Source organism: Pseudomonas sp. 22072, from assembly GCF_052046095.1.
GTDB classification, from domain to species: Bacteria; Pseudomonadota; Gammaproteobacteria; order Pseudomonadales; family Pseudomonadaceae; genus Aquipseudomonas; species Aquipseudomonas paracarnis.
This window is the reverse complement of sequence record NZ_JBQEQE010000003.1, coordinates 248,360-303,663: the sequence shown is the minus strand read 5'-3', so window position 1 is coordinate 303,663 and position 55,304 is coordinate 248,360. Positions and strand designations below refer to the sequence as shown.

The following is a 55,304-nucleotide window of genomic DNA, read 5'->3' as shown; positions in this document are numbered from 1 at the left end:
TCGGCGCCAACCCGGAATTGTTCGCCACCCTGCAACCGGTGCTGGCGCAGATGGGCCGCAACATCGTGCACTGTGGTGATGTCGGCACCGGGCAAATCGCCAAGATCTGCAACAACCTGCTGCTGGGTATCAGCATGGTCGGCGTCAGTGAAGCCATGGCCCTGGGCGATGCACTTGGCATTGATACACAAGTGCTGGCCGGCATCATCAACAGCTCCACGGGGCGCTGCTGGAGTTCCGATACCTACAATCCTTGGCCAGGCGTGATCGAGACCGCGCCATCATCGCGTGGCTATACCGGTGGTTTTGGTGCCGACCTGATGCTCAAGGATTTAGGCCTGGCCACCGAAGCTGCACGCCAGGTGCACCAGCCGGTGATCCTCGGCGCAGTGGCCCAGCAGCTGTATCAATCGATGAGCCAGCGTGGGGAAGGGGGCAAGGACTTCTCGGCGATCATCAACAGCTATCGCAAGCCCAAATAAAAACCTGTGGCGAGGGAGCAAGCTCCCTCGCCACAGGTTTTGCTGGGTCAGGCAAACACAAAATACTTACGCACAGTCTCGACCACTTCCCACGTCCCCTTCATCCCTGGCTCCACTACAAAGATATCCCCAGCGCGCAGATGGATCGGCTCCATGCCTTCAGGCGTGATCACGCAGTAGCCTTCCTGGAAATGGCAGTATTCCCACTTCACGTATTCCACGTACCACTTGCCCGGTGTGCAGATCCAGGTGCCCATGATCTTGCTGCCGTCTTCGCTGGTGTAGGCGTTGAGGTTGACAGTGTGCGGGTCGCCTTCGAGCTTTTCCCATTTGCAGGCATCCAGGACCGGCAGTGGGTGGGCGTCGCGCAGTACGGTGATGGGCTTGGGCATGATGACTCCGAGGCAGAGAAGGAAAAGATGCACCCTAAGGCCTTGGGCATTGCGCAGATGGTCTGAACTCGACATTGGGATGCCCAGAAGCGCAGTCACCTGAACACCGCGGTCCCCTGTGGGAGCCGGGCTTGCCCGCGATGGCGGTGGCACAGCGAGCATCTCGATTGCCTGACACTCCGCTATCGTTGGCAAGCCAGGCTCCCACGAGAGGTCGTGGCGTATCTGAGCGACAGATCTGTGCATCAAACCGATGTTTCCTCGCAGTAACTGCGAAAGATTTCCCGTGTCGCGCCAGAATTCGCAAGAAAATTCACATCCCTCCCTCGTATCATTCACCTCAGTAACGAGTGAGAGCCTTGCAATGAACCCAATAAAAACGTGGTGGGATATCAGCCCGCCCTTGAGCACGGCCACCCCGACCTGGCCGGGTGATACGCCGTTCCAGGAGGAGCGCGTGTGGCAGTTCGGCCCCGAGTGTCCGGTAAATGTGGGGCGCGTCACCCTGTCGCCGCACACCGGTGCCCATGTGGATGCGCCGCTGCATTACAGCGCTGATGGCGCGCCGATTGGCGAGGTGTCGCTGGATGTGTATATGGGGCCGTGCCGGGTATTGCACTGCCTGGGCAGCGGCGCCCTGGTGCAGCCCCATCAGTTGCAAGGGCGTGTGGATAACCTGCCCGAGCGCGTGCTGCTGCGCACTTATCCACAAGCTCCGCTCACCGACTGGGATTCGAACTTCACCGCCATCGCCCCCCAGACCATTGAGCTGCTGGCCAGCCTGGGGGTGCGCCTGATCGGTATCGATACGCCGTCCCTGGACCCGCAACAATCCAAGACCATGGATTCGCACAACGTCGTGGCGCGCCATGGCATGGCGATCCTCGAAGGCATCGTGCTCGATGACGTACCGGAGGGCGACTATGAACTGATCGCGCTGCCGCTGCGCTTCGCCAACCTGGACGCGAGCCCCGTGCGCGCCATTCTCCGCCCGCTCAAGGAGCCCACGCGATGAGCCAATGTCCTTTTTCAGCTGATTACCAACCGCCGGAAGAATGGCATAACGCCGAATTGAATTTCTCCGAGTCCATGAGCTATGGCGACTACCTGGACCTGGGCAAAGTCCTCAGCGCCCAGCACCCGCTGTCGCCAGACCACAACGAAATGCTCTTCATCATCCAGCACCAGACCTCTGAGCTGTGGATGAAACTGATGCTTCACGAACTCAAGGCCGCCCGCGAACATGTGCGCCTGGGTGAGCTGCCGCCGGCGTTCAAGATGCTGGCGCGGGTGTCGCGGATCTTCGATCAACTGGTGCACGCCTGGGCGGTGCTGGCGACCATGACGCCATCAGAGTACAAGGCGATTCGCCCGTTCCTGGGGCAGTCGTCGGGGTTCCAGTCGTTCCAGTACCGCGAGATCGAATTCATCCTCGGCAACAAAAGCCCGGCGCTGCTGCGGCCCCATGCTCATCGCCCGGAGTTGCTGCAGCAATTGCAGGTGGCGATTGCCACGCCGTCGCTGTATGACGAGGCCGTAAACCTGATGGTCAAGGCGGGGTTGGCGATTGATCCCAAGCGCGCCGAGCGCGACCCGACCGCAGCCACGGTGCACGATGAATCGGTGGAAGCGGCCTGGCGCGAGGTATATCGCGACCCGAGCCGTTACTGGGATTTGTATCAGTTGGCCGAGAAGTTTATCGACCTGGAAGATTCGTTCCGCCAGTGGCGCTTCCGGCATGTCACCACGGTGGAACGCATCATCGGCTTCCAGCCGGGTACTGGCGGTACTGAAGGCGTGGGGTACCTGCGCAAGATGCTCGACACGGTACTGTTCCCTGAACTCTGGCGAGTACGTTCCACGCTCTAAACAAAAAAGCCCCGGATTACCGGGGCTTTTTTTATGTGAAATACAGTCAACTGTGGGAGCTGGCTTGCCAGCGATGGCGGTGTATCAGCCGGCCCACCCGTTGGCTGACACGCCGCCATCGCGGGCAAGCCCGGCTCCCACAGGTGTTACTGCGCCACAGCTACTTTCCCGTTTCTGATCCGAAACCGATAGGCAACGTAGATAATCCCCACCCACACCGGCATCGCGTACACCGACTCACGAATTCCCGGAATCGCCAGCATCACCCCGATGATCATCACCATGAAGGCCAGACACAGGTAGTTGCTGAACGGGAACCAGAAGGTCTTGAACGACGGCGTCACGCCTTGCTCGCCCATGGCCTTGCGGAACTTGATGTGGGTCAGGCTGATCAGCGCCCAGTTGATCATCAGCGAAGCAACCACCAAGGCAAACAGCAACTCCAGCGCACTGTGCGGCGCGACGTAGTTGACCACCACGCACAGCATCGTCACCAACGCCGAAATCGCCAACGCCCGTAGCGGCACGCCTTGCTTGTTGAGCTTCATCAGCGCCTTGGGCGCGTCACCTTGCTCGGCCAGGCCGAACAGCATGCGGCTGTTGCAGTACACGCCGCTGTTGTACACCGACAACGCCGCGGTCAGCACCACGAAGTTGAGGATGTGGGCGGCGGTGTCGTTGCCGATCAGCGAGAAGATCTGCACAAACGGGCTGCCGCTGTAGGCATCGCCTGACGCGCCGAGGGTTTGCAGCAGTTGATCCCACGGGTACAGCGACAACAGCACGGTCAGCGCACCGACATAGAAAATCAGGATGCGGTACACCACCTGATTGATTGCCTTGGGGATCACCTTGCGTGGTTCGCTGGCCTCGGCGGCGGTGATGCCGACCAGTTCCAGGCCACCGAACGAGAACATGATGAAGGCCATCGACATCAACAGCCCCATGCCGCCATTGGGGAAGAAACCACCGTGGCTCCACAGGTTGCTGACCGAGGCCTGGGGGCCGCCGGTGCCGCTGAACAGCAGGTAGCAGCCGAGCACGATCATGCCGACAATCGCCACCACCTTGATGATCGCAAACCAGAATTCGGCTTCACCGAAGAACTTCACGTTCAGGGTGTTGATCAGGTTCACCGCGACGAAGAACACCAGCGCGCTGACCCAGGTCGGGATCTCTGGCCACCAGAACTGGATGTACTTGCCCACCGCCGTCAACTCGGCCATGCCCACCAGCACGTAGAGCACCCAGTAGTTCCAGCCCGCCAGGAAGCCCGCGTAACCGCCCCAGTATTTATGTGCGAAGTGGCTGAAGGACCCGGCCACCGGCTCTTCGACGATCATCTCGCCGAGCTGGCGCATGATCAGGAACGCGATAAACCCGGCCACCGCATAGCCCAGGATCATCGACGGCCCCGCCGACTTGAGTACCCCGGCCGAGCCGAGGAACAAGCCTGTACCAATCGCACCTCCCAAGGCGATCAGCTGAATGTGCCGGTTCTTCAGGCCTCGCTTGAGGCCCACCGGGTTAACCATGTCATCCGCCATTAACATTCCCTTCTACTTGTTTTTCTCAAGGGTGATTGCACGCCGCATCGGCCCCTCAGAACTGCTGAGGGTCAGATATTACTCTGCGTAAACTTTTCGTAATACAGCTGAACGCCATCAAGTGCCTGATCCGCCAGCCATTGCTGGATGGATTCGACCATCGGAGGGGGGCCGCACACGTACATATCCGCCGATCTGTCCCGCAGTTCGGCCAGGTCGAAATGCTCGGTGAGGTAGCCGCGTTTGCCCGTCCACTCGGCTGAGGCGTCGCTCAGCACTTCGGTGTAGCGAAAGTTCGGGATTTTTGCCGCGTAGGCGTGGATACGCGCCGCTTCACATAAATCTTCGGCGCCGCGCACGCCGTAGTACAGGTGCACAGGTTGCGTGCAGCCGTTGACGGCCAGCTCATCAAGCATACCCAGCAACGCCGACAACCCGGTGCCGCCCGCCACCAGTACCAACGGTTGGGTGACGTGCCGCAGATAAAACGCACCCAAGGGCGCCTCCATCAACATTTCATCACCTACCTGGCAGCGTTCACGCAGGTAGTTGCTCATGACTCCATCGGGCAGCAGGCGTACCAGGAACTGCAACTGATTACCCGGCCGGTTGGCGAAGGAGTAGGAGCGCCAGCTATCGGTGCCGGGCACCGACAGGCGCGCATATTGGCCCGGCAAAAAATCCAGTGGCTGGTCCAGTTGCACCTGCAAGATGGCGGTGCTGGTCGAGACCTGCTGCACCGCGCTCACCGTGCCGCGTACCTGCACGGGCCCGGGGGCGTTGCACAGGCTCGAATCGAAGTCGAAATAGAAGGTGGCGTCGGACTTCACCCGGGTCTGGCAACTGAGCATCTTGCGCTGTTGCAGGTCGAGGCTGGAAAGGGCTTCGTCGTCGACATAGTCCTGGGTGTACTCGCCGGATTCGCAACGCCCCTGGCAGGTTCCGCACACGCCTTCGCGGCAATCGAGCGGGATCTTGATGCCGTTGCGCAGGGCCGCGTCCAACAGGATTTCATGGGCGCCCACCGGGAAGAACAGGGTCTTGCCATCGGCAAAGCTGAAGGCCACTTTGTGATTCATTGATGAAACTCCAAGCGTGCCCCTGTGGCGAGGGAGCTTGCTCCCGCTGGGCTGCGAAGCTGCCCCAAAAAACTGGGAGCGNAGCGCTGCGCACTCCAGCGGGAGCAAGCTCCCTCGCCACAGGGGGGGGCTGGTTTTTAAAGGTGATAGAAATCCAGCACCGAGTTGATGGTGTCGTTGAGCAGCAGGGCGTGCTTGCGCGTGATCAGCCAGCTGTCGCCCTCGGGCTTGAGGCGATAGGTTGCGTGCCCATAGAACTGCTCGGAAGTAGCCAGCCGATAAAACAGCGTGTGCCAGTTCAAACGCACCTCCAACGTGCCGTCGGCCTGCTCGGCAATGCGCACGTTGTTGATCAGGTGCAAGGTGCGCGGCATCGGCGTGGCGGAGGCGGCTTTGCCGGTGCGCAGGCGGAACACGCGGTCTTCCAGGCCCGAGCGGTTGGCGTAGTAGATCAACGACATCTCGCGCTTGGGGTCTTGGGTGTAGACGTGTTCGGAATCCCATTGCGGCAGGTGGAATTCGCTCTGCGGGTCGAACAACTGCACGTAGGCGTCCCAGTCCTGGGCGTCGCACAGTTCGGACTTGCGGTAGAAGAACTGCTCGATCTGGTACTGCAATTGCGCATTCATCACTTCACCTCCCGCAGGCTCAGGGCCCGCTGGTCCAAACCCTTGAGCAGAAACCGTTGCCAATTGCGGTGCTGGTTGACGTACAAGCCTTCGTGGGTGAACTCAGTGCCGGTCATGGCTGGTTGAATGCCGATGGCCTCGCTGTTGGGCGTCGGCCCGGTCTCCCAGCGATGGCTGCCGCGAGAAATATCGCTCCAGCGCTCCAGGCGGCCCTGGAAACCGCGCTGGGCTTCGCGAAATTCCACCAGGTCGTCGGGCGTGCCCATGCCCGAGACGTTGAAGAAGTCCTCGAACTGGCGGATCCGGTTTTCGCGATCGGCGTCGGACTCACCTTTCACGCCCAGGCACTGGCTGATGATTTCGGTCTTGTTCCAGGCCACCGGGCGGATGATGCGCAGCTGCGAGCTGATCTGGTCGAGAAAGAACAGGCTGGGGTAGATGTTCAGGTTGCGCAGGCGGTGCATCATCCACTCGGCCTTCTGCTGGCCGTGTTCTTCTACCAGGCGCGGCATGATGGTGGCGTAGCCGGAGCGCACGCTGGGGTTGGGCATGTCGCTGAACAACACACTGTGGCCGTTATTGAAGGCGAACCAGCCGTCATCGGTATTCGCGTCGCCGGCGCCGAGCTTGCTGTAGTCCAGCGTCGTGCTGGAACCTGCGCCGTTCTCGGTGTTGACCTGCTGGCGATGCTGCACGGTGGCCACGTAGTTGTAGTGCACGGTGCTGACGTGATAACCGTCCAGGCCGTTTTCGTTTTGCAGCTTCCAGTTGCCGTCGTAGGTGTAGGCAGACTTGCCCGCAAGCACCTCCAACTCTCCGGTGGCCGATTGCGCCACCATCATGTCGAAGAACACTTTGGCGTCGCCGAGGAAATCTTCCAGGCTGTCGGTGCCGTTCACGTCCAGGCTGATAAACACAAAGCCCTTGTAGCTGTCGATGCGCGCTTTTTTCAGGCCGCGGGTGGCCTTGTCGAAACCTTCCGGGTATTCCCCTGGCGCCTTGACCTTCACCAGTCGGCCATCGCTCTTGTAGCACCAGGCGTGGAACGGGCAGGTGAAAGTGGATTGGTTGCCCTTGCCCACGCGGGTGAGGGTAGTGCCGCGATGCTGGCAGGCGTTGATCAGCGCGTTGAGCCGGCCTTCGCCGTCACGGGTGATGATCATCGGTTGGCGCCCGGCGCGCATCGTCACGAAGTCGTGGTTATGGGCCAGTTCGCTTTCGTGGCAGGCGTAGATCCAGTTTTTTTCGAAGATCAGCTCCATCTCCAGGTCGAACAGTTCGGGCTCGGTGAACATGTCGCGGGCGATGCGGAACACTTCATCTGCCGGGCGAAAGTCCAGGCAGCTTTCGATAAAGGTTTTCCACTGCTCGACGGTTCTTGCACCACTCATGGGAGGCACCTTTTGATCATGGCTAAACGGTGAGCCATTAAGCGGCTGCAATGCGGTAGCGGGCTATCCGCTTAATGGGGGAACGCAGGCCGCAAAGTTGGGCAACAAATACCCATGGCGGTGCGCGCAGGTGACGGCATGCGCTACTGTGATGGTGGGCGATGGTCGTAGAACCCTGGGATTTATCCACATAGTCGGCCCTTACTATCCACCCAGTGGCCACGCTGCTGGCGTGGCCTGGAACTTGCTGTCGAGGTTCAACGACGCGCCGCCAGAGCGCGCAAATGCCTAACCGCCGTGGGTGCACCCTGATGAGTAGCCAGACACGCGATATTCATATTCAACGCTTCGACCTGGAAGGCGCGCGCAGCTGGATGTCCGGCATCTGCGGGCCCCATCGCCTGGCGACGGCCACCCCCGAACGCCTGCGCTTTCACCACAGCGCCAACGTGTTCAAATCCCGCGCCACCACCCTGGGCGTGATCGAGTACGGTACCGATGTGACCATCGACATCGAAGACGCCGAGCACTTCAGCAGCTACAGCTTGAGCCTGCCGCTGGTGGGCGAGCAGGAGCTGAGCAAGAACGGTGAGCGCCTCAGTTCCAACCGCGACCAGGGCGTGATCATTTCACCCAATGAGCATCAGGTGCTGGCGATTTCCGGTGACTGCCGCAAGTTGCAGGTGGTGATCACCCGTGCGGCGATGAGCGAGTCGCTGGAAGGTTTGCTGCAACGGCCCATTGATGCGCCGCTGCGCTTTGAATCGGTGATGGATGCTGTGGACGGCGCCCCGGCCTCGTGGTGGCGCATGGCGCGATACTTCATCGCCGAACTGGAATGCAGCAGCGAGTTGTACGAGCAGGCGGCGTTTACCCGTGACCTGGAAAGCTCGCTGATCAAGGGGCTGATCCTGGCCCAACCGAATAACTACTCTGAAGAACTGCGCGAGGTTCTGGGGGTGAAACTGCCGCACTACTTGATCCGTGCGCGGCAATTCATCCACGACAACGCCCGTGAAGTGCTGCACCTGGAAGACCTGGAAGCGGCAGCGGGCGTGTCGCGGTTCAAACTGTTCGATGCATTTCGCAAGTACTTCGCACTGTCGCCCATGGCGTATCTGAAGAAGCATCGGTTGGGGGCGGTGCGCCAGGAGATTCTGGAGCAGGGCTCAATGCGCACTATTTCTGAAATCGCCCTGGGCTGGGGGTTTACGCACCTGGGGCGGTTTTCGGCGGAATACCGCAAGCTGTTCGATGAGTCGCCCAGCCAGACATTGCAACGCAAGCGCCTGCGCAGCCTTTGAAACCAATGAAGATCAAATGTAGGAGCGAGCTTGCTCGCGAAAAACGTTAACGATAACGCGNTTTTTCGCGAGCAAGCTCGCTCCTACAAGGGAATTGCGGTGTTTGGGAAAATCTCAGATCAACTCTTCAACCAGTTGCAGGCAATGAGTCAGCCCCGGCGACTGGTCATTCACCCGCCGGCTCAGAATGATCGGCGAAGTCGCAGTGGCCTCCACAATCGGCGTATAGCCAATATCCGCCCGATGCAGCACCTGCACCGACGCCGGCACCAACGTCACCCCCATACCTGCGCCCACCAGGCCAATAGCGGTCTGCAATTCGTTGGTCCACTGCGCCACCTTCAGGCTCAAGCCATGGGCGTCGAACAGCGCGATCACATGGTCGGCATAACTGGGGCGCGGGTTGCCGGGGTAGAGCACAAAGGGTTCGCCGGCCAACTGGGCGAGGGTGGCCGGGGCGCCCAGCAACGGGTGACCACTGGGCAGCACTGCTACCAGGCGGTCCTCCACCAGTACGCGCTGGACGATGGCCGGATCGTCGATGCGAATCCGCCCGAAGCCTACGTCAATGCGGCCAGCCTTGAGCGCTTCGACCTGCTGCAAAGTGGTCATCTCCGACAAACCCAGCTCCAGCTCCAGGGCCTCGTGAGTGCGCAGGCGCCGAATCAGCTCCGGCAGCACGCCATACAAGGTCGACGGCGCAAAGCCGATGCCCAGCCAGGTTTTCTCGCCTTGGCCGATGCGCCGGGTGGTGTCGCAGACCTTGCCCAGTTGTTCGAGCAGCATATTGGCATGCTCATAGAAAAACCGTCCGGCCTCTGTCAGCCGCAAGGGCCGGCTGCGCTCCAGCAGCACCACCCCCAGTTCGTCCTCCAGTTGCTGGATCTGCCGGCTCAAAGGCGGCTGGGCGATATGCAAGCGTTCGGCAGCTCGGGTGAAGTTGAGGGTCTCGCCCAGCACCTGGAAATAGCGCAAGTGACGCAGTTCCATATCGACTCCTTTCATACCTTGAGGGTATCGCACGAGACCAATTCTATATTGGAAGCCCAAAAAAATGCGGAACAGAATCGACGTAAATTTATAAAGAACCCAATGGGTATTGCCATGCCGATTTGCACCATCGAGTCGATTGAAACTGTCATCGTCGACCTGCCCACCCTTCGCCCGCACAAGCTGGCGATGCACACGATGCAAAACCAGACCCTTGTCATCATTCGCCTGCGTTGCACCGACGGCATCGAAGGCATCGGTGAAGCCACCACCATCGGCGGCCTGAGCTACGGCAACGAGAGCCCCGACAGCATCAAGGTCAACATCGACTGTCACTTCGCGCCGCTGTTGATCGGCCAGGACGCGAGTAACGTCAACGCGGCGATGTTGCGCCTGGAGCGCAGTATTCGCGGCAACACCTTTGCCAAGTCCGGTATCGAAAGCGCCTTGCTCGACGCCCTCGGCAAACGCCTCGGGCTCCCGGTCAGCGAGCTGCTGGGCGGGCGTGTGCGTGATGCGTTGCCGGTGGCCTGGACCCTGGCCAGCGGTAATACCGAACAGGACATCAGCGAGGCCGAAAAAATGCTCGACCTGCGCCGTCATCGCATCTTCAAATTGAAGATCGGCGCCGGTGAAGTCAACCGCGATCTGGCCCATGTGATCGCGATCAAAAAAGCCCTGGGCGAGCGCGCCAGTGTGCGCGTCGACGTCAACCAGGCCTGGGATGAAGCCGTGGCCCTGCGGGCGTGCAAGGTGCTCGGCGACAACGGTATCGACCTGATCGAACAACCGATCTCGCGCAACAACCGTGGTGGTATGACTCGGCTCAACCTGTCGAGCCCGGTGCCGATCATGGCCGATGAGTCCATCGAGTGTGTCGAGGATGCATTCAACCTGGCCCGTGAAGGCTCGGCCACAGTGTTCGCCCTCAAGATCGCCAAGAACGGCGGCCCGCGTGCCGTATTGCGCACGGCGGCGATTGCCGAAGCGGCTGGCATCGGCCTGTACGGCGGCACCATGCTCGAAGGCGGCATTGGCACCCTGGCTTCGGCCCATGCCTTTCTCACGCTGAACACCCTGGCGTGGGGCACCGAATTGTTCGGCCCGCTGTTGCTCACCGAAGACATCCTCACCGAGCCACCGGTGTACCGCGATTTCCAGCTGCACGTTTCCAGCGCGCCGGGCCTGGGCCTGGCGCTCGATGAAGAGCGCCTGGCGTTCTTTCGCCGTGACAAACACTAAGAGGCCTCTGCCATGTTGTTCCACGTAAAAATGACCGTGAACCTTCCCCTCGATATGCACCCCGAGCGTGCCGCCAGCCTCAAGGCCGAGGAGAAAGCCTTGGCTCAGCGCCTGCAAGAGGAGGGCAAATGGCGCCACCTGTGGCGCATCGCCGGGCATTACGCCAACTACAGCGTGTTCGATGTCGACAGCGTGCAGGAGCTGCACGACCTGCTGATGCAACTGCCGTTGTTCCCCTACATGGCCATCGAAGTGAACGCGCTGTGCCGCCATCCGTCGTCGATCCATGCGGACGACCGCTGAGCCGGCTTCCACCTATAACTACAAGATGAGGAATGCACCATGTCCATCCGCCTGTCCCAGACTGCCCACGCCCAACAGTTTCTCGAAGAAGCCAGCGGTAACCTCAATGACGCGGGCAACCCGCGCACCAAGGCGCTGATTTACCGAATCCTGCGCGACACCGTGAACATCATCGAAGACTTGGAAGTGACCCCGGAAGAATTCTGGAAGGCGGTCAACTACCTCAATGAACTGGGCAAAAATCAAGAGGCCGGCCTGCTCGCCGCCGGTTTGGGCCTGGAGCATTACCTGGACCTGTTGATGGACGCCGCCGACGAGGAGGCCGGCAAGTCGGGCGGCACCCCGCGCACCATCGAAGGCCCGTTGTACGTGGCCGGTGCGCCGTTGTCCAAGTACGAGGCACGGCTGGATGACGGCAAGGACGACGCGGTGCCGTTGTTCATGCGCGGGCAAGTACGCGACACCGAGGGCAAGCCGTTGGCAGGGGCGATTGTCGATGTGTGGCAGGCCAACACGGGCGGGACCTATTCGTGGTTCGACCCGGCGCAATCGGAATTCAACCTGCGTCGGCGCATCGAGACCGACGCCCAGGGCAACTACCGTTTTCGCAGCATCGTGCCTTCAGGCTACGGCTGCCCACCGAGTGGGCCGACGCAACAGTTGCTCGACCAACTGGGGCGCCACGGGCAACGGCCGGCGCATATCCACTTCTTCATCTCGGCGCCGGGGCACCGGCACCTGACCACGCAGATCAACCTGTCGGATGACCCGTACCTGCATGATGACTTTGCCTATGCCACCCGGGATGAACTGATTGCCGAGATTCGCTTCAGCGACGATCCGCAACTGGCGCGCGAATTTGGCGTGCAAGGGCGGTTTGCGCAGATTGATTTTGACTTTGAGTTGCAGGTGGCGGATGCGCCAATAGAGCAGCAGCGCATGCAACGAGTCCGCGCCCTCGAAGACTGATCTGTGGGAGCTGGCTTGCTGTGGCGAGGGAGCTTGNAGCCGGCTTTTGGGGGCGCTGCGCACCCCAGCGGGAGCAAGCTCCCTCGCCACAGCAAGCCAGCTTCCACATTGGTTTTTTGGTGATCTAGTTATTTGCGCACGACCAGGTCCAACACCTCATCCCGGTCTTTGATTTTCTGCAGCACAATCTCCGAGCGGATATCCATCACCCCCGCCGTGCGGTTCAGGTGGTTCACGATAAAGTCCGAAAAGTGCTTGAGGTTGCGCGCCTGCACCCGCAGCACATAGTTGCTGGCGCCAGTGATCACATAGGCGCTCGCCACCTCTGGCCAGCCTTGCACCTTCTTGATGAACGTCTCATGCCAGTCCTCCACATCCTGGCGCAGCGACAGGTGCACGATGGCTTCCAGCTCGATTCCCAGCTGTTCGGCGTTCAATACCGCGCGGTAACCGCTGATGATTCCCTCGCTCTCCAGCAGGCGCAAACGGCGCAGGCATGCAGACGGCGACAGCGCGACTTTTTCCGCCAATTCCTGGTTGCTGATGCGGCCATCCTGTTGCAGGAAATGCAGGAGGCGCAGGTCGGTAGCGTCGAGAATCATGCTTGGAAGATATCCGCGTGTTTGGAGGTTAAATTCGAATTTTCTACAGCTTAAATAGACGTTTGCCCACCACTTTGCACGAAAATTCTCTAAAAGTTCGTTCATTATTTGGTCCATCCTCACTTATAAAAACCAGGACGACCCATGACCACTCGAAGCCATTGCCAAGCCCTCGACGCCCAGGACCCGTTGGCCCACCTGCGTGCCCAATTCGCCTTGCCCGAAGGCGTGATCTACCTCGATGGCAACTCCCTCGGCGCTCGCCCGGTGGCGGCGCTGGAGCGGGCACAACAGGTGATCGCCGAGGAGTGGGGCAATGGCTTGATTCGTAGCTGGAACAGCGCCGGCTGGGCGGATTTGTCCCAGCGCCTGGGCAATCGCCTGGCGCCATTGATTGGTGCGCGTGAGGGCGAGGTGGTGATCACCGATACCACCTCGATCAACCTGTTCAAAGTGCTCAGCGCCGCCTTGAGTGTGCAGCGCCAACGTACACCTGCGCGCAAGGTCATCGTCAGCGAAGCGAGCAACTTTCCCACCGACTTGTACATCGCCGAAGGCTTGGCCGAATTGCTGCAACAAGGCTATTCCTTGCGCCTGGTGAACAGCCCGGCGGAACTTCCCCAGGCTATCGATGCGGACGTGGCGGTGGTGATGCTCACCCACGTCAACTACAAGACCGGCTATATGTACGACATGGCGGCCCTGACCGCGCTGAGCCACGAGTGCGGCGCGCTGAGCATCTGGGACCTGGCGCACTCAGCGGGCGCGGTGCCTGTGGACCTGCATCAGGCCAATGCGGATTATGCGATTGGCTGCACCTACAAATACCTCAACGGCGGACCGGGCTCCCAGGCGTTTGTGTGGGTCAACCCGGCGTTGGTGGATGTGGTGCGCCAGCCGTTATCGGGTTGGTTCGGGCATACCCGGCAGTTCGCCATGGAGTCCACCTACGCCCCCAGCGCCGGCATTGCCCGCTACCTCTGTGGTACGCAGCCGATTACCTCGTTGGCCATGGTGGAATGTGGCCTGGAGATTTTTGCCCAGACCGACATGGTGCGCCTGCGGACTAAGTCCCTGGCCTTGACTGACCTGTTCATTGCGTTGGTCGAAAGTCGTTGCGCCGCCCACGGCCTGGAGCTGATCACCCCGCGTGAACACACCCGGCGCGGCAGCCACGTCAGCTTTGAACACCCCGAAGGTTACGCGGTGATCCAGGCCTTGATCGCCCGAGACGTGATCGGCGATTACCGTGAGCCGCGGATCATGCGTTTTGGTTTCACGCCGTTGTACACCAGCTTTACCGAAGTGTGGGACGCCGTGGAAATTCTCGGTGAAATTCTCGATAACGCTACGTGGGACCAAGCGCAATTCAAAGTGCGCAACAGCGTTACTTAAGGGCAACACAGATCAAATGTGGGAGCTGGCTTGCCTGCGATAGCGTCGGTGCATTCACTNGGCAAGCCAGCTCCCACAGGTTCAGCGTCAGCCACTATCACAATAATAAAGGGGCACACCAGTGACCACGCCAGACAACGGCTTTGCAGAAATTACCCACCGTGAACTGGGCCTGAGGCGCCAGCTCACTTCCGGCCAGATGAGCATGATCGCCATCGGTGGCGCCATCGGCACCGGGCTGTTCATGGGCAGCGCCTACGCCATCGGTTATGCCGGGCCGAGCGTGCTGGTGAGCTACGCCATCGGCGCGTTGATTACCTTGCTGCTGATGGGCTGCCTGGCGGAGATGACGGTGGCCCATTCCACCTCCGGCTCCTTTGGCGCTTACGCCGAGTTCTACATCAGCCCGTTGGCCGGGTTCCTGGTGCGCTATGCCTACTGGGCGGCGATTGTGCTGGCGGTGGGGGCCGAGGTCACGGCGGTGGCGATGTACATGAAGTACTGGTTCGCCAACGTGCCGGAGTGGGTGTGGATCGTGTCGTTTTCCAGTGTGCTGATCCTGCTCAATGCGATCAGCGTGAAGACCTTCGGCAACTTCGAATACTGGTTCTCGACGATCAAGATCAGCGCCATTGTCGGTTTCATCATCCTGGCGGTGTATGTGGTGTTCGGCTCCGGTAACCCTGACTACGGGGTGCAGAACTACACGGCCCACGACGGCTTTTTCCCCCATGGCTTGAGTGGCATGTGGATCGCGGTGATCGTGTCGATCTTCAGCTACCTCAGTGTCGAGATGATCGCCGTGGCCGCCGGTGAAGCCGCCGACCCGGAGCAGGCAGTGAAGAAAGCCTTCCGCGCTACCATCGTGCGGCTGGTGGTGTTCTATCTGCTGACCCTGGCGCTGATGCTCGCCATCGTGCCGTGGAACCAGGCCGGCCAGGCCCAGAGCCCGTTTGTCACAGTGATGCAGACCATCGGCATTCCCGGTGCCACCGGGGTGATGAATTTCGTGATCCTGATCGCGGCGCTGTCGGCCATGAACAGTCAGCTCTACATCACCACGCGCATGATGTTCAGCCTGTCGCGCGCTGGTTTTGCGCCCAAGTCCATGGGCGCGCTGAGCAAGAACGGCATCCCGCTCAACGCATTGCTGCTGTCCAGTTCGGGCATTGCCCTGGCGACGTTGCTCAACGTGGTGTACCCGGAAAGCTCGTTCACCCTGATGATGGCGATCTCGATGTTTGGCGCAATCTTCACCTGGTTCATGATCTTCCTCACTCACCTGTTTTTCCGCCGCTATCGCAAGCGTCATGGCGGGGCGAAGTTGTCGTTCCAGTTGCGCCTGTTTCCCTACAGCACGTTGCTGGGGTTGGTGCTGATGGGGGCGGTGATGATCACCACCTATTTCACCGACGCCTTCAAGATGACGTTGGTGTTTGGCGTGCCGTTCCTGCTGATCTTGTCGGCGGTTTACTACACCTTCTTCCACAAACGCGCATCATCTGTAGGAGCGAGCTTGCTCGCGAAGAACCCGAGAGCGCCGCGTTAAACCTGATAGCTCGCGTTATCGTTGGCGATCTTCGCGAGCTCGCTCCTACAAGGGGGGGCGGTGAGCGCAGCGAGTAATGTGCTGACGTAACCGGGCAGTTGCTCGAACGAGCGTGCGCATAACAACAGTTTGCGGCAGGCCCATTCTTCTTGCAGGGGGTGGGCTTTGAAGCGCCGTGCAGGTGGCCAACGGTCCAAGGCGGCCTGAGGCACGATGCCCAGGCCCGCGCCGCCGGCGACCATGCGAATCACCCCATCAAAACCGTCGGCGCGAATGCGCGTCTGCAAGCGAAAGCCCGCGTGCAGTGCCTGTTCTTCCAGGTAAACCGCCAACGCGCTGTTGGCCGCCAGGCCCACGTAGTCGTATTGCAAGCTCTCGATAAAACTCGCGCTGGTCAACGGGTGGTCCAGGGGCATGATCAGCACCAGCGGGTCGTCGCGAAACGCCAGGGTCTGCAAGCCGTGGGTGTCTACCGCATCGGAAATAATCCCCAGCTCGGCGGTGCCCTGGCGCAAGGCGTGGGTGATGCGCAGGCTGGGCAATTCTTGCAGGTCGATATCGAGGTTGGGGTGCTCGCGCAAAAACTGAGCGAGCAGTTCAGGCAGGTACTCGCTTAGAGCGGTGGTATTGCACAGCAGGCGTACCTGGCCTTTGACGCCATTGGCGTATTCGGCCAGGTCTTGCTGCAGATGGTCGGCCTGCTGCAACAGCAGGCGAGCATGCCGCGCCAGGGCTTTGCCCGCGGGTGTTGGGGTTACGCCACGGCGGCCGCGCTCGAGAAACGCGATGCCCAGTGAAGACTCCATGGCTCGGATGCGTGCGCTGGCGGCAGCCAGGGACAGGTGGCTGCGGGCCGCGCCGGCGGTGATATTGCCGGAGTCCAGGATGTGCAGGTAGAGGCGCAGGTCGATGAGGTCAAAGTGCATTAAGTTTTCCAGTGACTGGAAGGGCCTCATCGCAGGCAAGTCAGCTCCCACACTTGAATGTATTCACAATTCCAAATGTGGGAGCTGGCTTGCCTGCGATAGCGTCATCAGCCTCACACAAAACAAGAGGCTGGCTCAGTATATGGCGAATTTTCAGCCACTCTCCAGCCCTGCACAATCGGTGCATGAATACCTTCCTCGCGTTCTACCAAAACCTCGGCCCCGCCCTCACAGCGCTGGTCATCACCACCTTCCTGCTGGCCGGTACGGTGAAGGGCGTCATCGGCCTGGGCTTGCCCACTGTAGCCATGGGCATGCTTGGCCTGGCTATGCTGCCGGCGCAGGCTGCGGTATTGCTGATCATTCCTTCGACGGTGACCAACCTCTGGCAACTGTCCTTTGGCGGGCACTTGGGTGCCTTGCTCAAACGCCTGTGGCCGATGCTGTTGCTGATCTTCCTCGGCACCGGGCTGGGCACCTTGTGGCTGGGCATGGGTAGCGGACCTTGGGTGGTGCGTGCCCTGGGCGCGGCTTTACTGGTGTATGCGCTGAGCGGGTTATTCCTGCCAACCTTCAAGGTTGCGCCTCGAACCGAGCGCTGGCTGGGCCCCTTGTGCGGGGTGATCACCGGCATCATTACCTCGGCCACCGGTGTCTTCGTGATCCCGGCGGTGCCGTACCTGCAAGCGCTGGGCTTGAGCCGTGATCAGTTGGTGCAGGCGCTGGGGCTGTCGTTCACCGTGTCGACGTTGGCACTTGCCGCCGGGCTGGCCTGGCGCGGGGCACTGGGCGGCGGTGAAATGGGCACGTCATTGCTGGCGTTGGTGCCGGCATTGCTGGGGATGTGGCTGGGTCAGGTGGTGCGCCGACGCATCAGTGCGCTGTGGTTCAAACGTGGATTTTTCACCGGCATGGCGTTGCTGGGAGGCCATTTGTTGCTGGCTGGTTAATAATGGCCGTGCCTGTGTCAGCCGACAAATCAAGGACCGCCCGTGAAAGCCCGTTCCGATGAGCTACAGATCTTCGTCAGCGTGATTGAATGCGGCTCGATTTCGGCCGCCGCCGAAAAGGTCGGGCAAACGCCATCGGCAGTCAGCCGCACCTTGTCGCGCCTGGAAGCCAAGCTCGACACCACCTTGATCAACCGCACCACGCGGCGCATGGACCTGACCGAGGAGGGCAAGTACTTCTTCGAGCAGGCCAAGCTGATCCTGGCGCAGATGGATGAGCTGGAAGAGCGCCTGTCATCGCGCCAGAAAAACCCGGCCGGCCGCCTGCGTATCAATGCCGCCGTGCCGTTCATGTTGCATGGGGTCGTGCCGTACATCGCCGAATTTCGCAGCCTCTACCCGGATATCCAGTTGGAGCTCAACAGCGATGATTTGATCATCGACCTGCTGGAGCAAAGCACCGACATCGCCATTCGCATCGGCGCTCTTGCCGACTCGACCCTGCATGCGCGTTTCCTGGGCAGCACGCCGCTGCATGTCCTTGCCAGCCCCGGCTACCTCAAGCAATACGGCACGCCGACGACCGTTGCCGAGTTGGCTGATCACACCTTGCTGGGCTTCACCCACACCGAGACCCTCAATCACTGGCCGCTGCGTCACGGCGAAGGTGACCGCTGGCTGATCCAGCCCGGCGTCAGCGCCTCCAGTGGCGAAACCGTGCGCCAATTAGCGCTGCAGGGGCAGGGCATTTGTTGCCTTTCGAATTTCATGACCGTCGCTGACATCGACGCCGGCCGCCTGGTGCCCATGTTGGAGGCGTTCAACAGCGGTTATCGCCAGCCGATCCACGCGGTGTTCTATCGCAACTCGCAATTGGCACTACGCATCCAGTGCTTCCTGGACTTTATTCAGGCCAAGCTGGCGCGGTATGCGCGCTGATTCGTGACCTGGGCGCAAGAGTGAATTGGGCCGCACGGGCTTATTCGGCAGTAGTGGGGGCTGGATACTGGGCGCATCACTTACCCAGTCAGGAGCAACCTCCATGAATGTATTCGTTACCGGTGCAGCAGGGTTTATCGGCGGTTCGATCGCCACCGGCCTGGTCAACGCCGGCCATCACGTCACCGGCCTGGTGCGCAGCGCCGAACAAGCCGCTGAACTGACCGCGCTGGGCATCACGCCGGTGATCGGCACCCTCGACGACGCAGCCGTATTGACCGAGCAGGCGCAGACTGCCGATGCGGTGATCAACGCCGCCAGCAGCGACCACCGAGGCGCCGTGCAAACTTTGCTGGCCGCCTTGAAAGGCTCGAACAAGCCGTTCCTGCATACCAGCGGGTCGAGCATCGTCGGCGATGCGTCGGGCGGTAAAGCCAGTGAAGTCATCTACTTTGAAGACAACCTGCCTGAGCCGACCGTCGACAAGGCTGCCCGCGTGGCGATCGACAACCTGATCCTCGCGGCGGCCAATGACGGCGTGAATTCGGCGGTGATCTGCAACACCCTGATCTACGGCCACAGCCTGGGCGTGAAGCGTGACAGCGTGCAATTGCCGCGCTTGCTCAAGCAGGCGCGCAAAAGTGGGGTAGTGCGCCATGTGGGCAGCGGGCAGAACATCTGGTCCAACGTGCATATTGAAGATGTGGTCGCCCTGTATCTGCTGGCGCTGACCAAAAACGTCCCGGGTACGTTCTACTTTGTGGAAAGCAGCGAAGCAGCATTCATCGACATGACCACGGCGATTGCCCAAGCGCTGAACCTGGGCAAACCACAGGATTGGCCATTGGCCGAGGCTGAGGCCGAGTGGGGCTATGAAATGGCCAACTATGGCTTGGGCTCCAATAGCCGAGTGCGCGGCAAACACGCCCGTGAACTGTTGGGGTGGACGCCAAAGCGCACCTCGGTGGTGGAGTGGATTCGCAACGAGATGGTGTGATGTTTGCTTAGCACCGCAGTGCGGTCATCGCAGGCAAGCCAGCTCCCACACTTGAATGTATTCACAANTCCAAATGTGGGAGCTGGCTTGCCTGCGAAAGGGGCGGCTCGGTACATCAGACCTGACACTTCACTAGCCCCACCCGCCGCAATTCCGTACCATCCCCCGCCTAATTCCCCGCAATTCCCTGGTACTCCATGAACCTCACCCGTCTGCGCGCCGACGCCTTGGCCGGCCTCACCACGTCTTTCGCCTTGCTGCCCGAATGCATCGCCTTTGCGCTGGTGGCTCATCTCAACCCGCTGATGGGCCTCTACGGTGCTTTCATCATTTGCACCCTCACCGCGTTGTTCGGCGGCCGCCCGGGCATGGTCTCGGGCGCCGCCGGTTCGATGGCGGTGGTGATCGTCGCGCTGGTGGTGCAACACGGCGTGGAGTATTTGCTGGCGACGGTACTGCTGGGCGGGTTGATCATGGTCGCTTTCGGCCTGCTGCGCCTGGGCAAGCTGGTGCGCATGGTGCCGCATTCGGTGATGCTCGGCTTCGTCAACGGCCTGGCGATCATCATTGCGCTGGCGCAACTGGAGCATTTCAAGAGCGGTGAAACCTGGCTCAGCGGCAGGCCGTTGTACGTGATGGCCGGGTTGGTGGCGGCAACCATGGCCATTGTGTATCTGTTGCCTCGTCTGACCCGTGCTGTACCGCCCGCGCTGGTGGCGATTCTCGGTGTGGGCCTGGCGGTGTACCTGCTTGGCCTGCCGACCCGCACCTTGGGCGATATGGCGCACATCGCCGGTGGCTTGCCGACTTTCGCCCTGCCGCAGATCCCCTGGACCCTGGAAACCCTCGGTATCATTGCGCCCTACGCGTTTTTGATGGCGATGGTTGGCCTGTTGGAAACCTTGCTGACCCTCAACCTCACCGACGAAATCACCGAGACCCGTGGTTATCCTGACCGCGAAAGCGTGGCCCTGGGCGCGGCGAATATGGTCTCGGGCCTGTTTGGCGGCATGGGGGGGTGCGCGATGATCGGGCAAACCGTGATCAACCTCAGCTCCGGCGGGCGTGGGCGCTTCTCCGGGGTGTTTGCCGGGGTGATGATTCTATTGTTCATTCTGTTTCTGTCGCCACTGATCGAGCGGATCCCGCTGGCGGCGTTGGTGGGCGTGATGTTCGTGGTGTCGCAACAGACCTTCGCCTGGGCGTCGTTGCGGGTGATCAACAAGGTGCCGCTCAATGATGTGCTGGTGATCATGGCGGTGACGATCATTACGGTGTTCACCGATCTGGCCACCGCCGTACTGTGCGGTATCGTCATCGCCGCGCTGAACTTCGCCTGGCAGCAGGCGCGGGAACTGTACGCCGATGAACACCTGGAGGCCGATGGCAGCAAGCTCTATCGGCTGCATGGCACGTTGTTCTTCGCCTCGACCACGCCGTTTTTGAATCAGTTCGACCCGGCCAACGACCCGGCCCAGGTCACACTGGATTGCCGTCACCTGAGCTTTGTCGACTATTCGGCGATTGCCGCCCTGATGACCCTGCGCGAGCGCTACACCAAGGCTGGCAAGCACCTGCGGGTGCTGCATTTATCCGAGCGCTGCAAAAAACTGCTCAAGCGCGCCAAGGTTCATCACGACTGATTGAGCCCCTGTGGCGAGGGAGCTTGCTCCCGCTGGCGTGCGAAGCGCGCCCAGGATTTTGGGGCCGCTGCGCAGCCCAGCGGGAGCAAGCTCCCTCGCCACAGGGGGAGAGCTGTAGCAGTTACGGGCCGACCAGGTCTTCCAGCTCCTGGGCGCGGGTCTGGGTCATGTCCAGCACGCAGCCTGAGCCGTTTACCTGATCAATCGTGCCGCCGGTGGCGCTGCCTGCGAAGGCGCAGTTGGCGTCGCGGTATTTGATCCACAGGCGCTGCAGGTCTTGCAGTTGCTGTTTGCGCGGCCCTTCCTGGGCGGCGAGGGCGGTCTTGTAGGCGCGGTTCAGGCGGTCGTCCTGCACCTTGGTTTGCCGGGCGTTGCAATTGACCATGTCTGCGGTGGTATTGGCGCTGTCCATGCATTTTTTCAAGGCAGGGTTGTCGGCGGCATAAGCGCTGCTGCACAAGAGCAGGACGCTGGCGGCAATTGTGGTGCGAATCATGAGCGGGTTCCTGGGCAATGGATGCGCATTCTATGACTCAAGGGCAGCGACTGAGTTTCCGCCTTCTCTGATCTTCATGTAAGAACACCCCCCGAATTTTCATCCACCCATGTCGGGCATATCCCCAAGCGACAGCGCTTATCCGTGGGCGAAAATTACTTTCATGAAAATTGAAAATGCTCCTCGGGAATGATTTATGAGTTTCACAACCAATTCGACGTGACCCTTTCCGAGGAGTACCGCATGGCCGCATCACCGGGCTTCGGGCTGTTGGCATACGCTGCCATCGCCATCATTGCATTGATCGTGCTGATCGCACGCTACCGACTCAACCCCTTTATCGTGATTACCCTGGTGTCCATCGGCCTGGCGCTGATGGCCGGGATGCCGGCGGACACCATCATGGGCTCGTACGAGGCGGGTGTCGGCAAGACCCTGGGGCATATCGCCCTGGTGGTGGCGCTGGGCACCATGCTCGGCAAGATGATGGCCGAGTCGGGCGGCGCTGAGCAGGTGGCGCGCACGCTGATCAACCGCTTCGGTGAGCGCAATGCCCACTGGGCGATGGTGTGTATCGCGTTCCTTGTGGGGCTGCCGCTGTTTTTCGAAGTCGGCTTTGTGTTGCTGGTGCCGATTGCCTTTACCGTGGCGCGACGCGTGGGCGTGTCGATCCTGATGGTCGGGCTGCCGATGGTCGCCGGCCTGTCGGTGGTGCATGCGTTGGTGCCGCCGCACCCGGCGGCAATGATGGCGGTGCTGGCCTATAACGCCTCGGTCGGGCAGACGGTGCTGTATGCGATTTTGATTGGTATCCCCACGGCGATTATCGCGGGTCCCGTCTACGCCAAGTTCATCGTGCCGCACATCCATTTGCCGGCGCAAAACCCGCTGGAGCGCCAGTTCATCGAGCGTGAACCGCGTACACGCCTGCCCAGCTTTGCGCTGACCATGGGCACCATCCTGTTGCCGGTGGTGCTGATGATGATCGGCGGCTGGGCCAACGTGATTTCTACGCCGGGCAGCGGTTTCAACCAGTTCCTGTTGTTTATCGGCAACTCGGTGATCGCCCTGTTGGTGGCGACCCTGGTGAGTTTCTGGACCTTGGGCCTGGCCCAGGGCTTCAACCGCGAGTCGATCCTCAAGTTCACCAACGAATGCCTGGCGCCGACCGCCAGCATTACCTTGCTGGTGGGCGCGGGCGGTGGTTTGAATCGCATCCTGGTGGACGCTGGTGTTACTCATGAAATACTTGGCCTGGCCCATGCGTTCCAGTTGTCGCCGCTGGTGATGGGCTGGCTGTTCGCCGCGTTGATGCGTGTCGCCACCGGCTCGGCCACGGTGGCCATGACCACCGCGTCCGGGGTGGTCGCGCCGGTCGCCTTGGGCCTGGGTTATCCACACCCTGAATTGCTGGTGTTGGCGACCGGTGCAGGCTCGGTGATCTTTTCCCACGTGAACGACGGCGGCTTCTGGCTGATCAAGGAATACTTCAATATGACGGTCATCCAGACCTTCAAGACCTGGACCGTACTCGAGACCCTGATTTCGCTGGTCGCCTTCGGCCTGACCTACGGTCTGTCCCTTGTGTTATGAGCCTGTAACCCGGAGCCCCCATGGACATCCTCTATCAGATCCGCGCCCGCCAGGACACTTTCAGTGCCGGCGAAGGGCGTATTGCCAAGCTGATGCTTGAGGATGTGGGCTTTGCCGCGTCCGCCAGCCTGGAGGAACTGTCGCAACGGGCTGAGGTGAGTACCGCCACCTTGTCACGCTTCGCCCGCAGCGTGGGCTGCCGTGACTTGCGCGATTTGCGCCTGCAGTTGGCCCAGGCCAGCGGCGTGGGCAGCCGCTTCCTGGACCCGGCGGGCAAGCCAGAACAGTCAGCGTTTCATCGGCAGATTCTGGGGGATATCGAGGCGACGTTGCGTCAGCACCTTTCGGGCTTCAATCAGCGCAGCTTTGGCGATGCGGTCACCCTGCTGGGCAAGGCGCGGATGATCCATGCGTTCGGCATGGGCGGGCCGTCGAGCCTGTGCAGCGATGAGTTGCAGGTGCGCCTGGTGCGTCTGGGCTATCCGATTGCCGCCAGCCACGACCCTGTGATGATGCGTGTCACGGCGGCGACCCTGGGGCCCGAACATGCCGTGATCGCCTGCTCACTCACGGGCCTGACCCCGGAGTTACTGGAGGTGGTGACGCTGGCGCGCAACTACGACGCGCGGATCATTGCCATCACCCTTGCCGATTCGCCGCTGGCGCAGTTGGCGGATGTCGTGCTGCCGCTGCAATCGGCGGAAACCAGTTTTATCTACAAGCCCACTGCGGCCCGCTACGGCATGCTGCTGGCTATCGACCTGCTCGCCACCGAGTTGGCGCTGGCCCTGCCGGACGACAACCAGGAACGCCTGCGCCGGATCAAACTGGCGCTGGACGATTACCGCGGCGGCCCTGGTAGCCTGCCGCTTGGAGATTGATATGAAGTACGACACGCTGATTCGCCAGGCGCTGATCATCGATGGCAGTAACACCCCAGGGTATGTCGCCGATGTGGGCGTGCAGGCAGGGCGCATCCGTACGATTGGCGACTTGTCCACAGCCCAGGCCGAGCAGATCATCGACGGCCATGGCCGGGTATTGGCACCGGGTTTTATCGACGTGCACACCCACGACGACACGGTAGTGATTCGCCAGCCGCAGATGCTGCCCAAGCTCAGCCAGGGCGTGACCACGGTGATTGTCGGCAACTGTGGTATCAGCGCTTCGCCGGTCAGTTTGCGCAGCGACCCGCCGGACCCGATGAACTTATTGGGCAACCGTGAGCAGTTCTGTTATCCGCGGTTCAGCGATTATCGCAACGCGGTGCAGGGCGCCCATCCGGCAGTGAACGTCGCGGCATTGATCGGTCACACGGCGCTGCGCAGCAACCATATGGACGACCTGCATCGCACCGCCACACCGTATGAAATCGCGGCCATGCGCGTGCAGTTGCAAGAGAGCCTGGAGGCCGGTGCCCTGGGGTTATCCACAGGCCTGGCCTACGCCAGCGCCTTCAACGCCAAGACCGATGAAGTGCTGCAGCTCGTTGAGGAGCTGACGGCCTACGGCGCGGTGTACACCACGCATTTGCGCAGTGAGTTCGAGCCAGTGCTGGAAGCAATGGATGAGGCGTTTCTGATCGGTCGACACGCCAGGGTGCCGGTGATCATTTCCCACCTTAAATGCGCCGGTGCCGGTAACTGGGGGCGCAGCCCGCAGCTGTTGGCGGCCCTGGAAGCAGCGGCAAAAGATCATCCGGTGGGTTGTGATTGCTACCCCTATGCCGCCAGCTCCTCGACCCTGGACCTCAAGCAGGTGACTGACGCGTTTCGCATCACCATCACTTGGTCCACACCGCACCCGCAAATGGGCGGGCGTGATTTGCAGGAGATTGCCGCCGAGTGGGGCGTTTCGCTGATGGATGCCGCCCGCCGTTTGCAACCTGCGGGGGCGGTGTACTACGGCATGGATGAGGCGGATGTACGGCGCATTCTTGCGCACCCATTGTCGATGGTGGGGTCGGATGGGTTGCCTGAAGATCCGTTTCCTCATCCGCGCTTGTGGGGCGCTTTCCCACGGGTGCTAGGGCATTTCAGCCGGGATGTCGGATTGTTCCCGTTGTACACGGCGATACACAAAATGACCGGGCTGTCGGCGGCGCGTTTCGGCTTGGCCCAAAGAGGAGAAATTCGCGAGGGGCACTGGGCTGACCTGGTGCTCTTCGACCCTGCGCGGGTGCGTGACATGGCGGATTTCAAGACGCCTCAGCGTGCGGCCGAAGGGATTGAGCGTGTGTGGGTAAACGGCGTCTTGAGCTACAGCGAAGGGCAGTCGAACACACGGCGTGCGGGTCGTTTTCTGGCGCGCAGCGGTGATTTGCGCCGAGGTTTTCAGCTTGGTGCGCGGGATGCGATCTGACAGTGCTCGGCCCGATAGCGTGTCTGAATATGGCCAATCAGCGCTTACAAAAAGCTAATTGATTGCAAAGGACGGCTCTCTAGCATGTGCAGGTCTTATTACGGAGAGCCTGTATGAACACTCAGCCTGTAAGCCCCAGCCAACTCGCTAACCGGGCCGGCAACGCCGTCATTTCATCTACCGTCACGTCGCCTGACGCCGCGGTGAATGAGGGCGTCGATGCGATGTCGGCGTTCCCTTTTCCGCGTGACACGATCAAAGGCTGGATCCAGGAAAAAGTCTGGAACCTGACCAATCAATGGATCGACCCCGACAAGGTATACCTGCATCAGTTTTCTCCTGCCAACAGTACCCACACTGGCAGCGCCGTGACCGGGTGGGAACATCGCGGAGTTCCCGAGTCGTCCATGACGCTGACCGATGCCGTGGCCAGTGATTTTTTCTCGGCGGAACGCTACGGCACGGCCGGCAAGGCTCAGGCGCTGGCGCATTTCGTGTCTTCGAATACCAGCCCGTTTTCGTTGCTGGACAGCGAAAGTGTGCCGGATTTTTTCAGCCGGCTGGGCAAGTTCATTTTCGACCGGACGGGGCCGGGATACCTCTACTCGAAAATTCACGATGACGTGCCCAACGCCGTGGAGACCTGGCGTGATCTGGACGCCGCCTATGGCCTGTACCTGGATGGGCCGGGAAGGGGCACCTACGACGCCGGCAACCAACTGCGCATGAAGCCCAGCGAGCTGTTGAACCTGGTGCGTGAGGGGGACCTGCAGAAAAAGGTGATGACCAGGCTGGACAATTTTTGGATGCAGCACGGCGACGAGTGGCGGATGCTGGCCAAGCAACAGTTCGTGATGGAGGCCCGGGCCGCGCGCGCCCTCAACCAACAAGACTCCAGCCAGGGCCTTAGCCCGCAGGCTTATGCCGAGGTGATGAAAGCGGCGGCGTCAGGTGTACCGCTCGAGGGGCCGATGTCCAAGGCCCAGTTACAGGCGCAGACGACGCCGGGTCCGGACACCAGGGTGTTTTGCTTCGACATCAATGGTTATAAGTCCAATGACATCCTGCGCTTCATCTCCAAGAGTGGTACCGAAACCCTCTATGTCCCCGGCGCAAAACCCGCGATCCAGACTTTCAAGGACCGAGCCGCCGTGGACCAGTGGGTGCTCGAACAAAGCAAGGACCCCGCCAAAGCCAAGGTGCTGGAGGAACATTTCTCGCTGCGTGATCGTCAGCAGGGCGTGTTTGGCGCCCTGAGTGCCAACGGCGTGGACGTCACCCTGGCCAAGCTGGGTGCAGGCACCCAGGCAGCGAATGACAGTGTTATCGATACTTTGAATTATCCAATCGGCGGGGACGTGTTTTCCTTCATGGCCAGCCAGACACGCCAACGCATCGACAATGATGCAGACACCGAAATGAAATCCAACGCCGAAGTGCGCAAGGACGACGCACTGGCTCTGTTGCAAGCCGGCAACGCAATATTCTCCATCCCCATGGCCTTGCTCGGGCCTATTGGTCTGGCGCTAGGCGCCGTCTCTTACACGGCACAGGTAGGAATGGAAATCGACCAGGCCGTGGAGGGTGACACTCAGGCCGAGCGCAAGAATGGGCTGCATTCGGCGGTGATGGACGTCGCGACGATGGCTTTTTTTCACGCCCTCGGCAAAGCCGGTCCTTCCACGGCCGACCCTTCTGTCGAGTCCGGCGCTCAACCGGCGACGGCGCAAAAACCGTTTTTCAACTATCGCCGCGTGAACGGGCAGATCGGTGTGCTGATGAGTCCGACCGAACCTGCGCGGCTACCCGAAAAACCAGCAAACGGGTTGAATCCTGCGTGGGACCCATCCATGGAGATTTACCTGCAAGGGGGGGCCAAGCGTCCCTCAGTGCAGCCCCGTTATGAGATCGTCGAGGAGGGCCCGTCTACGGCGAAGAAGCCCAAACTCGAGAACTCGGAAAACGAACTGTCGGAGAATGAGGAGTCGCCGTCTTCGGTGGTTTCCGATGCCACGTCCTCCGGGGATTACGAGCCGTACGACGATAGCAACGTGCTCAAGGTCAATCCGTTCAAGGCCGGCGTCCAGGTGCCTGATGGTGGGTATTTCAACAGTCGAGGCATGATTGAACGTACCGATATACCCAAGTTGTACCGCGTCGAAAAGGCGGATCGCGTAGAGCGTCGCGGTGATCCGGCAAATTATGGTTTCCGGGACTCAAACTTCTTTTCCGGGCCTGCAAAAATGATGGACGGCAATGTCGTGATGGCGTCTCGCTCAAAGGCGGCGGCGATACATTTTGGTGATACTGCACTCGGCGGCAAGTACCACCTTTACGAAATCGACAGTCGCGGTGTTCCCGTCGTCTCTTTCAACGAAAATATCGAGGTAAACCCGCAGTTCGTCGAGGCTCGCCAGTGTGTGGCGCCTGGCACCATCGAGCGGATGCGCAAGTCGGGCCACTTGAATCAGTTTGAAGAAAGTTCCTATGAGTTCGATGAAGTGCATGTGGACAATGATCAACTGTCGAGCGCAAGGATCAGGGAAATTCACCATCATTGAGCGTGTTCACTTTGAGCGCTTGCTGAGCTAGGGTGGTCGCTCGCCAGCAACGAGCGACCGGCACTTGGAGAGTTAAATGCACTTAGGAAAAGTCACCCCCATCCTGCGGATTTTCGACGAGGCCAAGGCGTTGGAGTTCTACGTCGATTTCCTGGGGTTCAAGGTCGATTGGCAGCATCGCTTCGAGGCGAATTTTCCGTTGTACGTGCAAGTGTCGCTGGGGGAGTGTGTGCTGCACTTATCCGAGCATCATGGCGATGCTTCGCCAGGGGCGGCTGTGCGGGTCCAGGCCCAAGGGGTCGATGCGTATCAGCAGCAATTGCTGGGCAAGGAATACCGGTATGCCAAGCCTGGGGTGGAAGACACGCCGTGGGGGACGCGGGAGATGAGCATCAGAGACCCGTTTGGGAATCGATTGGTGTTTGTTGAGGAGAGCGAGGGCTGATTCTCCCATTGGCCTGTTCGCAGGTAAGGCCCTTGTGGCGAGGGAGCAAGCTCCCTCGCCACCATGGTTGTGGTGCTACACCCGGAAATGACTGACCATCTGCTGCAACTGGCTACCCAGGCGTGCCAGTTCAACACTCGACTTGGCTGTCTCATCACTGGCCGTAGCGGTCTGCTCAGACACGTCACGCACGTTCACGATACTGCGGCTGATCTCTTCCGCCACGGCGCTCTGTTGTTCGGCGGCTGCGGCAATCTGCTGGTTCATCGACTGGATATTCGACACGGTGCGGGTGATGTTTTCCAAGGATACCCCGGCCTTGCGCGTCAGTTCGACGCTGCTGTCGGTGAGGCTGCGGCTGTTGTTCATCACGCTGGCGACTTGTTGGGTGCCGTTCTGTAAGCCGGCCACCAGGCCTTCGATTTCCTCGGTGGACTTCTGTGTACGCTGCGCCAGGCCACGCACTTCGTCGGCGACCACCGCAAACCCACGGCCGGCTTCTCCGGCACGCGCAGCTTCAATGGCGGCGTTAAGTGCCAGCAGGTTGGTCTGTTCGGCCACGGCCTTGATCACGTCCATCACGCTGCCGATCTTGTTGCTCTCTTGTTGCAGGTGCGTCATGGCGTCGGTGGAGCGCGCCACTTCGGCCGCCAGGCGTTCGATCTGGGCGATGGCTTCAGCCACCACTTTATCGCCTTCGCGGGCCTGGCCGTCAGCGTCGGAAGCGGCTTGGGAAGCCTGTTCGGCATTGCGCGCAACTTCCTGCACGGTGGCGGTCATTTCATGCATGGCGGTGGCGACCTGATCGGTCTCGATCTTCTGGCTGTTCACGCCGGCGCTGGTTTGCTCGGTCACGGCTGACAACTCTTCGGCGGCGCTGGCGATCTGAGTGACGCCGTCGCGAATGCCGCTGATCAGCTCGCGCAGGGTGGTGCCCATGCGCTGGATGCCTTGCTGCAACACGCCCAGTTCGTCGCGACGGGTCACCTGGATATTGTGGCTCAAGTCGCCCGAAGCGATGCGCTCCACCACGGCCAGGGTGTCCTGGATCGGGCGGGTGATCTGGCGGGTGATCACCCACGCGGCAATCACGCCGACCAACAGGGCCAGCAAGGTGCTGATCAGTTGCAGGCTGCGGGCCTGGGTGCTTTCGGCGTCGCGACGTTCCAGTTGGATGTCGTACAGCTTGTCGCTGATCGTCACGATGTCGGCGCCCTGGGTGGTCATTTCGGCACGGGCGGTGACGATATTGGCATTGGCCGCCTTGTAGCTCTGCACGGCGCTGCGGTAGGCGCCTAGCGCGGTTTCCAGTGCGGACAATGCGCTTTGCTGGCCAGTACCGAAGGCAACGCTGAGGCCTTTCAAACCGGCGACAGCTTTTTCCAGCTGTGTAGCCGCGCGGGCTTCGGTTTCTGCGTTGGGGCTATTGGTATAGCCGCGCACTTCGTAGCGAGCCTGCATGAATTCGTTCTTGGCCTGGGTCACGGCCAGGAACTGCGTGAAGCGTTCCGGGCTGTCGGATGACTGCTGCACACTGGTTTCCAGCGCATTGATTTGCGCGTTGGCAATGTCGGCCTTGGCGCCCATGACATCGCGCGCAGCGTTGCCATTGCGGTAGGCCTCGCGCATTTTGTTCAGGGACTGGCGGTAAGCGGTAATGACGGCTTTCTGCTCATTGAGCAGCTTGAGGTTTTCCGGGCTCTTGAAGCTGTCGAGCAGCTTCTGTTGCTGGGCGGCGAAGGCATCGAGGCTGGTCTGCACGTTCTGCGCCACAGCTTCGTCGCCATTGGCCAGCATGTATTGCAAGCGCACGATACGCAGCTTGGTCAGCGAGGCATTGAGCTGGGTGATGTCGCTCATCCAATTGCTACGGTCGATCAAGCCGCCCAGGCTGGTCCAGCCAGTGAGTGCCAGGATCGAGGTGAGGACCAGCACCAGGCCGAAGCCCAGGCCGAGTTTGAGATTGACGCTGATGTTACCGAACCAGCTGTTCATCGAAAGCTCCTTGAAGAGTGATGTCTGTCTGCTGGACGGTGTGTTTTTGTTTGAGCCAGCCAAGATGTGTAGGGCTGTATCGGCGGGAAAGGATGATTCTGAAATACTTTTATTGTTCGTCGACGAAGGGTCGCCGGCGCGCAACCGCGATGCCGGGGTGGGGCTGATCACGGCCCGCTCATGTGTGCTAGTCTGCGGGCCCTTTTAGTTCTGGGCGGCGCGGGAAACCGTGGCGTCCTACAGCGGAGCCTCTTCATGTCCGAAGTTAATCTGTCCACCGACGAAACCCGCGTCAGCTACGGTATCGGCCGTCAGTTGGGCGACCAACTGCGCGACAACCCGCCACCGGGCGTCAGCCTGGACGCGATCCTGGCCGGCCTGACCGACGCATTCGCAGGCTCGCCAAGCCGTGTTGACCAAGAGCAAATGGCGGCCAGCTTCAAGGTGATCCGCGAAATCATGCAAGCCGAAGCCGCTGCCAAGGCTGAAGCTGCAGCGGGCGCTGGCCTGGCTTTCCTGGCAGAAAACGCCAAGCGTGATGGCATCACCACCCTGGCTTCCGGCCTGCAATTTGAAGTGCTGACGGCCGGTACCGGCGCCAAGCCGACCCGTGAAGACCAAGTGCGTACTCACTACCACGGCACCCTGATCGACGGCACTGTGTTCGACAGCTCCTACGAGCGCGGCCAGCCTGCAGAATTCCCGGTGGGTGGCGTGATCGCCGGCTGGACCGAAGCCCTGCAACTGATGAATGCCGGCAGCAAATGGCGCCTGTACGTGCCGAGCGAACTGGCTTACGGCGCTCAAGGCGTTGGCAGCATCCCGCCGCACAGCGTTCTGGTATTCGACGTCGAGCTGCTCGACGTTCTGTAAGGCCTGCTGGTTACCTGTTGGGACGAACGCGTTCGCCCCAACAGGTATTTGCCAGTTTCTTCATGGATGGAACTTGCCATTCAAGTCGGTCGCCGGGCGCAACGCTCGTGCATAGCAGAACAGAAACAGATTCCTCACCACTTCCTTCAGCACACCAGGCTCACTGGAACTCAGGCCATTCACGTCCAGATCGCCTTGGTCCTGCAGCTCGTTCAGCGCTTCTTCCTCAAGCACCGCACAGACTTCACCGGTTTCCCGATGCAGGATTCGCAGGTAAGGGTGGGGGCGATCCAGCCAGGCATCTATCAAATAAGTCATGGTCGTTCTCCTTGATGGGTTTTTCTGTGTGGGTATTGCGTTCGATCAACGCAGAGGGCGAAACGCCATCCCGCGGCGGGCGCGGGATGGAATGCAGCAGGTTCAGACTTTGCGCACGAACTCGGACTTGAGTTTCATCGGGCCGATCCCGTCGATCTTGCAGTCGATATCGTGGTCGCCGTCGCACAGGCGGATGTTCTTGACTTTGGTGCCGACCTTGACCACCAGGGAAGTGCCCTTGACCTTGAGGTCCTTGATCACGGTGATGGTGTCGCCATCCTGCAGGACGTTGCCCACAGAGTCTTTCTTCAGGGTCTCATCGCCGACCACTTCGGCCTCGCCGTTGGCGGACCACTCATGGGCGCATTCCGGGCAGACCAGTTGGGCGCCGTCTTCGTAGGTGTATTCGGAATTGCATTTTGGGCAGGGTGGCAACGTGCTCACTAAAGCTCCTAGAAAGTCAGGGATGGCTAAAAGTCGCACATTATATAGGGTTTTAAACGCGGGTGGGGCTGGACTCGTCCTAATGTGGGAGCTGGCTTGCCTGCGATAGCGGCNCCGTCATCGCAGGCAAGCCAGCTCCCACATTAAACAGCGCGGAATCAGTGAGTACGGGCGACCGCAAACTCACTCAGCTCAACCAGGGCATCCCGGTATTCACTGGCCGGTAGCGCTTCCAGGCATGTGATCGCCCGCGCCACGTAGTCACGCGCCAGTTGCGCGGTGTACTCCAGGGCGCCCGAGGCTTCTACGGCGGCACGGATGGCTTCCAGGTCTTCGATCCCGCCTTTCTGGATCGCCTTGCGCACCAGGGCAGCCTGTTCCGGCGTGCCTTCGCGCATGGTGTAGATCAGCGGCAAGGTCGGCTTGCCCTCGGCCAGGTCGTCACCGACGTTCTTGCCCAGGGTTTCAGCGTCGCCCTTGTAGTCGAGCAGGTCATCCACCAGTTGGAACGCCACGCCCAGGTGATCACCGAACGTGCGCAGGGCCTCGGCCTGTTCGGCGGTGGCGCCACACAGCGCGGCTGCACTGTGGGTAGAGGCTTCGAAGAGCATCGCGGTTTTGCCGCGAATCACTTCCATATAGGTTTCTTCAGTGGTGCTGGCATCGCGGACTTTGGACAGTTGCAACACTTCGCCTTCGGCGATGATGCGTGTGGCCTGTGAAAGAATCTTCATCACGGGCATCGAGCCCAGTTCCACCATCATTTCGAACGAGCGCGAATACAGGAAGTCGCCCACCAACACGCTGGGCGCATTGCCCCACATCGCGTTTGCGGTCTCGCGACCACGGCGCATACCGGACATGTCGACCACGTCGTCATGCAGCAGGGTGGCGGTGTGCAGGAATTCGATCGTGGCGGCCAGTAGGCGCAGGTCATCGCCTTGACGGCCCAGGGCCTTGCCGCACAGCAACACTAATAAAGGACGCAGGCGTTTGCCGCCCGCCGACGTAATGTAGTCGCCAATTTTGGAGACCAGCGGCACTTTAGACGTCAGCTGCTGCTTGATGATGCCGTCGACGGCGCTAAAATCGTCCGCGACCGCGCGGTAGAAAGCTTGGGGTTGCATCAGCGACAGTCGCTCCAGAAGGGTTGCGCGGCATGCTAGGACCCTGACCCCCGGGTGTCAAGGCGCGATAGACGGCCCCTTGCAAGCCTCCCATAGCTTGCGTACAATCGCGCACCCTGAACTTCCTGGGCAGCACCTGCCTTACGCAATTGCATTCGGGACGTCCATCCCATGCAGCCATGCCAGCCAATACCTCTTCTTATAAAGCGCTGGGTGAGCAGGATTATCGGAGAAATACCATGTCGTACGCAGTAATTGTTACTGGTGGCAAGCAATACAAAGTCGCCCCAGGTGAATACCTGAAGATCGAGAAACTGGAAGTCGCTACTGGCGAATCCGTTACTTTTGATCGCGTTCTGTTGGTCGCCAATGGCGATGACGTGAACATCGGCGCTCCAGTTGTTGCTGGCGCTACCGTTGTGGCTGAAGTGATCTCCCAAGGTCGTCACGATAAAGTCCGCATCATCAAGTTCCGTCGTCGTAAGCACCACATGAAGCGTATGGGCCACCGCCAGTGGTACACCGAGATCAAAATCACCGGTATTCAGGCTTAATTTCAGCCTAATTCCTCACTAGGAGAATTGACTCATGGCACACAAAAAAGCTGGTGGTAGTACCCGTAACGGTCGCGACTCAGAAGCCAAACGCCTTGGCGTGAAGATGTATGGCGGCCAGAAAATCATTCCGGGCAACATCATCGTGCGTCAGCGCGGCACCCAATTCCACGCCGGTTACGGTGTTGGCATGGGTAAAGATCACACCCTCTTCGCTAAAATCGAAGGCGTGATCAAGTTCGAAGTAAAGGGCGCGTTCAACCGCCGTTACGTGAGCGTTGTCGCAGCTTAATTGCGAGATCGCTGGAAAAGCCCTGTCTTGCGACGGGGCTTTTTCGTTTGTGGAGTGAGTCTCTTGCAAAGCTGTTTGTGATGATCTCAGGCGCAGGTTTGCGGTCGCTGATTGAGGTCGCTGCGCTCATTTTTGCAAGAGTCTTATGTCTTGGTTTCTTAAGCTCGTCCATGCGGCGAGAGGCGTTTTGTTATGAAGTTCGTTGATGAAGTTTCCATCCGAGTAAAAGCAGGCGACGGCGGTAACGGTTGCATGAGTTTCCGTCGCGAAAAATTCATCGAAAACGGTGGTCCAAACGGCGGTGACGGCGGTGACGGCGGTTCCATCTACATGATGGCCGACGAAAACCTCAACACCCTGGTCGACTACCGTTACACCCGGCACTTCGATGCCGAGCGTGGCTCCAACGGCGGCAGCACCGACTGCACCGGTAAAAAAGGTGAAGATCTGGTACTGCGCGTACCGGTCGGCACCACGATCATCGACTCTGCGACCCAGGAAGTGATTGGCGACCTGACCAAGGCCGGCCAGAAGCTGATGGTTGTGCAGGGCGGTTGGCACGGTCTGGGTAACACCCGATTCAAGTCCAGTACCAACCGTGCACCGCGCCAGACCACGCCGGGCAAGCCGGGCGAGCAGCGCGACCTGAAGCTGGAAATGAAAGTACTTGCCGACGTGGGCCTGTTGGGCCTGCCGAACGCGGGTAAAAGTACCTTCATTCGCTCGGTGTCGGCTGCCAAGCCGAAAGTCGCCGACTACCCGTTCACCACCCTGGTGCCAAACCTGGGTGTGGTCAGCGTCGACCGCTGGAAGAGCTTCGTGGTTGCCGACATTCCCGGCTTGATCGAAGGCGCTTCCGACGGTGCTGGCCTGGGCATCCGCTTCCTCAAGCACTTGTCCCGCACCCGTTTGCTGCTGCACCTCGTCGACATGGCACCGCTGGATGACACCAGTGCTGCCGATGCCGCCGAAGTCATCGTCAGCGAGCTGACCAAGTTCAGCCCGGCCTTGGCCGAGCGCGATCGCTGGTTGGTACTGAACAAGTGCGACCAGATTCTGGAAGAAGAGCACGAAGAGCGCGTCAAGGAGATCGTTGATCGCCTGGAGTGGGAAGGTCCTGTCTACGTCATCTCGGCCATCGCCAAAGAAGGCACCGAGCGCCTGACCCGCGACATCATGCGTTACCTGGAAGACCGTGCCGACCGCCTGGCGGCCGACCCGGTGTACAAGGCCGAACTCGCCGAACTCGACCAGCAGATCGAAGACGAAGCCCGTGCCCAGTTGCAGGCCCTGGACGACCAGCGCGCCCTGCGCCGCAGCGGCGTGAAGTCCGTCCACGACATCGGCGACGATGATTGGGACGAAGAAGACGTGGATGATGAGGACGGTCCGGAAATCATTTACGTGCGTGACTGATCCGTTGCGATAAACTTGAACGCCGCTCTCTGGAGCGGCGTTTTGGTATCCGGGTATAACGTTATGGGCAGCGCTGGGTCGCGCGGCCCTCACTCTAAGGTTGAAGATGATGCGGAGCAAAGTGACAGGTGCGCAGCGCTGGGTCGTGAAAATCGGCAGTGCGCTGTTGACGGCGGATGGCAAAGGTCTGGATCGCGCAGCCATGAGCGTCTGGGTCGAGCAGATGGTGGCCTTGCATGAAGCAGGCGTTGAGTTGGTGCTGGTGTCGTCCGGAGCGGTTGCCGCCGGGATGAGCCGCCTCGGCTGGACCGCGCGACCCAGCGCGATGCATGAACTGCAAGCCGCTGCCGCCATCGGCCAGATGGGCCTGGTGCAAGCCTGGGAGTCCAGCTTTGCCGAGCACGGCCGCCACACGGCGCAGGTGTTGCTGACCCACGACGACCTGTCCGACCGCAAGCGTTACCTCAACGCCCGCAGCACCTTGCGCGCGCTGGTGGAGCTCAAGGTCATCCCGGTCATCAACGAGAACGACACTGTGGTCACCGACGAAATCCGCTTCGGTGACAACGACACCCTGGCCGCCCTGGTAGCCAACCTGGTAGAGGCTGACCTGTTGGTGATCCTCACCGACCGCGATGGCATGTTCGACGCCGACCCGCGCAACAACCCCGATGCCCAGCTTATCTATGAAGCCCGCGCCGACGACCCGGCGCTGGATGCGGTCGCCGGCAGTGTCGGTGGTGCCCTGGGCCGTGGCGGCATGCAGACCAAACTGCGCGCCGCTCGCCTGGCCGCGCGTTCCGGTGCCCACACCATCATCGTCGGCGGGCGCCTGGAGCGCGTGCTTGATCGCCTCAAGGCCGGTGAGCGCATCGGTACGCTGCTGTCGCCGGAACGCGGCATGCTGGCGGCGCGCAAGCAATGGTTGGCCGGGCACCTGCAAACCCGTGGCACGCTGGTGCTGGATGCGGGGGCCGTATCGGCCTTGTCCCAAGGCAACAAGAGCTTGCTGCCGGTGGGTGTGAAGTTGGTGCAGGGCAGCTTCCGCCGTGGCGAGATGGTGGTGTGCGTTGCGCCAGACGGTCGCGAGATTGCGCGCGGCCTGGCCAATTACAGCGCCCTGGAAGCACAGAAGATTATTGGACAATCTTCCGACGCCATTGTCGGACTCTTGGGCTATATGGCGGAACCGGAACTGGTTCACCGCGACAACCTGATCCTGGTTTAACCATAGGAAATACACGATGCGCGTGATGAAGGGATTGCTCGGCCTGCTGTTGGCCATGCCGCTGCTGGCTTCGGCCGAAGAAGTCGGCCAGGTGTCGACGGTGTTCAAGTTCGTCGGCCCCAACGACCGGATTGTGGTTGAAGCGTTTGACGACCCCAAGGTCGATGGCGTGACCTGCTACTTGTCGCGTGCCAAGACCGGCGGGGTAAAGGGCGGCCTGGGCCTGGCTGAAGACCGTGCCGAAGCCTCGATCGCTTGCCGCCAGGTGGGCCCGATCCACTTCAAGGGTGAGCTCAAGGACGGCGACGAAGTGTTCAAGGAGCGCACCTCGCTGGTATTCAAGACCATGCAGGTGGTGCGTTTCCTCGACAAGAAGCGCAACACCCTGGTGTATCTGGTCTATAGCGACCGTTTGATCGAAGGCAGCCCGCAGAATGCGGTGACGGCAATTCCGATTCTGCCCTGGCCGACCGCTCAGTAACCTGCAGGCGAGTTTTGTCACCGGCGTCTATGATTGCAGCTTTGCCGGTTGTAAGCTCCGAAGGGCTGCAATGCAAAGAACATGGGATATCTGGAGTTCGTCATGAGTGCTTTCCACGATCTGAAACTCAAAGCCCTGGACGGACAAGCGCTACCGCTGGCGCCTTTCAAGGGCCAAGTTGTGCTGGTGGTCAATGTTGCGTCCAAATGTGGTTTGACCCCGCAATACGCGGCGTTGGAAAACCTCTATCAGCAGTACAAGGACCAAGGGTTCACAGTGCTCGGCTTGCCATGCAACCAGTTTGCAGGCCAGGAGCCGGGCACCGAGGAGCAGATTCAGCAGTTCTGCAGCCTGAACTACGGCGTGACCTTTCCACTGGGCAGCAAGATCGAGGTCAACGGGCCTGATCGGCACCAGTTGTACCGTTTGCTGGCGGGCGAGGGCGCTGAATTCCCCGGGGATATCACCTGGAACTTCGAGAAATTCCTGTTGGGTAAGGATGGCCGTGTACTTGCGCGCTTCTCACCACGCACGCCCCCGGAAGACCCCTCCATCATCCAGGCCATCGAAAAAGCCTTGAGCTGACGTCAGTGAAGGCCTGATCGTTCCTACGCTTTGCGTTGATCGTTCCCACGCTCTGCGTGGGAATGCCACCCTGGGCGCTCCGCGTCCCGCTTTTACCCCTTAATCATTTAGATCAATAGTGCTACTCAGCGCTGCAGGCTCTCCATATTATCCGCATCATAAATTCACTCTCCCGTGGAGCGTTCCATGCCCGTCCAAGCCTTGTTCAAACCCTTCCAGCTCGGTGCATTGCAACTGTCGACCCGCGTGGTCATGGCGCCCATGACTCGCTCGTTCTCCCCTGGCGGCGTACCCAATTCCAAAGTCATTGAGTACTACCGCCGCCGTGCCGCTGCCGGTGTGGGCTTGATCATCACTGAAGGCACCGTGGTCGGGCACCCAGCCTCCAATGGCTACCCCAACGTGCCGCATTTCTACGGTGAAGCCGCCTTGGCTGGCTGGAAGAAAGTGGTCGATGCAGTCCACGCCGAAGGCGGCAAGATTGTCCCGCAGCTGTGGCATGTGGGCAGTGTGCGCCGTATGGGCACTGAGCCTGATGCCAGCGTGCCGGCTTATGGCCCGATGGAAAAGCTCAAGGACGGCAATGTCGTTGTGCACGGCATGACCAAACAGGACATCAACGACGTGATCAACGCCTTCGCCCAGGCCGCCAAGGATGCCCAGGCCATCGGCATGGACGGCGTGGAAATCCACGGTGCCCACGGCTACCTCGTGGACCAGTTCTTCTGGGAAGGCAGCAACCAGCGCACCGACGAATACGGTGGCAGCCTGGCCAACCGTTCGCGCTTCGCCATTGAGCTGATCCAGGCCACCCGCGCCGCTGTCGGCCCGGACTTTCCGATCATCTTGCGTTTCTCCCAGTGGAAGCAGCAGGACTACACCGCGCGCCTGGTGCAAACCCCTGAGGCGTTGGGTGAGTTTCTCAAGCCACTGTCTGACGCTGGCGTGGATATTTTCCACTGCTCCACACGTCGTTTCTGGGAGCCGGAATTTGAAGGCTCCGACCTTAACCTCGCCGGTTGGACGCGTCAGCTAACCGGTAAGCCAACCATCACGGTAGGCAGCGTGGGCCTGGATGGCGAGTTCCTGCAGTTCATGGTCAACACCGACAAAGTTGCCCAGCCTGCCAGCCTGGAGAAACTGCTGGAGCGCCTGAACAACGATGAGTTCGACCTCGTGGCAGTGGGCCGTGCCTTGCTGGTGGACCCGGATTGGGCGGTGAAGGTGCGCGAAGGGCGCGAGAGTGACATCTTGCCCTTCAGTCGTGAGGCGTTGATGACTCTGGTGTGAGCGGTAAGAGGGCGGGCACCGGTTGGCCGTCCTCGCATACCCCGCGCAACTGGCGCTCGAACTGCTCGATAATCGCCGGCCAGCCCTGACGGCTGGCATGTTGTCGGGCGTTCAAGCGCACTCTGCGCAACGTTTCGCGCTCCTCCAGCAGCCAGATGGCCGCGTCGCAAAATGCGTCTTCATCCCCAGGCATCGACAGTGCGCCGCTATAGCCATGGCGCAGATGCTGGCTCGCGGCGGCCTGGTCGTAAGCCACCACGCCCAGGCCAGACGCCATCGCTTCAAGCACCACATTGCCGAAGGTTTCGGTCAGGCTGGGGAACAGGAACAAATCCCCTGAGGCGTAATGCCTTGCCAGCTCTTCGCCGCGCTGCGTTCCGCAGAACACTGCATCGGGCAAATCGTGTTCCATCGACGAGCGCTGGGGGCCATCACCGACCACAATCAGCTTCATCCGCCGCATTGGATAGGCAGCCTGCAAGGCATCAAAGCAGCGCTTGAGCAGCCTCAGGTTCTTCTCTTGGGCCAGGCGTCCCACATGCAGCACGGCAATATCGTGGTTCTCCAACCCCCAATTTTCACGCATGGCGTTATCGCGTTTGGCCGGGTGGAACAATTGGCTGTCGACACCCCGGGATAACATATCCAGACGCTCAAAATGCCGGCGCTCCAGCTCCAGGCGCTGGCTGGCGCTCGGTACCAGGGTCAGGCTCGAGCGGTTATGAAACCAGCGCAGGTAATGGGTGACCACGCGGCTCAACAGGCTCAAGCCATACTGGTTCGAATACTGCTGAAAGTTGGTATGAAAGCCGCTGACTACGCCGATCCCCAGGCGCCGCGCAGCGCGCAGCGCCGAGAGCCCCAGCGGCCCTTCCGTGGCGATATACAGCACATCCGGGCGTTGCCGCGTCCAGCGGCGCAGCAACTTGCGCATTGACGATTGGCCCCATTGCAAGCCTGGATAGCCCGGCAGCGGCCAGCCGCGGCACAGCAGCAGTTCATCGTCGCTGGAGCGGTTTTGGTCGGCACTCTGGCGTGGGCGTACCAGCTCGACCTGATGGCCGCGTGAACGCAAACCCTCGCACAGGCGGCCAAGGGTATTGGCCACCCCGTTGATTTCCGGCGGGAAGGTTTCGGTAATGAGGGTGATGTGAAGCGAGGCTGTCGTCATGACCCACAGTGTCTGCGTGGGCCATGTCGTCATTGTGTCAGGGCGATGATGGATTTATGACTTGGCCACCGCCGGCTGCGTCATCGCCTCGGCGCCTTGCTCCCGCACCCAGAACAACGTCGCCCCGGCCACCGCCGCTGGCATCATCAACAGGTTGACCACCGGCACCAGCAGTACCAGGTAGACAATGCCGCCAAAACTCATGCTCTGCCAGCGTTTCTGGCGCAGCCACGCGAGCATTTCGTTCCAGCCCAGCTTGTGGTTGTCGGCCGGGTAGTCGATGTACTGGATCGCCATCATCCACACGCCAAACAGCAGCCACAACGGCGCTGCGATCAGGTTGACCACCGGGATGAACGACAGGATGAACAGGCCGATGGCGCGCGGCAGGAAGTAACCCAGCTTGCGCATCTCCCGCGCCAGGGTGCGCGGGACCATGGCAGCCAGCTCACCCCAACTGAACGGCGGGAAGTCGTCGGTGCCACGTACCACGACCTCGACCTTCTCGGCGAGAAACCCGTTGAACGGCGCGGCGATAATATTGGCGAGCATGGTGAAGGTGAAAAACACCATCAGCACCACCAGCACGACAAACAGCGGCCACAACAGGTAATTCAAAAAGCCTAGCCAGTGGGGCAGCGTCGGCATCAAGCTGTCGACCCACAGGCTGAACTGATGGCCGGCGAAATAGATCAATCCGACGAACAGCACCAGGTTGATCGCCAACGGCAACAGCACAAACAGGCGCAGGCCTGGGCTCAACACCAGTTTGAGGCCTTCACGCAGGTATTGCGGGCCGGAAAGAGCAGGGGCGGGCATGGGGTACTCCGAGCAAAATGGCGAACGCGCCGACCTTACCGGCTTTGCACCTGATGTGAAAGCGCGGGCAGGTAGGCGACATCCAGGGTTACAAAGGTGTCGATTAGCTTGATTGCACGCATAGAGAACACCTATGAGCTGGATTGTTATTGCGTATTTCCTTAATCTTGCCCCCCTCGATACGCTGCACCCATTATTTTTCAGGACCTGGCGAGTCAAAGCCTTCCCCAAGTGCTTCGCGGTCCTTTTTTATTCCCGCCGCCCTGTGGTCCGGGCGGTCGGTAGGAGTGAGTCATGTCTGATACCCGTCATTCCCGAGTGATTATTCTCGGTTCCGGCCCTGCCGGTTACAGCGCTGCCGTCTACGCTGCCCGAGCCAATCTCAAGCCGCTGCTGATCACCGGCATGCAGGCGGGCGGTCAGTTGACCACCACTACTGAAGTCGACAACTGGCCGGGCGATGTCCATGGCTTGACTGGCCCGGTGCTCATGGAACGCATGAAAGAGCATGCCGAGCGCTTTGAAACCGAGATCGTCTTCGACCATATCAACCAGGTCGACTTCTCGAAAAAGCCTTACAGCCTGACCGGTGACAGCGGTGTGTACACCTGCGATGCACTGATCATTGCCACTGGCGCCAGCGCGCGCTACCTGGGCCTGCCGTCGGAAGAAGCGTTCATGGGCAAGGGCGTTTCGGCCTGCGCCACTTGCGATGGTTTTTTCTACCGCAACAAGCCGGTTGCCGTGGTCGGCGGTGGCAACACGGCCGTGGAAGAGGCGCTTTACCTGGCCAACATCGCCAGCACCGTGACCCTGGTACACCGCCGCGAGACCTTCCGCGCCGAGAAGATCCTGATCGACAAGCTGCACGCCCGTGTCGCTGAAGGCAAGATCATCCTCAAGCTCAACGCCACCCTGGATGAAGTCCTGGGCGACAACATGGGTGTGACCGGTGCCCGTCTGAAAAACAACGACGGCAGTTTCGACGAGCTGAAAGTCGACGGCGTGTTCATCGCTATCGGCCACACTCCGAACACCTCACTGTTCGAAGGCGTACTGGAAGCCAAGGACGGGTACCTGGTGGTGCAGGGCGGCCGTGAAGGCAATGCAACTGCGACCAACATCGAAGGTATCTTCGCTGCCGGCGACGTGGCAGACCACGTTTACCGCCAGGCCATCACCTCGGCCGGCGCCGGTTGCATGGCGGCCCTGGATGCCGAGCGTTACCTCGACGGTTTGAAGGACGCTTCGTTCTAAACCCGTTGACTCAAAAAACCGGCGAAAGCCGGTTTTTTTATGCCTGCGATAGCGGTGTGATAGTCACCACCGCCATCGCGGGCAAGCCCGGCTCCCACATTGAGCGGGGTTGGTTATTAAATCAGCGGCGAGTCAGAGGCTGTTCAGCAAACTTCACTGCGGCCAGTCCATGGGCAATCAACGCTCGGATATTGCCATGGTCACTGCCCTCAGGCGTCGCCACCACCGACCGGTAATGCTCACCAAACGCCAGCAGTGCTTCCTTATCACTCAACCCTTCCAGCAGCGCCAAACCCAGGGTCTTGCACGACCCTTCATTCTGCCCAGCGGCATTTTCCACACCGCCGTTGATGAAGGCTTGCGGCTGGTAGTCGTAACCCGCCGCGACGAACGCCAAGGTATCGGCAAAGGCGTGTTCGCCGCTGTTGAGGCTGGCGCGCAGGGTGTTCAAATCAGTCATGAGGCTTTCCTTTGGCGAACGCGGCCTGTTGGTCTGCGTTGGCTTCTTGCTGGTATTGGGCTTTCCACTCGGCGTACGGCATGCCGTACACCACTTCACGGGCGTCATCGAGGCTGACCTCGATCTGGCGTTCGTCGGCCTCGGCCTTGTACCACTTGGACAGGCAGTTGCGGCAGAAGCCGGCGAGGTTCATCAGGTCGATATTCTGCACATCCTTGCGGCTGTCCAGGTGGGCCACCAATCGGCGAAAGGCGGCGGCTTCGAGTTCGAGGCGTTGTTGGTCGTTCATAGGGCTCACTTAGTATCAGCGGCTGGCGGCCAGAGTGATCGAAACCGACTCGGCAAAGCGCAGCGCGTGGGGCTTGTCCACTTCGACTTCGGCGTACAGCACCGATTCGTTGCTCATCACCAGGTCCAGCAATTCCTGGGTCAGGCGCTCCAGCAGGGCAAAGCGATTGCCTTCGACGTGAGCGATGATGGCCTTGGTGATGGTGCGGTAGTTCAGGGCGTGGTCGATGTCGTTGTCACGCACGGCTTCCTGGGCGGCATACAGGATGGTCAGGTTGATCAGCACATCCTGCTTGTTGAGGATTTCGTCCTCGTTGATGCCGATAAAGGTGCGCAGGCACAGGTCCTTGACCCGGATACGCGCCATGCCTGGTTGAAGTTGTGGCATTGCTACTTGCTCCGTCCAATCAGTTGCAGGAACTCCATGCGGGTGGTGTTCGACTCGCGAAAGGCGCCGAGCATCACCGAGGTGTTCATGGTTGAATTCTGTTTCTCCACGCCGCGCATCATCATGCACATGTGCTTGGCTTCGATCACCACCGCCACGCCGGCGGCCTGGGTCACGTCCTGGATGGCGTCGGCGATTTGCCGCGTGAGGTTCTCCTGGATCTGCAGGCGCCGGGCGAACATGTCGACAATGCGCGCCAGTTTTGACAGGCCCAGCACCTTGCCGGTCGGAATATAGGCCACATGGGCCTTGCCGATGAAGGGCAGCAGGTGATGCTCGCACAGCGAGTACAACTCGATGTCCTTGAGGATCACCATCTCGTCATTGTCGGATGCGAACAGCGCGCCGTTGACGATTTCCTCCAGATTCTGCTCATAGCCATGACACAGGTACTGCATGGCCTTGGCGGCACGCTTGGGCGTATCGAGCAGGCCCTCGCGCTGCGGGTCTTCGCCCAGGCCCTTGAGGATCTCGCGGTAGTGGTGGGGCAGGGATAAGGTCATACAACATCCTCGTAAACGGCTTACTTGATATGCCGCCCACCGTTGACGGTCAGGGTGGTACCGGTGACATAGGGATTGTCCAGCAGGTAACGCACGCTCTGGTAGATCACCTCGGGCCCGGGTTCGATGCCCAGGGCCGACTTGGCCAGGACCTTGGCGCGATAGGCCGCGTCATCGCCTTCGTTGAACATCACCATCGCCGGTGCGATACCGTTGACCTTGATCAGCGGCGCGAACTGTGCGGCAAACGATAACGTGAGGCTGTCGAGCCCGGCCTTGGTGGCGCAATAGGCGATGTGCTGCTGGCTGCCCTTGCGCACCACGTCATCGCTGATATGCACGATATCGGCGGGTGTCGAGCGTTGCAGCAAAGGTGAACAATGCAGGTTGATCAGGTACGGCGCAAGCATGTGCACGCTGAACATGTCGATAAAGGCACGGCTTTCGTCGCCCGGGGTTTCGGCGACCCAGGCTGAAGCGTTGTGGATGATTGCTCGCAGGCTTTGAGTATGGGTTTTGACTGCGGCAATGAAAGCCAGCACTCCGGCTTCGCTGGAGAAATCGGCAAACACGCCGATGGCACCGCGCTCACGCAGCGCCTGCACGCCGGGGCGTTCGCTGCGGTAGCTGAACATCACCGCTTGGCCTTCATCCAACAGGCGCTCGGCACAATGCAGGCCGACACGCTGGCCGGCACCGGTGATCAGGATCGGAGCGTTGGTTGCATTCATGGGAGGCTCAAGTCGCTGGCAGGCTCAAACTATACCAGCGCGCCGGCCTCCCTGTACTCAAGCGGCGGCTTCAGTGACTTTGCGAGGGGGCGAAGGGTGCAGCCAGTTCGCCAGCAGATGGGTCGACAGCGGTATAAAGAAATAAACCATCAACGGGGTCAGGGCTGCGGTGCTCACCAGTACGCGGCTGAACAGGTCCAACTCGCTGAGCAGCGGCCCCAGGCCGAAGTTGAACAGCAACGATACCGGGAAAAAAGCCAACCAGATGGCCACCGCCTGTTTCCAGCGTGGCGGGCGGGCACCCGCTGCGCCGAACCAGCCATCGATACCGCTGACACGGTGTTCCGACGGGTTGGCAAATAGCTCGCTGCCACGGCTCAGCCACGCGCTGCGCGAAGCGGAGAACTCCCATGCGTGCAGGGTTTTTTCATCGGCGAAGCGGAAGATGATCTGGAATTCATCATCATGGGGTGGTGGCGCCAGCACGCCGGAGCCCAGGTAACCGGGGAAGTCAGTCGCCAATTGCTCGCCTTCGCGCAGCCAGGCCATCAGTTCTTCGTAGCGACCTTTGGCCACGCGGCGCGCAACCATCAGGGTGACGGGTGAGGTAGACATCGTATATCTCCAAATCAGCAAGTGCGCCGAGCCGGGTAGGCGGCGCACGAACGAAGCTGCGGGGTGGTGCAGCGACGCAAAAGAACAGGCAAGGATTATTCCGGTTTTGCCCAAATACGCCAGAAACTTCGGATGGATCGCCGTAGATCTTGAATCATGCAGTTCAATCGGCGTTAAATAGGATCCAAATTCATACAAGTTTTTTGACTGCTGATGCCTGAAATCACTGCGCCTCTTCGCGAAACGACACCCGACAGCCACACTGACTGCGAGGGCCTGTTTCCGATTCGTGAAGTGGCAAGACTCACAGGCGTGAACCCGGTAACGCTACGTGCCTGGGAGCGTCGCTACGGTTTGATCCAGCCTGTACGCACCGAAAGTGGGCACAGGCTTTACTCAAGCACCGATATCGAAACCGTGCACCGCATCCTCGACTGGATCGAGCGTGGCGTAGCGGTGAGCAAAGTCGGCAAGCTTTTGGCGCGCGACCCACAGCCCAACGAGCCGGCTACAGCGTCACGCAGCGATACCGAGCTGGAGTGGCGCCAATGGCAGGCGCAACTGCGGCAGGCCATCAGTGCCTTTGATGATCGTGAGCTCGACCGGTTGTACGGCCAGATCTTCAGCGTCTATTCGACGACCGTGGTGTTCCAGGACATTTTGGTACCGCTGTGGCAGCAATTGTTACGTCACCAAGGCCGCTTTGGCCAAGCCAGCGAGTGGCTGTTCTTCGACAGTTTCCTGCGCTCGCGCGTCGCACGGTGCCTGCAAATGGCCTGTGCCTCGCCATTGCCCAGGGTGTTGCTCTCAGCCATTGCCGGAGAGTGCCGTGAGCTGGAGTTGCTGGTGGCGGGCTTGTTGATGTCGAGCGAGAAACTGGCGGTCAAGGTCCTGGGCGTTGGCCAGCCACTGGATGAGTTGACGCTGATCTGCGAGCGCACTCGGCCGCAAGCCCTGGTGCTGTTTTCCAACCATGCCCCTGGCGCAGAGTTGGCGTCACGGCTCAATCGCCTGGCCTTCACCCTCGATTGCCCGTTGTTGCTGGCTGGAGAGGCGTCAGAGCTGGCAGAACTCAGCCTGGAGGGGGCATCGATTGGTTGCCTGGGCAATGACGGGCGCTTGATGCCGCGCCGCTTGCAGCAACTGCTCAGCGGCCATCTGGAGTCTCAGGCATGAACGTGAGGATGGACCAGGCGATGCTGGTGCAGGATGAACTGGCGTAACCGTTCGATCTCATCAGCATCGCTTTGGCTCAGGCGGTAGGCGAACAGGCCGCGGGCGGTTACCCGCTCCAGCGTACCGCGCAGGGCGATGCGTTCGTAGCCGGAAGGGCTGAACCACAGGGAAAACGTCTTTGGCGGTTTGACCCGGCCACGCACCTCTACCAGCACCCCTTTGAATGACACTTCGTGCACCCACAGCGCGCTGGAGTAGCCCTTGATGTTTTCCAGCGCCACCGGCGTTTCAAGCGCCAGGCGCCACGGGCGGATCATCGGCCCATCTTCAAAAATGCTCGGTACGCCCAAGCGTAAATGCACAGCATGAAACTCATCTTCCACCAAGTGCAACGGGAAGGTGAGTTGCTGGTTGTCGAACTGCGCCTGGATGGTGACCTGGTCGTGAGCCGCTAGCCGCGTGAGCAGATCGCGAATCTGTGCGCCGCCATTAACCGTCAGGCTCGACCATGCATCCCGCAGGTTGAGCTGCGGGTTGTGTGTCATGTCCTGGATAAAATCCAGCTCGTCCTGCGTCAATAGCGTGTCGCGTTGCATTGATCTGGCTCAAGGCTGAGGCATTAAAAAGCCATTATCGCTCTAAAGACCGCATTTTTTACAGTTTGTTAAATCCACTCGTCGCCTTGAGTGCGGCGAGCTCGCTCTTGAGCTCGGCCAACTGAGCTTCCAGTTGGGCGACACGCTGTTGTGCCTTGACTTGAGTGGTGACGTCTTTCTGCACACCGACGAAATAGGTTTGCTTGTCGACCTCGTTGTACACGGTCGAAAGCGATAGCTCGTTCCAGAAAGGCGTGCCGTCCTTACGGTAGTTACGCAGGATCTCTCGGCAGGTGCCGCCGCTGTCGAGTGCATCACGAATGGCGATCAAGGCCGGTTGGTCGCGGTCGCCCGCCTGCAGGAAGCGGCAGTCCTGATAGAGGATCTCGTCCAGCGTGTAGCCAGTCATCCTTTCGAAGGCCGGGTTGACGTAGATCAGTGGTTTCTCCCGGCCTTCGCGCTCGGCAACAACGATTCCGTCGTTGGACGCATTGACGACCATTTGCAGCAGTTTGGCGTTAATCATAGAGCGGTCCATGGCCTGGTTTTGACCTTGCCAGTTTATGGCAAGTCTGGAATGTTGCACGGTGCGCACTGAAATATTGGCACGGGCTGCTAATATCCCACGCTTTCACTCAACTACAGGATCAGATTGATGAAAGTCGCCATCCTCTCCGGCTCGGTCTACGGTACGGCTGAAGAAGTCGCTCGCCACGCGGAAGAAATCCTCAAGGACGCAGGTTTCAACGCCTGGCACAACGCGCGTGCCACGCTGGCAGACGTGCAGGCCTTTGCTCCCGATGCATTCCTGGCAGTGACCTCGACCACCGGCATGGGCGAGCTGCCCGACAATCTGCAGCCTCTGTACTCAACCATCCGCGACCAACTGCCCGCCGCCTGGCGCGGCCTGCCGGGAGCGGTCATCGGCCTGGGCGACGCCAGCTATGGCGATACCTTCTGTGGCGGCGGTGAACAAATGCGCGAATTGTTCGCCGAACTGGGCATCCGCGAAGTGCAGCCGATGCTGCGCCTGGACGCCAGCGAAAGCGTCACCCCGGAAGCTGACGCCGAGCCTTGGCTGGCCGATTTGATCACCGCGCTGCGCGGTTGAACCCCAGGGAGCGCCGTTATTGACGGCGCTTGTTTGACACGTATTTGTACTATTCTCTTGACTGACTCGCTCAGTCATCAAGCTGGCTGCCAAGGAAACTCCTTGCGCCTCGGCGTCTGACTAGACTGGCTCTCACTTTAGACACCATAAGAAGTGCGCCAAGGAGGTCATTGCCATGAGCCTAGCCCCTGCACCATCGCCACAAAACGTCAAAGCCCAGGTCAGCGCCGCCGAATGGCAAACCCGCGTGGACCTCGCGGCCTGCTATCGCCTGGTGGCCATGCACGGCTGGGATGACCTGATCTTCACGCATATTTCGGCCAAGGTGCCGGGCACTGAAGATTTCCTGATCAACCCCTATGGGCTGATGTTCCATGAGATCACCGCGTCGAGCCTGGTCAAGGTTGACCAGGCCGGCAATAAGCAAATGGACAGCCCCTACGAGATCAACCCTGCGGGCTACACCATCCACAGCGCCATCCACGAAGTGCGCCACGACGTGACCTGCGTGCTGCACACCCACACCGCTGCCGGCGTGGCGGTGTGTGCGCAAAAGCAGGGTGTATTGCCCATCAGCCAGCAATCGCTGTTTGTGCTCTCCAGCCTGGGCTATCACGCCTATGAAGGCGTGGCGCTCAATCATGAGGAAAAGGCCCGGTTGCAAGCGGATCTGGGCCCGAACAATTTCCTGATGCTGCACAACCACGGCCTGCTGACCTGCGCCGGCACCATCGCCGACACCTTCCTGATGATGTTCACCTTCCAGCGCGCCTGCGAGATCCAGGTACTGGCCCAAAGCGGCGGCACCGAGTTGATAGCCATCGAGCCGCAGATTCTCGCTGGTGCCAAGGCGATGGTGGCAGCTGTCACAAAAAGCGCCCAAGGTATGGGCGGTGCGCTGGCCTGGCCGGCGCTGCTGCGCAAACTGGATAATCAGGACCCCGGGTATAAAAGCTGATGCCACTCGCCGAGATACCGCTCAGAGCCTGGCGCAAGCGCGGCCAGGACTTCGTCTTTCGTGGCCACACCGTGCGGTATTGGGTGGCCGGGCAGGGCGAGCCGTTGCTGCTGATTCATGGTTTCCCCACGGCCAGTTGGGACTGGCACTACCTGTGGCAACCCCTGGCCCAGCGCAACCTGGTGATTGCCTGCGACATGCTCGGCTTTGGCGACTCGGCCAAACCTTTGGACCACGACTATTGCCTGTTGGAACAGGCCGATCTGCAACAGGCGTTGCTTGAGCACCTGCGCGTAGAGCAGCCGGTGCATGTGTTGGCTCATGACTACGGCGACAGTGTCGCCCAGGAATTATTGGCCCGGCATTACGAGGGGCGGTTCCAGGTGGCGAGTTGTGTATTTCTCAACGGCGGGCTGTTTCCGGAAACCCATCGGCCGGCGCTGGTGCAAAAGCTGCTGCTCAGCCCGTTGGGCTGGATGATCGGTCGGGCCTGTGGGCGCAATGCCTTGGCCAGCAGTTTCAACCAGATCTTCGGCCCCCAGACGCGGCCCAGTGAAAGCGTGCTGGATGATTTCTGGAGTTTGATCAGTTGCAACGACGGCCCGCGTATCCTGCACAAACTGATCGCCTACATCCCCCAGCGCCGTCGTCTGCGCGAGCGCTGGCTCACGGCCATGCAGCGAGGCGAAGTACCTTTACGGGTGATCGACGGCGAGGTGGACCCGATTTCCGGGGCTCATATGGTCGAGCGCTATCGCCAACTGGTGCCCCAGCCCGACACGATAAGACTGGCCAATATCGGCCATTACCCGCAGATCGAGGCGCCGGTCCAGGTGCTCAAGCATTACCAGGCGTTTCGTGAGCGCATCAGCCAGCCTTCACCGCGCGCGGCCTATTCCTGAGCCTGCGCATCATCCCGCTGCCTTATCAAGCACCATTCAGCCCTGGCCGTCTTTATTGTGACCAAAGGCTGCTTGCGTGACACTCTGCCTATTCCCATTGTCGCCAGCGGAGTTCGGTATGAGTGAGTCAGTGCAGTTCCAGGATAAGGTGGTGATCGTCACCGGCGCCGGTGGTGGCTTGGGCCAGGCCCATGCGCTGCTGTTCGCCAGGCACGGGGCCAAAGTGCTGGTCAACGACCTGGGGGGGTCAACCCAAGGCGAGGGCGCCAACGCCTCGGCGGCCGACCGGGTGGTGGCGCAGATCCGCGCGGCGGGCGGCATTGCGGAAGCCAACCATGACTCCGTCACCGACGGCGACAAGATCGTACAGAACGCACTGGATGTCTTCGGCCGGGTCGACGTGGTGGTCAACAACGCCGGCATCCTGCGCGACAAGACCTTCCATAAAATGGATGACAGCGACTGGGACCTGGTTTACCGGGTGCACGTCGAAGGCGCCTACAAAGTCACCCGCGCCGCCTGGCCGCATTTGCGCGAGCAGGGTTATGGCCGGGTGATCTTCACGGCGTCGACGTCCGGTATCTACGGCAACTTCGGCCAGTCCAACTACGGCATGGCCAAGTTGGGCCTGTATGGCTTGACGCGTACCCTGGCGCTGGAAGGGCGTAAGAACAACATCCTGGTCAACGCGATTGCCCCCACCGGTGGCACACGCATGACCGAAGGGCTGATCCCGCCGCAGGTGTTCGAGCGCCTCAAGCCGGAACTGGTCAGCCCACTGGTGGTGTACCTGGGCAGTGACGCCTGTGAGGAAACCGCAGGCTTGTTTGAAGTGGGTGGCGGCTGGATCGGCAAGACCCGTTGGGAGCGCAGCCTGGGTGTGGGTTTTGATCCCGAGGCCGGTTTTTCGCCGGAGGATGTGGCCGCGCACTGGCAGCAGATCTGCGATTTCGAAGGGGCTGCGCACCCCAAGGACAATATTGAGGCGCTGAAGGAAATGATGGCCAACTTGCAGAAGTTCAGCCTCTGATCATTGCCGGTAAATCAATGAATCCCACGGGGCGTCGATGACGCCCCGTTTTATTGCAGGCATAAAAAAGGCCGCTGCATAGGCAGCGGCCGAAGTAAGACGTTGGATCAAGGAGCGACAAATCAACGTCAGTGAACACCGGGAACAGACTGATTACAGGATCAATCCGTTATAAATCAGCTTTTCTCCCCAATGCGGGAGCGGGCCGTTTGCCCTGAAAGCCAGGTAAGAATAATCGGTTGTAACAGAATGAGTAATAGCAGTTCGGGACAAGGACTGTTACCAAATCGACAATAATTGCCCGGCACCATCGATGCCTCTGATAAGCCTTCATCCATCGCATGCATGGCCCGGTCCAGCGCCCGGCCAGAGAACCCCGTCATCCTTTCGAGCGACAACACGAATACCTCCTTGGTGCGCTTATCGCCCCTCAAGGGCGGCAGTAGGGTGGAGCCTTCTGTCACTCACCGGGGAAGACGCATGACAAAAACAATAATGCGCGCCATCTTCACGCCACAGGCGCTGGCCACTGCGGTTGCGCTGGGCTGCTGTGCCCAGGCGCAGGCTGTTTCGTTCAACATCGGCGAGATCGAAGGGCAATTCGACTCCTCGCTGTCGGTCGGCGCCAGCTGGGGCATGCGCGATGCCGACAAAAGCCTGGTCGGCACGGTCAATGGCGGGACGGGCCAGGCGTCCACCGGAGATGACGGGCGCCTCAACTTCAAGAAGGGCGAGACCTTCTCCAAGATCTTCAAGGGGCTGCACGACCTTGAGTTGAAGTACGGCGACACCGGGGTATTCGTGCGTGGCAAGTATTGGTACGACTTCGAGCTCAAGGACGAAGACCGCGAGTTCAAGCCCATCAGCGACCACAACCGCAAGGAAGGCGCCAAGTCCAGCGGTGCGCAGATCCTCGATGCCTTCGTCTACCACAACTACTCCCTGGGCGACCTGCCCGGCACCGTGCGCGCCGGCAAGCAGGTGGTCAGTTGGGGCGAAAGTACCTTCATCGGTAACTCCATCAACAGCATCAACCCGATCGACGTGTCGGCGTTCCGCAGGCCCGGTGCCGAGATCAAGGAAGGCTTGATCCCGGTGAACATGCTGTTTGCCTCCCAGAGCCTGACCAATCAACTGACCGTGGAAGGTTTCTATCAACTGGAATGGGACCAGACGGTGCTCGACAACTGCGGCACCTTCTTCGGCGGGGACGTGGCGGCGGATGGCTGCACCAATAACTACACCGTGGGCAGCCCGGCGATCCGACCGCTGCAACCGGTGGCGGCTGCCTTTGGCCAAGGGTTTGGCGTGACCAATGAAGGTGTGATTGTGCGGCGTGCCGGTGACCGCGATGCGCGCGACTCCGGCCAATTCGGCGCAGCCCTGCGCTGGCTGGGTGATGACACTGAATACGGCCTGTACTTCATGAACTACCACAGTCGCACACCGACCGTCGGCACCCTGACCGCCAATACCAACCTGGCCACCATCGGGCGCATCATCAACACCGCCAACGCCCTGGCGCCCGGTTCCGGGGGCGGTTTGGCGCAAAGCACCATGCTCGGCCGCGGCCAGTACTACCTGGATTACCCGGAAGACATCCGCCTGTTCGGCGCCAGTTTCTCCACCACCTTGCCCACGGGCACGGCGTGGACCGGCGAAATCAGCTATCGGCCCAATGCGCCGGTACAGCTCAACACCACCGACCTGACCCTGGCCCTGGTCAACCCCATTGCGGGCCAACTCGCCTCACCCATCCGCAGCAATTTCGGCGATGACAACAAAGGCTATCGCCGCAAGGAAATCACCCAGATTCAGAGCACCATGACCCAGTTCTTCGACCAGGTACTGGGCGCCGAGCGCCTGACCCTGGTGGGCGAAGCGGCGGTGGTGCACGTCGCCGGCCTGGAAGACAAAACCAAACTGCGCTATGGCCGAGACTCGGTGTACGGCGCCTACGGTTTTCAAGGTGACACCGACGGTTTCGTCACCTCCACCTCCTGGGGCTACCGGGCGCGGGCGATCCTTGACTACAACAACGCGATTGCCGGTGTGAACCTCAAGCCCAACCTGTCCTGGTCCCATGACGTCGCGGGCTACGGCCCCAACGGCCTGTTCAACAAAGGCGCCAAGGCCATCAGCGTCGGCGTGGATGCGGACTATCGCAGCACCTACACCGCAAGCCTCAGCTACACCGACTTTTTTGGCGGTGACTACAACACCCTGACCGACCGCGACTTCCTCGCCCTCAGCTTCGGCGTGAACTTCTGATCTGGCTTAAAAGAAGGACAAGACCCTATGCGTAAGATGATTGCAGTGTTGGCCCTGAGCGTATTGGCCGCCAACGTAATGGCGGCGGTATCGCCCGAAGAAGCAGCCAAGCTCGGCACTTCCCTGACCCCGGTCGGCGCCGAAAAAGCCGGCAATGCCGATGGCTCGATCCCCGCCTGGACCGGTGGCATCCCCAAAAACGCCGGCACGGTGGACAGCAAGGGCTTCCTCTCCGACCCCTTCGCTAACGAAAAACCGCTGTTCGTGATCACCGCCGCCACGGTGGACAAGTACAAGGACAAACTCTCCGACGGCCAGGTGGCGATGTTCAAGCGCTACCCCGAGACCTACAAGATCCCGGTGTACCCCAGCCACCGCACGGTCAACTTGCCGGCGGACATTTACGAGTCGATCAAGCGAAGCGCCCTGAATGTGAAGGCGATCAACGATGGCAACGGCCTGGAGAACTTCACCGGCAACCGTTACTACGCGTTCCCTATCCCCAAGAATGGCGTCGAGGTGCTGTGGAATCACATCACCCGTTACCACGGCGGCAACCTGCGGCGCATCATCACCCAGGCCACGCCCCAGACCAATGGCAGCTACACGCCGATCCGTTTCGAAGAAGAAGTAGCGGTGCCGCAAGCTATCCCGGATATCGACCCGGCCAAGGCCGCCAACGTGCTCAGCTATTTCAAGCAGTCGGTCACCGCGCCGGCGCGGCTGGCGGGCAACGTGCTGCTGGTGCATGAAACCCTCGACCAGGTGAAGGAACCGCGCCTGGCCTGGATCTACAACGCCGGCCAGCGCCGTGTGCGGCGTGCACCGCAGGTGTCTTACGACGGCCCGGGTACCGCCTCCGACGGCCTGCGCACTACCGACAACTTCGACATGTTCTCCGGCGCACCCGACCGTTATGACTGGAAACTGGTGGGCAAGAAGGAGATGTACATCCCTTACAACAGCTACAAGCTTGATTCGCCGGGCCTCAAGTACGACGACATCATCAAGGCCGGCCATATCAACCAGGACCTGACCCGTTACGAGTTGCACCGCGTGTGGGAAGTGGTCGGCACCGTCAAGCCCAGCGAGCGGCACATCTATGCCAAACGCCATATGTTCATCGACGAAGACAGCTGGCAAGTCGCCCTGGTGGACCACTACGACGGCCGCGGCCAACTGTGGCGCGTTGCCGAAGGCCATGCGCAGTTCTATTACGACCACCAGGTGCCGGCCTACACCGTGGAAACCCTGTACGACCTGATTGCAGGGCGCTACATCGCGCTGGGCATGAAGAACGAGGAGAAGAGCAGCTTCGTGTTCGGCTTCGCGGCCAAGGCGGCGGACTACACCCCGGCTGCACTGAGATCGGAGGGCGTTCGCTGATTCCACACTGAAATGAGGTTGAAAATGTGGGAGCTGGCTTGCCTGCGATAGCGGTGGGCCAGGCCGCTCATCGATTGCTGTTGCACCGCCATCGCAGCATAGATATCTACACAACTTTGTAGGCTGTAGCGGCAGACGGTAACTACGATGCGAAGCGAGTCGCCCTTGATCTTGATCTGTTTTTGATCTTGATCTTAGGCGCCCCGTTAAACCACGCTGGCGGATTACGGGCACACCGAGCCAAAGCGAGGTGCCGAGTGGTGGGGCAAGAGCCCTTTTGGTTACTTTTGGCTGGGCCGGCATTCCGGGCTCTTTTCCAAAAGTG

The 55,304-nt window shown here is 60.5% G+C and carries 57 protein-coding genes and 2 pseudogenes (1 of these 59 cut by a window edge); 34 read left to right on the top strand and 25 right to left on the bottom strand.

Going from position 1 to position 55,304, the window contains the following annotated elements:
- A protein-coding gene (mmsB, locus tag ACTJLA_RS05080) for a 3-hydroxyisobutyrate dehydrogenase (RefSeq protein WP_314545502.1) crosses the window boundary here: on the top strand, nt 1-482 show its 3' portion. It extends 406 nt beyond the left edge of the window; only the last 482 of its 888 coding nucleotides appear in the window; its start codon lies off the left edge, out of view; it ends in the stop codon at nt 480-482.
- A 47-nt stretch (nt 483-529) separates the two neighbouring features.
- Here mmsB and ACTJLA_RS05075 read toward each other — a convergent pair whose 3' ends face one another.
- Entirely contained in the window at nt 530-874 is a 345-nt protein-coding gene (locus ACTJLA_RS05075) for a cupin domain-containing protein (RefSeq protein WP_314545499.1), read from the bottom strand.
- A gap of 364 nt (nt 875-1,238) precedes the next feature.
- On the opposite strand from ACTJLA_RS05075, the gene kynB reads away from it, so the two are divergent.
- Nucleotides 1,239-1,889 (top strand): arylformamidase, encoded by a 651-nt coding sequence (kynB, locus tag ACTJLA_RS05070; RefSeq protein ID WP_181125032.1) that lies wholly within the window; start codon nt 1,239-1,241, stop codon nt 1,887-1,889.
- A complete protein-coding gene (kynA, locus tag ACTJLA_RS05065; RefSeq protein WP_072434974.1) occupies nt 1,886-2,743 on the top strand; it encodes a tryptophan 2,3-dioxygenase in 858 nt (285 codons plus the stop codon). Before kynB ends, kynA begins: the two co-directional genes overlap by 4 nt.
- Nucleotides 2,744-2,889: 146 nt before the next feature.
- Here the strand turns inward: kynA and ACTJLA_RS05060 are convergent, their stop codons facing one another.
- From ACTJLA_RS05060 to antA, 4 genes are all read right to left on the bottom strand, one after another.
- Complete coding sequence (locus ACTJLA_RS05060) at nt 2,890-4,290, bottom strand: amino acid permease (protein WP_034128783.1); 1,401 nt, start codon at nt 4,288-4,290, stop codon at nt 2,890-2,892.
- A 71-nt stretch (nt 4,291-4,361) separates the two neighbouring features.
- On the bottom strand, nt 4,362-5,369 hold the full coding sequence (gene antC / locus ACTJLA_RS05055; protein ID WP_057975035.1) for an anthranilate 1,2-dioxygenase electron transfer component AntC: 1,008 nt from the start codon (nt 5,367-5,369) through the stop codon (nt 4,362-4,364).
- Between the two features lie 137 nt (nt 5,370-5,506).
- On the bottom strand, nt 5,507-5,998 hold the full coding sequence (antB, locus tag ACTJLA_RS05050; RefSeq protein WP_034128781.1) for an anthranilate 1,2-dioxygenase small subunit: 492 nt from the start codon (nt 5,996-5,998) through the stop codon (nt 5,507-5,509).
- Entirely contained in the window at nt 5,998-7,389 is a 1,392-nt protein-coding gene (antA, locus tag ACTJLA_RS05045; protein ID WP_314545481.1) for an anthranilate 1,2-dioxygenase large subunit, read from the bottom strand. The genes antB and antA overlap by 1 nt, the downstream gene beginning before the upstream one ends.
- A 311-nt stretch (nt 7,390-7,700) precedes the next feature.
- Between antA and ACTJLA_RS05040 the strand changes: the two genes are divergently transcribed.
- Nucleotides 7,701-8,693 carry an AraC family transcriptional regulator gene (locus ACTJLA_RS05040; RefSeq protein WP_060764185.1) on the top strand — a complete coding sequence of 331 codons (993 nt, stop codon included), beginning with the start codon at nt 7,701-7,703 and terminating at the stop codon, nt 8,691-8,693.
- Nucleotides 8,694-8,807: 114 nt separating this feature from the next.
- On the opposite strand, the gene ACTJLA_RS05035 is transcribed toward ACTJLA_RS05040, so the two are convergent.
- Nucleotides 8,808-9,683: a LysR family transcriptional regulator gene (locus ACTJLA_RS05035; RefSeq protein WP_054896990.1), complete on the bottom strand. Its 876-nt coding sequence runs from the start codon at nt 9,681-9,683 to the stop codon at nt 8,808-8,810.
- Nucleotides 9,684-9,797: 114 nt separating this feature from the next.
- Between ACTJLA_RS05035 and ACTJLA_RS05030 the strand changes: the two genes are divergently transcribed.
- The 3 genes from ACTJLA_RS05030 to catA are packed head-to-tail and all read left to right on the top strand — an operon-like array spanning nt 9,798 to nt 12,197.
- Complete coding sequence (locus ACTJLA_RS05030) at nt 9,798-10,925, top strand: muconate cycloisomerase family protein (RefSeq protein ID WP_054921521.1); 1,128 nt, start codon at nt 9,798-9,800, stop codon at nt 10,923-10,925.
- 12 nt (nt 10,926-10,937) lie between these two features.
- Entirely contained in the window at nt 10,938-11,228 is a 291-nt protein-coding gene (gene catC, locus ACTJLA_RS05025) for a muconolactone Delta-isomerase (protein WP_054921514.1), read from the top strand.
- Nucleotides 11,229-11,267: 39 nt separating this feature from the next.
- Nucleotides 11,268-12,197: a catechol 1,2-dioxygenase gene (gene catA / locus ACTJLA_RS05020; RefSeq protein ID WP_034128778.1), complete on the top strand. Its 930-nt coding sequence runs from the start codon at nt 11,268-11,270 to the stop codon at nt 12,195-12,197.
- A gap of 128 nt (nt 12,198-12,325) precedes the next feature.
- Here the strand turns inward: catA and ACTJLA_RS05015 are convergent, their stop codons facing one another.
- Complete coding sequence (locus ACTJLA_RS05015; protein WP_003176072.1) at nt 12,326-12,799, bottom strand: Lrp/AsnC family transcriptional regulator; 474 nt, start codon at nt 12,797-12,799, stop codon at nt 12,326-12,328.
- Between the two features lie 144 nt (nt 12,800-12,943).
- Between ACTJLA_RS05015 and kynU the strand changes: the two genes are divergently transcribed.
- Nucleotides 12,944-14,194, top strand: a complete 1,251-nt coding sequence (kynU, locus tag ACTJLA_RS05010) for a kynureninase (protein WP_054896989.1) — start codon at nt 12,944-12,946, stop codon at nt 14,192-14,194.
- Between the two features lie 121 nt (nt 14,195-14,315).
- Nucleotides 14,316-15,743, top strand: a complete 1,428-nt coding sequence (locus ACTJLA_RS05005) for an amino acid permease (RefSeq protein ID WP_034128766.1) — start codon at nt 14,316-14,318, stop codon at nt 15,741-15,743.
- Here ACTJLA_RS05005 and ACTJLA_RS05000 read toward each other — a convergent pair.
- Complete coding sequence (locus ACTJLA_RS05000; RefSeq protein ID WP_440840740.1) at nt 15,740-16,669, bottom strand: LysR substrate-binding domain-containing protein; 930 nt, start codon at nt 16,667-16,669, stop codon at nt 15,740-15,742. The two genes, ACTJLA_RS05005 and ACTJLA_RS05000, sit on opposite strands and share 4 nt — an antisense overlap.
- 185 nt (nt 16,670-16,854) lie before the next feature.
- Here ACTJLA_RS05000 and ACTJLA_RS04995 point away from each other — a divergent pair, with 185 nt between their 5' ends.
- The 4 genes from ACTJLA_RS04995 (at nt 16,855) to ACTJLA_RS04980 (ending at nt 21,198) form a co-directional block, all read left to right on the top strand.
- Nucleotides 16,855-17,619, top strand: a complete 765-nt coding sequence (locus tag ACTJLA_RS04995; RefSeq protein ID WP_314545464.1) for a sulfite exporter TauE/SafE family protein — start codon at nt 16,855-16,857, stop codon at nt 17,617-17,619.
- Between the two features lie 42 nt (nt 17,620-17,661).
- Entirely contained in the window at nt 17,662-18,558 is an 897-nt protein-coding gene (locus ACTJLA_RS04990; RefSeq protein ID WP_127881036.1) for a LysR family transcriptional regulator, read from the top strand.
- 103 nt (nt 18,559-18,661) lie between these two features.
- Entirely contained in the window at nt 18,662-19,555 is an 894-nt protein-coding gene (locus tag ACTJLA_RS04985) for an NAD-dependent epimerase/dehydratase family protein (RefSeq protein ID WP_054921526.1), read from the top strand.
- Between the two features lie 197 nt (nt 19,556-19,752).
- The gene (locus tag ACTJLA_RS04980) at nt 19,753-21,198 is read left to right on the top strand and encodes a SulP family inorganic anion transporter (RefSeq protein ID WP_314545457.1); all 1,446 of its coding nucleotides are present in this window, start codon (nt 19,753-19,755) and stop codon (nt 21,196-21,198) included.
- 121 nt (nt 21,199-21,319) lie between these two features.
- Here the strand turns inward: ACTJLA_RS04980 and ACTJLA_RS04975 are convergent, their stop codons facing one another.
- The gene (locus tag ACTJLA_RS04975) at nt 21,320-21,694 is read right to left on the bottom strand and encodes a lysozyme inhibitor LprI family protein (RefSeq protein WP_060765099.1); all 375 of its coding nucleotides are present in this window, start codon (nt 21,692-21,694) and stop codon (nt 21,320-21,322) included.
- 189 nt (nt 21,695-21,883) lie between these two features.
- Between ACTJLA_RS04975 and ACTJLA_RS04970 the strand changes: the two genes are divergently transcribed.
- From ACTJLA_RS04970 to ACTJLA_RS04950, 5 genes are all read left to right on the top strand, one after another.
- Nucleotides 21,884-23,287: a GntT/GntP/DsdX family permease gene (locus tag ACTJLA_RS04970; RefSeq protein ID WP_054896983.1), complete on the top strand. Its 1,404-nt coding sequence runs from the start codon at nt 21,884-21,886 to the stop codon at nt 23,285-23,287.
- Nucleotides 23,288-23,307: 20 nt separating this feature from the next.
- The gene (locus ACTJLA_RS04965; RefSeq protein WP_054896982.1) at nt 23,308-24,168 is read left to right on the top strand and encodes a MurR/RpiR family transcriptional regulator; all 861 of its coding nucleotides are present in this window, start codon (nt 23,308-23,310) and stop codon (nt 24,166-24,168) included.
- A gap of 1 nt (nt 24,169) precedes the next feature.
- Nucleotides 24,170-25,648 (top strand): N-acyl-D-amino-acid deacylase family protein, encoded by a 1,479-nt coding sequence (locus ACTJLA_RS04960; RefSeq protein ID WP_054921533.1) that lies wholly within the window; start codon nt 24,170-24,172, stop codon nt 25,646-25,648.
- Between the two features lie 113 nt (nt 25,649-25,761).
- Nucleotides 25,762-28,209, top strand: a complete 2,448-nt coding sequence (locus tag ACTJLA_RS04955) for a dermonecrotic toxin domain-containing protein (protein ID WP_259038019.1) — start codon at nt 25,762-25,764, stop codon at nt 28,207-28,209.
- Nucleotides 28,210-28,285: 76 nt separating this feature from the next.
- Complete coding sequence (locus ACTJLA_RS04950; RefSeq protein ID WP_054896979.1) at nt 28,286-28,654, top strand: glyoxalase superfamily protein; 369 nt, start codon at nt 28,286-28,288, stop codon at nt 28,652-28,654.
- 75 nt (nt 28,655-28,729) lie between these two features.
- On the opposite strand, the pseudogene ACTJLA_RS04945 reads toward ACTJLA_RS04950, so the two are convergent.
- Together ACTJLA_RS04945 and ACTJLA_RS04940 are read right to left on the bottom strand one after the other, a co-directional pair.
- Nucleotides 28,730-29,326 (bottom strand): annotated as a pseudogene (locus ACTJLA_RS04945) (methyl-accepting chemotaxis protein); the annotation flags it as partial.
- A gap of 306 nt (nt 29,327-29,632) precedes the next feature.
- Nucleotides 29,633-30,649, bottom strand: a pseudogene (locus ACTJLA_RS04940) (methyl-accepting chemotaxis protein); the annotation flags it as partial.
- 255 nt (nt 30,650-30,904) lie between these two features.
- On the opposite strand from ACTJLA_RS04940, the gene ACTJLA_RS04935 reads away from it, so the two are divergent.
- Entirely contained in the window at nt 30,905-31,522 is a 618-nt protein-coding gene (locus tag ACTJLA_RS04935) for an FKBP-type peptidyl-prolyl cis-trans isomerase (protein ID WP_034128752.1), read from the top strand.
- Between the two features lie 60 nt (nt 31,523-31,582).
- On the opposite strand, the gene ACTJLA_RS04930 is transcribed toward ACTJLA_RS04935, so the two are convergent.
- The 3 genes from ACTJLA_RS04930 to ACTJLA_RS04920 all read right to left on the bottom strand — a co-directional run bounded on the left by ACTJLA_RS04930 (nt 31,583) and on the right by ACTJLA_RS04920 (nt 33,411).
- Complete coding sequence (locus tag ACTJLA_RS04930; RefSeq protein WP_005791321.1) at nt 31,583-31,840, bottom strand: PA4570 family protein; 258 nt, start codon at nt 31,838-31,840, stop codon at nt 31,583-31,585.
- Nucleotides 31,841-31,942: 102 nt separating this feature from the next.
- On the bottom strand, nt 31,943-32,284 hold the full coding sequence (locus ACTJLA_RS04925; RefSeq protein WP_314545444.1) for a zinc ribbon domain-containing protein YjdM: 342 nt from the start codon (nt 32,282-32,284) through the stop codon (nt 31,943-31,945).
- A 158-nt stretch (nt 32,285-32,442) separates the two neighbouring features.
- Nucleotides 32,443-33,411 (bottom strand): polyprenyl synthetase family protein, encoded by a 969-nt coding sequence (locus tag ACTJLA_RS04920; protein WP_314545442.1) that lies wholly within the window; start codon nt 33,409-33,411, stop codon nt 32,443-32,445.
- Between the two features lie 239 nt (nt 33,412-33,650).
- Between ACTJLA_RS04920 and rplU the strand changes: the two genes are divergently transcribed.
- From rplU to ACTJLA_RS04885, 7 genes are all read left to right on the top strand, one after another.
- On the top strand, nt 33,651-33,965 hold the full coding sequence (gene rplU / locus ACTJLA_RS04915) for a 50S ribosomal protein L21 (protein WP_007950961.1): 315 nt from the start codon (nt 33,651-33,653) through the stop codon (nt 33,963-33,965).
- 34 nt (nt 33,966-33,999) lie between these two features.
- On the top strand, nt 34,000-34,257 hold the full coding sequence (gene rpmA / locus ACTJLA_RS04910) for a 50S ribosomal protein L27 (RefSeq protein ID WP_003176049.1): 258 nt from the start codon (nt 34,000-34,002) through the stop codon (nt 34,255-34,257).
- Nucleotides 34,258-34,449: 192 nt separating this feature from the next.
- Entirely contained in the window at nt 34,450-35,673 is a 1,224-nt protein-coding gene (gene cgtA, locus ACTJLA_RS04905; protein WP_003194084.1) for an Obg family GTPase CgtA, read from the top strand.
- Nucleotides 35,674-35,782: 109 nt separating this feature from the next.
- The gene (proB, locus tag ACTJLA_RS04900; protein ID WP_019817476.1) at nt 35,783-36,901 is read left to right on the top strand and encodes a glutamate 5-kinase; all 1,119 of its coding nucleotides are present in this window, start codon (nt 35,783-35,785) and stop codon (nt 36,899-36,901) included.
- A gap of 16 nt (nt 36,902-36,917) precedes the next feature.
- A complete protein-coding gene (locus tag ACTJLA_RS04895; protein WP_003194082.1) occupies nt 36,918-37,382 on the top strand; it encodes a CreA family protein in 465 nt (154 codons plus the stop codon).
- A 102-nt stretch (nt 37,383-37,484) separates the two neighbouring features.
- Nucleotides 37,485-37,967 (top strand): glutathione peroxidase, encoded by a 483-nt coding sequence (locus ACTJLA_RS04890; protein WP_054896977.1) that lies wholly within the window; start codon nt 37,485-37,487, stop codon nt 37,965-37,967.
- Between the two features lie 186 nt (nt 37,968-38,153).
- Complete coding sequence (locus tag ACTJLA_RS04885; protein ID WP_127881031.1) at nt 38,154-39,257, top strand: NADH:flavin oxidoreductase; 1,104 nt, start codon at nt 38,154-38,156, stop codon at nt 39,255-39,257.
- Here the strand turns inward: ACTJLA_RS04885 and ACTJLA_RS04880 are convergent.
- Complete coding sequence (locus ACTJLA_RS04880; RefSeq protein ID WP_034128746.1) at nt 39,226-40,428, bottom strand: glycosyltransferase family 4 protein; 1,203 nt, start codon at nt 40,426-40,428, stop codon at nt 39,226-39,228. The genes ACTJLA_RS04885 and ACTJLA_RS04880 overlap by 32 nt on opposite strands.
- A 54-nt stretch (nt 40,429-40,482) precedes the next feature.
- Nucleotides 40,483-41,247 carry a sulfate transporter CysZ gene (gene cysZ / locus ACTJLA_RS04875; protein ID WP_236453827.1) on the bottom strand — a complete coding sequence of 255 codons (765 nt, stop codon included), beginning with the start codon at nt 41,245-41,247 and terminating at the stop codon, nt 40,483-40,485.
- A gap of 294 nt (nt 41,248-41,541) precedes the next feature.
- On the opposite strand from cysZ, the gene trxB reads away from it, so the two are divergent.
- On the top strand, nt 41,542-42,504 hold the full coding sequence (trxB, locus tag ACTJLA_RS04870; protein WP_010206474.1) for a thioredoxin-disulfide reductase: 963 nt from the start codon (nt 41,542-41,544) through the stop codon (nt 42,502-42,504).
- 121 nt (nt 42,505-42,625) lie between these two features.
- Here the strand turns inward: trxB and ACTJLA_RS04865 are convergent, their stop codons facing one another.
- From ACTJLA_RS04865 to ACTJLA_RS04840, 6 genes are read right to left on the bottom strand one after another with little or no spacing between them, the layout of a single operon-like run.
- Complete coding sequence (locus tag ACTJLA_RS04865) at nt 42,626-42,964, bottom strand: HopJ type III effector protein (RefSeq protein WP_054896975.1); 339 nt, start codon at nt 42,962-42,964, stop codon at nt 42,626-42,628.
- Complete coding sequence (locus ACTJLA_RS04860) at nt 42,957-43,253, bottom strand: DUF1244 domain-containing protein (RefSeq protein WP_032879544.1); 297 nt, start codon at nt 43,251-43,253, stop codon at nt 42,957-42,959. The genes ACTJLA_RS04865 and ACTJLA_RS04860 overlap by 8 nt, the downstream gene beginning before the upstream one ends.
- Before the next feature lie 15 nt (nt 43,254-43,268).
- Nucleotides 43,269-43,640 carry a dihydroneopterin triphosphate 2'-epimerase gene (gene folX / locus ACTJLA_RS04855; protein ID WP_003194073.1) on the bottom strand — a complete coding sequence of 124 codons (372 nt, stop codon included), beginning with the start codon at nt 43,638-43,640 and terminating at the stop codon, nt 43,269-43,271.
- 2 nt (nt 43,641-43,642) lie between these two features.
- A complete protein-coding gene (gene folE, locus ACTJLA_RS04850; RefSeq protein ID WP_003194072.1) occupies nt 43,643-44,203 on the bottom strand; it encodes a GTP cyclohydrolase I FolE in 561 nt (186 codons plus the stop codon).
- Between the two features lie 20 nt (nt 44,204-44,223).
- Nucleotides 44,224-44,934, bottom strand: a complete 711-nt coding sequence (gene folM / locus ACTJLA_RS04845) for a dihydromonapterin reductase (protein WP_054921547.1) — start codon at nt 44,932-44,934, stop codon at nt 44,224-44,226.
- A 57-nt stretch (nt 44,935-44,991) separates the two neighbouring features.
- A complete protein-coding gene (locus tag ACTJLA_RS04840) occupies nt 44,992-45,549 on the bottom strand; it encodes a hypothetical protein (protein ID WP_054896973.1) in 558 nt (185 codons plus the stop codon).
- Between the two features lie 213 nt (nt 45,550-45,762).
- On the opposite strand from ACTJLA_RS04840, the gene ACTJLA_RS04835 reads away from it, so the two are divergent.
- Nucleotides 45,763-46,725 (top strand): MerR family transcriptional regulator, encoded by a 963-nt coding sequence (locus tag ACTJLA_RS04835; RefSeq protein WP_440840728.1) that lies wholly within the window; start codon nt 45,763-45,765, stop codon nt 46,723-46,725.
- Here the strand turns inward: ACTJLA_RS04835 and ACTJLA_RS04830 are convergent.
- Together ACTJLA_RS04830 and ACTJLA_RS04825 are read right to left on the bottom strand one after the other, a co-directional pair.
- Complete coding sequence (locus ACTJLA_RS04830) at nt 46,716-47,321, bottom strand: hypothetical protein (protein ID WP_034128738.1); 606 nt, start codon at nt 47,319-47,321, stop codon at nt 46,716-46,718. The two genes, ACTJLA_RS04835 and ACTJLA_RS04830, sit on opposite strands and share 10 nt — an antisense overlap.
- A 58-nt stretch (nt 47,322-47,379) precedes the next feature.
- Nucleotides 47,380-47,847 carry a PAS domain-containing protein gene (locus tag ACTJLA_RS04825; protein ID WP_054896971.1) on the bottom strand — a complete coding sequence of 156 codons (468 nt, stop codon included), beginning with the start codon at nt 47,845-47,847 and terminating at the stop codon, nt 47,380-47,382.
- Nucleotides 47,848-47,976: 129 nt separating this feature from the next.
- Here ACTJLA_RS04825 and ACTJLA_RS04820 point away from each other — a divergent pair, with 129 nt between their 5' ends.
- From ACTJLA_RS04820 to ACTJLA_RS04805, 4 genes are all read left to right on the top strand, one after another.
- Nucleotides 47,977-48,432: a flavodoxin gene (locus ACTJLA_RS04820; RefSeq protein ID WP_014719876.1), complete on the top strand. Its 456-nt coding sequence runs from the start codon at nt 47,977-47,979 to the stop codon at nt 48,430-48,432.
- A gap of 175 nt (nt 48,433-48,607) precedes the next feature.
- Nucleotides 48,608-49,390, top strand: a complete 783-nt coding sequence (locus ACTJLA_RS04815) for a class II aldolase/adducin family protein (protein WP_054896970.1) — start codon at nt 48,608-48,610, stop codon at nt 49,388-49,390.
- Nucleotides 49,390-50,292 carry an alpha/beta fold hydrolase gene (locus ACTJLA_RS04810; RefSeq protein ID WP_314545412.1) on the top strand — a complete coding sequence of 301 codons (903 nt, stop codon included), beginning with the start codon at nt 49,390-49,392 and terminating at the stop codon, nt 50,290-50,292. The genes ACTJLA_RS04815 and ACTJLA_RS04810 overlap by 1 nt, the downstream gene beginning before the upstream one ends.
- Nucleotides 50,293-50,410: 118 nt before the next feature.
- Entirely contained in the window at nt 50,411-51,322 is a 912-nt protein-coding gene (locus ACTJLA_RS04805; protein ID WP_034128734.1) for an SDR family oxidoreductase, read from the top strand.
- Between the two features lie 176 nt (nt 51,323-51,498).
- Here the strand turns inward: ACTJLA_RS04805 and ACTJLA_RS04800 are convergent, their stop codons facing one another.
- Nucleotides 51,499-51,723 (bottom strand): hypothetical protein, encoded by a 225-nt coding sequence (locus ACTJLA_RS04800; protein ID WP_138763960.1) that lies wholly within the window; start codon nt 51,721-51,723, stop codon nt 51,499-51,501.
- Between the two features lie 79 nt (nt 51,724-51,802).
- Here ACTJLA_RS04800 and ACTJLA_RS04795 point away from each other — a divergent pair, with 79 nt between their 5' ends.
- Both ACTJLA_RS04795 and ACTJLA_RS04790 read left to right on the top strand, forming a co-directional pair.
- The gene (locus tag ACTJLA_RS04795) at nt 51,803-53,593 is read left to right on the top strand and encodes a DUF1302 domain-containing protein (RefSeq protein ID WP_014719872.1); all 1,791 of its coding nucleotides are present in this window, start codon (nt 51,803-51,805) and stop codon (nt 53,591-53,593) included.
- A 27-nt stretch (nt 53,594-53,620) separates the two neighbouring features.
- A complete protein-coding gene (locus ACTJLA_RS04790) occupies nt 53,621-54,979 on the top strand; it encodes a DUF1329 domain-containing protein (protein ID WP_054921552.1) in 1,359 nt (452 codons plus the stop codon).
- The last annotated feature ends 325 nt before the right edge of the window (nt 54,980-55,304 follow it).

Coding starts and splice junctions, on each gene's coding strand:
- ACTJLA_RS05075 (WP_314545499.1), bottom strand. CDS start 874: ATGCCCAAGCCCATCACCGTACTGCGCGACGCCCACCCACTGCCGGTC.
- kynB (WP_181125032.1), top strand. CDS start 1,239: ATGAACCCAATAAAAACGTGGTGGGATATCAGCCCGCCCTTGAGCACG.
- kynA (WP_072434974.1), top strand. CDS start 1,886: ATGAGCCAATGTCCTTTTTCAGCTGATTACCAACCGCCGGAAGAATGG.
- ACTJLA_RS05060 (WP_034128783.1), bottom strand. CDS start 4,290: ATGGCGGATGACATGGTTAACCCGGTGGGCCTCAAGCGAGGCCTGAAG.
- antC (WP_057975035.1), bottom strand. CDS start 5,369: ATGAATCACAAAGTGGCCTTCAGCTTTGCCGATGGCAAGACCCTGTTC.
- antB (WP_034128781.1), bottom strand. CDS start 5,998: ATGAATGCGCAATTGCAGTACCAGATCGAGCAGTTCTTCTACCGCAAG.
- antA (WP_314545481.1), bottom strand. CDS start 7,389: ATGAGTGGTGCAAGAACCGTCGAGCAGTGGAAAACCTTTATCGAAAGC.
- ACTJLA_RS05040 (WP_060764185.1), top strand. CDS start 7,701: ATGAGTAGCCAGACACGCGATATTCATATTCAACGCTTCGACCTGGAA.
- ACTJLA_RS05035 (WP_054896990.1), bottom strand. CDS start 9,683: ATGGAACTGCGTCACTTGCGCTATTTCCAGGTGCTGGGCGAGACCCTC.
- ACTJLA_RS05030 (WP_054921521.1), top strand. CDS start 9,798: ATGCCGATTTGCACCATCGAGTCGATTGAAACTGTCATCGTCGACCTG.
- catC (WP_054921514.1), top strand. CDS start 10,938: ATGTTGTTCCACGTAAAAATGACCGTGAACCTTCCCCTCGATATGCAC.
- catA (WP_034128778.1), top strand. CDS start 11,268: ATGTCCATCCGCCTGTCCCAGACTGCCCACGCCCAACAGTTTCTCGAA.
- ACTJLA_RS05015 (WP_003176072.1), bottom strand. CDS start 12,799: ATGATTCTCGACGCTACCGACCTGCGCCTCCTGCATTTCCTGCAACAG.
- kynU (WP_054896989.1), top strand. CDS start 12,944: ATGACCACTCGAAGCCATTGCCAAGCCCTCGACGCCCAGGACCCGTTG.
- ACTJLA_RS05000 (WP_440840740.1), bottom strand. CDS start 16,669: ATGCACTTTGACCTCATCGACCTGCGCCTCTACCTGCACATCCTGGAC.
- ACTJLA_RS04995 (WP_314545464.1), top strand. CDS start 16,855: ATGAATACCTTCCTCGCGTTCTACCAAAACCTCGGCCCCGCCCTCACA.
- ACTJLA_RS04985 (WP_054921526.1), top strand. CDS start 18,662: ATGAATGTATTCGTTACCGGTGCAGCAGGGTTTATCGGCGGTTCGATC.
- ACTJLA_RS04980 (WP_314545457.1), top strand. CDS start 19,753: ATGAACCTCACCCGTCTGCGCGCCGACGCCTTGGCCGGCCTCACCACG.
- ACTJLA_RS04975 (WP_060765099.1), bottom strand. CDS start 21,694: ATGATTCGCACCACAATTGCCGCCAGCGTCCTGCTCTTGTGCAGCAGC.
- ACTJLA_RS04970 (WP_054896983.1), top strand. CDS start 21,884: ATGATTTATGAGTTTCACAACCAATTCGACGTGACCCTTTCCGAGGAG.
- ACTJLA_RS04965 (WP_054896982.1), top strand. CDS start 23,308: ATGGACATCCTCTATCAGATCCGCGCCCGCCAGGACACTTTCAGTGCC.
- ACTJLA_RS04960 (WP_054921533.1), top strand. CDS start 24,170: ATGAAGTACGACACGCTGATTCGCCAGGCGCTGATCATCGATGGCAGT.
- ACTJLA_RS04955 (WP_259038019.1), top strand. CDS start 25,762: ATGAACACTCAGCCTGTAAGCCCCAGCCAACTCGCTAACCGGGCCGGC.
- ACTJLA_RS04950 (WP_054896979.1), top strand. CDS start 28,286: ATGCACTTAGGAAAAGTCACCCCCATCCTGCGGATTTTCGACGAGGCC.
- ACTJLA_RS04935 (WP_034128752.1), top strand. CDS start 30,905: ATGTCCGAAGTTAATCTGTCCACCGACGAAACCCGCGTCAGCTACGGT.
- ACTJLA_RS04930 (WP_005791321.1), bottom strand. CDS start 31,840: ATGACTTATTTGATAGATGCCTGGCTGGATCGCCCCCACCCTTACCTG.
- ACTJLA_RS04920 (WP_314545442.1), bottom strand. CDS start 33,411: ATGCAACCCCAAGCTTTCTACCGCGCGGTCGCGGACGATTTTAGCGCC.
- rplU (WP_007950961.1), top strand. CDS start 33,651: ATGTCGTACGCAGTAATTGTTACTGGTGGCAAGCAATACAAAGTCGCC.
- rpmA (WP_003176049.1), top strand. CDS start 34,000: ATGGCACACAAAAAAGCTGGTGGTAGTACCCGTAACGGTCGCGACTCA.
- cgtA (WP_003194084.1), top strand. CDS start 34,450: ATGAAGTTCGTTGATGAAGTTTCCATCCGAGTAAAAGCAGGCGACGGC.
- proB (WP_019817476.1), top strand. CDS start 35,783: ATGCGGAGCAAAGTGACAGGTGCGCAGCGCTGGGTCGTGAAAATCGGC.
- ACTJLA_RS04895 (WP_003194082.1), top strand. CDS start 36,918: ATGCGCGTGATGAAGGGATTGCTCGGCCTGCTGTTGGCCATGCCGCTG.
- ACTJLA_RS04890 (WP_054896977.1), top strand. CDS start 37,485: ATGAGTGCTTTCCACGATCTGAAACTCAAAGCCCTGGACGGACAAGCG.
- ACTJLA_RS04885 (WP_127881031.1), top strand. CDS start 38,154: ATGCCCGTCCAAGCCTTGTTCAAACCCTTCCAGCTCGGTGCATTGCAA.
- ACTJLA_RS04880 (WP_034128746.1), bottom strand. CDS start 40,428: ATGACGACAGCCTCGCTTCACATCACCCTCATTACCGAAACCTTCCCG.
- cysZ (WP_236453827.1), bottom strand. CDS start 41,247: ATGCCCGCCCCTGCTCTTTCCGGCCCGCAATACCTGCGTGAAGGCCTC.
- trxB (WP_010206474.1), top strand. CDS start 41,542: ATGTCTGATACCCGTCATTCCCGAGTGATTATTCTCGGTTCCGGCCCT.
- ACTJLA_RS04865 (WP_054896975.1), bottom strand. CDS start 42,964: ATGACTGATTTGAACACCCTGCGCGCCAGCCTCAACAGCGGCGAACAC.
- ACTJLA_RS04860 (WP_032879544.1), bottom strand. CDS start 43,253: ATGAACGACCAACAACGCCTCGAACTCGAAGCCGCCGCCTTTCGCCGA.
- folX (WP_003194073.1), bottom strand. CDS start 43,640: ATGCCACAACTTCAACCAGGCATGGCGCGTATCCGGGTCAAGGACCTG.
- folE (WP_003194072.1), bottom strand. CDS start 44,203: ATGACCTTATCCCTGCCCCACCACTACCGCGAGATCCTCAAGGGCCTG.
- folM (WP_054921547.1), bottom strand. CDS start 44,934: ATGAATGCAACCAACGCTCCGATCCTGATCACCGGTGCCGGCCAGCGT.
- ACTJLA_RS04840 (WP_054896973.1), bottom strand. CDS start 45,549: ATGTCTACCTCACCCGTCACCCTGATGGTTGCGCGCCGCGTGGCCAAA.
- ACTJLA_RS04835 (WP_440840728.1), top strand. CDS start 45,763: ATGCCTGAAATCACTGCGCCTCTTCGCGAAACGACACCCGACAGCCAC.
- ACTJLA_RS04830 (WP_034128738.1), bottom strand. CDS start 47,321: ATGCAACGCGACACGCTATTGACGCAGGACGAGCTGGATTTTATCCAG.
- ACTJLA_RS04825 (WP_054896971.1), bottom strand. CDS start 47,847: ATGATTAACGCCAAACTGCTGCAAATGGTCGTCAATGCGTCCAACGAC.
- ACTJLA_RS04820 (WP_014719876.1), top strand. CDS start 47,977: ATGAAAGTCGCCATCCTCTCCGGCTCGGTCTACGGTACGGCTGAAGAA.
- ACTJLA_RS04815 (WP_054896970.1), top strand. CDS start 48,608: ATGAGCCTAGCCCCTGCACCATCGCCACAAAACGTCAAAGCCCAGGTC.
- ACTJLA_RS04810 (WP_314545412.1), top strand. CDS start 49,390: ATGCCACTCGCCGAGATACCGCTCAGAGCCTGGCGCAAGCGCGGCCAG.
- ACTJLA_RS04805 (WP_034128734.1), top strand. CDS start 50,411: ATGAGTGAGTCAGTGCAGTTCCAGGATAAGGTGGTGATCGTCACCGGC.
- ACTJLA_RS04795 (WP_014719872.1), top strand. CDS start 51,803: ATGACAAAAACAATAATGCGCGCCATCTTCACGCCACAGGCGCTGGCC.
- ACTJLA_RS04790 (WP_054921552.1), top strand. CDS start 53,621: ATGCGTAAGATGATTGCAGTGTTGGCCCTGAGCGTATTGGCCGCCAAC.